The 46842-nt window shown below is 61.3% G+C and carries 38 protein-coding genes (1 of these 38 running past the window's edge); 21 read left to right on the forward strand and 17 right to left on the reverse strand.

The window, feature by feature from the left end; genetic code table 11:
• Both EKH80_RS15250 and EKH80_RS15255 read right to left on the reverse strand, forming a co-directional pair.
• Positions 1-246, reverse strand: partial view of a tautomerase family protein gene (locus EKH80_RS15250; protein WP_126685632.1) — the 5' portion only. It extends 135 nt beyond the left edge of the window; 246 of the gene's 381 nt are visible here — the first part of the coding sequence; the start codon lies at positions 244-246; the stop codon falls past the left edge of the window.
• Positions 247-256: 10 nt separating this feature from the next.
• A complete protein-coding gene (locus EKH80_RS15255; protein WP_126685633.1) occupies positions 257-808 on the reverse strand; it encodes a DUF4865 family protein in 552 nt (183 codons plus the stop codon).
• A 109-nt stretch (positions 809-917) separates the two neighbouring features.
• Between EKH80_RS15255 and EKH80_RS15260 the strand changes: the two genes are divergently transcribed.
• A complete protein-coding gene (locus EKH80_RS15260; RefSeq protein WP_126685634.1) occupies positions 918-1784 on the forward strand; it encodes a LysR substrate-binding domain-containing protein in 867 nt (288 codons plus the stop codon).
• A gap of 26 nt (positions 1785-1810) precedes the next feature.
• Here the strand turns inward: EKH80_RS15260 and EKH80_RS15265 are convergent, their stop codons facing one another.
• Positions 1811-2596 (reverse strand): glutaminyl-peptide cyclotransferase, encoded by a 786-nt coding sequence (locus EKH80_RS15265; RefSeq protein ID WP_126685635.1) that lies wholly within the window; start codon positions 2594-2596, stop codon positions 1811-1813.
• A gap of 99 nt (positions 2597-2695) precedes the next feature.
• Here EKH80_RS15265 and EKH80_RS15270 point away from each other — a divergent pair, with 99 nt between their 5' ends.
• Both EKH80_RS15270 and EKH80_RS15275 read left to right on the forward strand, forming a co-directional pair.
• Positions 2696-4558 carry a monovalent cation:proton antiporter-2 (CPA2) family protein gene (locus EKH80_RS15270; protein WP_126685636.1) on the forward strand — a complete coding sequence of 621 codons (1863 nt, stop codon included), beginning with the start codon at positions 2696-2698 and terminating at the stop codon, positions 4556-4558.
• Between the two features lie 112 nt (positions 4559-4670).
• Positions 4671-5768 carry a glycosyltransferase family 9 protein gene (locus EKH80_RS15275; protein WP_126685637.1) on the forward strand — a complete coding sequence of 366 codons (1098 nt, stop codon included), beginning with the start codon at positions 4671-4673 and terminating at the stop codon, positions 5766-5768.
• A 493-nt stretch (positions 5769-6261) separates the two neighbouring features.
• Here EKH80_RS15275 and EKH80_RS15280 read toward each other — a convergent pair whose 3' ends face one another.
• On the reverse strand, positions 6262-6669 hold the full coding sequence (locus EKH80_RS15280; protein WP_126685638.1) for a hypothetical protein: 408 nt from the start codon (positions 6667-6669) through the stop codon (positions 6262-6264).
• A gap of 507 nt (positions 6670-7176) precedes the next feature.
• Here EKH80_RS15280 and EKH80_RS15285 point away from each other — a divergent pair.
• On the forward strand, positions 7177-7419 hold the full coding sequence (locus EKH80_RS15285; RefSeq protein ID WP_126685639.1) for an antitoxin: 243 nt from the start codon (positions 7177-7179) through the stop codon (positions 7417-7419).
• Between the two features lie 8 nt (positions 7420-7427).
• Positions 7428-7829 (forward strand): type II toxin-antitoxin system VapC family toxin, encoded by a 402-nt coding sequence (locus tag EKH80_RS15290; RefSeq protein ID WP_126685640.1) that lies wholly within the window; start codon positions 7428-7430, stop codon positions 7827-7829.
• Positions 7830-7917: 88 nt separating this feature from the next.
• On the opposite strand, the gene EKH80_RS15295 is transcribed toward EKH80_RS15290, so the two are convergent.
• On the reverse strand, positions 7918-11358 hold the full coding sequence (locus EKH80_RS15295) for an ankyrin repeat domain-containing protein (RefSeq protein ID WP_126685641.1): 3441 nt from the start codon (positions 11356-11358) through the stop codon (positions 7918-7920).
• Between the two features lie 69 nt (positions 11359-11427).
• Positions 11428-11721 (reverse strand): YcgL domain-containing protein, encoded by a 294-nt coding sequence (locus EKH80_RS15300; protein WP_126685642.1) that lies wholly within the window; start codon positions 11719-11721, stop codon positions 11428-11430.
• A gap of 386 nt (positions 11722-12107) precedes the next feature.
• On the opposite strand from EKH80_RS15300, the gene EKH80_RS15305 reads away from it, so the two are divergent.
• On the forward strand, positions 12108-13523 hold the full coding sequence (locus EKH80_RS15305; protein WP_126685643.1) for an OmpP1/FadL family transporter: 1416 nt from the start codon (positions 12108-12110) through the stop codon (positions 13521-13523).
• 139 nt (positions 13524-13662) lie between these two features.
• On the opposite strand, the gene EKH80_RS15310 is transcribed toward EKH80_RS15305, so the two are convergent.
• From EKH80_RS15310 to EKH80_RS15335, 6 genes are all read right to left on the reverse strand, one after another.
• The gene (locus EKH80_RS15310) at positions 13663-14787 is read right to left on the reverse strand and encodes a hypothetical protein (protein WP_126685644.1); all 1125 of its coding nucleotides are present in this window, start codon (positions 14785-14787) and stop codon (positions 13663-13665) included.
• Positions 14788-14882: 95 nt separating this feature from the next.
• Complete coding sequence (locus EKH80_RS15315) at positions 14883-16298, reverse strand: coniferyl aldehyde dehydrogenase (protein WP_126685645.1); 1416 nt, start codon at positions 16296-16298, stop codon at positions 14883-14885.
• Positions 16298-18757, reverse strand: a complete 2460-nt coding sequence (locus EKH80_RS15320) for a TonB-dependent receptor (protein WP_126685646.1) — start codon at positions 18755-18757, stop codon at positions 16298-16300. Before EKH80_RS15320 ends, EKH80_RS15315 begins: the two co-directional genes overlap by 1 nt.
• Positions 18758-18811: 54 nt before the next feature.
• The gene (locus EKH80_RS15325; RefSeq protein WP_230473725.1) at positions 18812-19975 is read right to left on the reverse strand and encodes an SO2930 family diheme c-type cytochrome; all 1164 of its coding nucleotides are present in this window, start codon (positions 19973-19975) and stop codon (positions 18812-18814) included.
• 12 nt (positions 19976-19987) lie between these two features.
• Positions 19988-21223 carry a parallel beta-helix domain-containing protein gene (locus EKH80_RS15330; protein WP_126685647.1) on the reverse strand — a complete coding sequence of 412 codons (1236 nt, stop codon included), beginning with the start codon at positions 21221-21223 and terminating at the stop codon, positions 19988-19990.
• Positions 21224-21888: 665 nt separating this feature from the next.
• Entirely contained in the window at positions 21889-22635 is a 747-nt protein-coding gene (locus EKH80_RS15335) for a glucose 1-dehydrogenase (RefSeq protein ID WP_126685648.1), read from the reverse strand.
• A gap of 99 nt (positions 22636-22734) precedes the next feature.
• Between EKH80_RS15335 and EKH80_RS15340 the strand changes: the two genes are divergently transcribed.
• Positions 22735-23112 (forward strand): ArsR/SmtB family transcription factor, encoded by a 378-nt coding sequence (locus EKH80_RS15340; protein ID WP_126685649.1) that lies wholly within the window; start codon positions 22735-22737, stop codon positions 23110-23112.
• A gap of 71 nt (positions 23113-23183) precedes the next feature.
• Here the strand turns inward: EKH80_RS15340 and EKH80_RS15345 are convergent, their stop codons facing one another.
• The 4 genes from EKH80_RS15345 to EKH80_RS15360 form a co-directional block, all read right to left on the reverse strand.
• Positions 23184-24263 (reverse strand): AraC family transcriptional regulator, encoded by a 1080-nt coding sequence (locus EKH80_RS15345; protein WP_126685650.1) that lies wholly within the window; start codon positions 24261-24263, stop codon positions 23184-23186.
• 110 nt (positions 24264-24373) lie between these two features.
• Complete coding sequence (locus EKH80_RS15350; protein WP_126685651.1) at positions 24374-25132, reverse strand: TlpA family protein disulfide reductase; 759 nt, start codon at positions 25130-25132, stop codon at positions 24374-24376.
• Between the two features lie 99 nt (positions 25133-25231).
• On the reverse strand, positions 25232-28387 hold the full coding sequence (gene putA / locus EKH80_RS15355) for a bifunctional proline dehydrogenase/L-glutamate gamma-semialdehyde dehydrogenase PutA (RefSeq protein WP_126685652.1): 3156 nt from the start codon (positions 28385-28387) through the stop codon (positions 25232-25234).
• Between the two features lie 519 nt (positions 28388-28906).
• A complete protein-coding gene (locus EKH80_RS15360) occupies positions 28907-29773 on the reverse strand; it encodes an AraC family transcriptional regulator (RefSeq protein WP_230473727.1) in 867 nt (288 codons plus the stop codon).
• A gap of 288 nt (positions 29774-30061) precedes the next feature.
• Between EKH80_RS15360 and EKH80_RS15365 the strand changes: the two genes are divergently transcribed.
• The 5 genes from EKH80_RS15365 (at position 30062) to EKH80_RS15385 (ending at position 34327) form a co-directional block, all read left to right on the forward strand.
• Positions 30062-30541, forward strand: coding sequence for a DUF2244 domain-containing protein (locus EKH80_RS15365; RefSeq protein WP_196240398.1), 480 nt, complete (start codon positions 30062-30064; stop codon positions 30539-30541).
• Between the two features lie 19 nt (positions 30542-30560).
• Positions 30561-31517, forward strand: a complete 957-nt coding sequence (gene coxB, locus EKH80_RS15370) for a cytochrome c oxidase subunit II (protein ID WP_126685653.1) — start codon at positions 30561-30563, stop codon at positions 31515-31517.
• A gap of 61 nt (positions 31518-31578) precedes the next feature.
• Positions 31579-33195: a cytochrome c oxidase subunit I gene (gene ctaD, locus EKH80_RS15375; RefSeq protein ID WP_126685654.1), complete on the forward strand. Its 1617-nt coding sequence runs from the start codon at positions 31579-31581 to the stop codon at positions 33193-33195.
• A gap of 4 nt (positions 33196-33199) precedes the next feature.
• Entirely contained in the window at positions 33200-33385 is a 186-nt protein-coding gene (locus tag EKH80_RS15380) for a hypothetical protein (protein WP_126685655.1), read from the forward strand.
• A 54-nt stretch (positions 33386-33439) separates the two neighbouring features.
• Positions 33440-34327 (forward strand): cytochrome c oxidase subunit 3, encoded by an 888-nt coding sequence (locus tag EKH80_RS15385; RefSeq protein ID WP_126685656.1) that lies wholly within the window; start codon positions 33440-33442, stop codon positions 34325-34327.
• A 162-nt stretch (positions 34328-34489) separates the two neighbouring features.
• On the opposite strand, the gene EKH80_RS15390 is transcribed toward EKH80_RS15385, so the two are convergent.
• Positions 34490-34705 carry a twin transmembrane helix small protein gene (locus tag EKH80_RS15390; protein ID WP_126685657.1) on the reverse strand — a complete coding sequence of 72 codons (216 nt, stop codon included), beginning with the start codon at positions 34703-34705 and terminating at the stop codon, positions 34490-34492.
• Between the two features lie 59 nt (positions 34706-34764).
• Between EKH80_RS15390 and EKH80_RS15395 the strand changes: the two genes are divergently transcribed.
• The 9 genes from EKH80_RS15395 to EKH80_RS15435 all read left to right on the forward strand — a co-directional run.
• Positions 34765-35490, forward strand: coding sequence for an SURF1 family protein (locus EKH80_RS15395; protein ID WP_126685658.1), 726 nt, complete (start codon positions 34765-34767; stop codon positions 35488-35490).
• Between the two features lie 113 nt (positions 35491-35603).
• Positions 35604-36173: a hypothetical protein gene (locus EKH80_RS15400; RefSeq protein ID WP_126685659.1), complete on the forward strand. Its 570-nt coding sequence runs from the start codon at positions 35604-35606 to the stop codon at positions 36171-36173.
• A complete protein-coding gene (locus EKH80_RS15405) occupies positions 36173-37330 on the forward strand; it encodes a COX15/CtaA family protein (protein ID WP_126685660.1) in 1158 nt (385 codons plus the stop codon). Before EKH80_RS15400 ends, EKH80_RS15405 begins: the two co-directional genes overlap by 1 nt.
• Positions 37327-38202 (forward strand): heme o synthase, encoded by an 876-nt coding sequence (cyoE, locus tag EKH80_RS15410; RefSeq protein ID WP_126685661.1) that lies wholly within the window; start codon positions 37327-37329, stop codon positions 38200-38202. The genes EKH80_RS15405 and cyoE overlap by 4 nt, the downstream gene beginning before the upstream one ends.
• Before the next feature lie 227 nt (positions 38203-38429).
• Entirely contained in the window at positions 38430-40577 is a 2148-nt protein-coding gene (locus EKH80_RS15415) for a type I secretion system permease/ATPase (protein WP_126685662.1), read from the forward strand.
• A complete protein-coding gene (locus tag EKH80_RS15420) occupies positions 40574-42010 on the forward strand; it encodes an HlyD family type I secretion periplasmic adaptor subunit (protein WP_126685663.1) in 1437 nt (478 codons plus the stop codon). Before EKH80_RS15415 ends, EKH80_RS15420 begins: the two co-directional genes overlap by 4 nt.
• A complete protein-coding gene (locus EKH80_RS15425) occupies positions 42000-42722 on the forward strand; it encodes a hypothetical protein (RefSeq protein ID WP_126685664.1) in 723 nt (240 codons plus the stop codon). The genes EKH80_RS15420 and EKH80_RS15425 overlap by 11 nt, the downstream gene beginning before the upstream one ends.
• A gap of 140 nt (positions 42723-42862) precedes the next feature.
• On the forward strand, positions 42863-43519 hold the full coding sequence (locus EKH80_RS15430; protein ID WP_126685665.1) for a hypothetical protein: 657 nt from the start codon (positions 42863-42865) through the stop codon (positions 43517-43519).
• The coding region (locus tag EKH80_RS15435; RefSeq protein ID WP_148110426.1) for a beta strand repeat-containing protein at positions 43516-46842 on the forward strand (3327 nt) is incomplete at its 3' end. The genes EKH80_RS15430 and EKH80_RS15435, both read left to right, overlap by 4 nt.

Below are 46842 nucleotides of genomic sequence, written 5' to 3' on the forward strand. Positions count from 1 at the left end.
CTTCTGCTGGACCGTGCGCGTGTTGTTGCAGGCAATCTGCACGATCACCAGGTCATCGCTGCGTGCGATACCCAGGTAGTTCGGATCGTAGTCGAACTCCTCGGCGTCATGCTGGCTGACCAGGATGAAGCGATCGTTTTCCGGCACGTTGAAGCTTTCACGCATCGCGGCGTAAATGCTGTTGCGCAAGGCTGCGATATAAGCCGGGGGTTTGCCGCGGCGTAAAGCGATCCGGACGAGTGGCATGACGGGCTCCTCAGGGTTGGCGGGCAGGTTGCGAGATATGGCCGATCTCGTAGACATCGGTGTCGTCGGCACCGGCCCGGGCGATCGCGTCGGGCCAAAGGCGAAAGCGCAGCAGCGTCCAGTGCGTTGGGTCGAAAGCACTGATGGCTGCCAGTGCGCCGCGCTCCAGGTCGGACTGTAGCTTGTTGCTTTCCTCGCTGCGCAAGGCTTCCAGTCCGGCGTGAGCGGCCATCGGTATGATCGCGCGGGTTGCTTGGCGAGCCGGCGAAAGATCGGCGGCCGTATCGGCACGCCAGACTGACCAGGTGCGCACCATCGGCCGCCCGAACGAGGCCACCACGCCGGCAAAGCCTCCGCCGCCGAGGAAGGCGTTCATGCCTTTGCTGTCGTGCCACAGGTAAAACGGCGCATAGAGGTTCTCGCGGCCTGCCGCATAGAGGTAGGCCTTGAAGGCGAGCCCGGGAAAATCGTCCGTCAGATGCCCGCGATCCGCGATGCGGCGACGAATGATGTCCATGTCGTAATCGGCGGGCAGGCCGATGCGGTACTGCATGGTGATCATGGCAAATGCTCCTGCACGGGCGGCTTGACGGGAGCAGCCTAACGATTCAGCATTATTCTGAAAATCAGGAAATTGTGCACGAACAATTCCAAAAAACAGGACGATTATCATGCGGCGGGTTCATTTCGATCTGGATGTGCTGCGCAGCTTCGCCACTGGCGTGGAGCTTGGCAGCTTCGCCAAGGCCGCCGACCGTCTGGGCCGGTCCACCTCGGCGGTGAGCGCGCAGCTGAAAAAGCTGGAGGATCAGGCCGGTACGGCACTGCTGCGCAAATCCGGGCGCGGCATGGCGCTGACCGAGGCGGGCGAGGTCATGCTTGCCTATGCGCGGCGCCTGCTGGAACTCAATGACGAGGCGGTGAGCGCGGTGCGCGGCGTCCAGCTGGAGGGACGCGTACGGCTCGGCTTGCAGGAGGATTTCGGCGAAAGCGTGCTGCCCGAAGTGCTGGGACGCTTCAAGCGTGCTCATCCCCGGCTGCGGGTGGAAGTCCACATCGCGCGCAATGCGGCCCTGATGCAATCGCTACATGCCGGTCGACTCGATCTGGCGCTGGCGTGGGAAACCGAATGGCACACGCAGCCCATGCAGCACATCCGGAGCATGCCGATGCGCTGGATCGGCTCCGACTCCGGCCTGCTGCCGTTCGAAACCGGCGAGCCTCTCCCGTTGGTGGTGCTGGAAGCACCCTGCCTGATGCGTACCGCCGCCATCGATGCCCTGGACCGCGCCGGCCTGGCCTGGCGCATCGCCTTCACCAGCGCAAGCCTGGCGGGTACCTGGGCGGCGGTGAAGGCTGGGCTGGGCATCAGCGTACGCACGCCGTTCGGCTTGCCAGCCGACTTGCATGCACTGGACTCGGCGATCTTGCCGACGTTGCCGAAGCTGGGTCTTGCGCTGTACCGCAGTGAAGCGGAGCCGGCGCCCGCCGTCGCGCGCCTGGCGGAACTGATCTTGCAACAGTTGGAAGCGGAGTAGGTTGGGGTTTGCACCCCGGCCTACCTTCACTGACTGGACTTCGGCGGCACCAGCTTGATCTCGTAAATCTTTGGCCAACGCTTGCCGGTGACGAACAGGCGGTCCCTTTTTGCGTCGTAAGCGATGCCATTGAGCACGTCATTCTCCGGATCGCTCATTTCGCCCGGACCGGGACCGAGCCCGGTGAGATTGATGACACCCACCACCTTGCCGTTGGCCGGATCGATCTCAACGATATTGTGGGTGAGCCAGACATTGGCGTAGAGCTTGTCCTTCACCCATTCCAGTTCGTTGAGATTGACCAGCGGCCGCCCTTCGAAGGTCACATCGATCCTACCCACTTGCTTGAGCGTTTCCGGATCGAGCACACGGATGGTTGGCGTGCCATCGCTCATGTAGATGTGCGTGCTGTCGCGGGTGAGCGCCCAACCTTCTCCCGGATAGCTGAACTGGCCGATCCGCTTGAAGCTCTTCAGGTCGTAGACATAGCCGTGCTGCGATTGCCAGGTGAGCTGAATCAGTCGGTTCTTCCACGTCACGATGCCTTCGCCGTAGTCGGGCGGCGGCAGTTCGACTTGCTGCAACACCTTGCCGGTATCGAGGTCCAGCTTGTGGATGAAGGATGCGCCTTCCGTGCCGGTGCTCTCATAGAGATAGCCGTCGAGGAAAAACAAGCCTTCCGTATACGCCTTGGTGTCGTGCGGATACGTATGCACCACTTCGTAGCCGTAGATCGGTATGCCGGACTGTGCACAGGCGGACGATGCCAGCAGCAGCGCGAAAACGGCGAGCAGACGAGTGATCGGTTTCATGGGGCCGAATGATCGCATGCTCGATGCGAGGCCGTCAGCCGCTCTTGGGAGCCTCTGCGTGAAATAATCGCTCGTAAGGAATGGGCAGGCGGAAAGGTCGTGGGCAGCTATCGTCTTTTGGAAACGGCAGTCATTTTCTTGCTGGCCACGGTCATTGCCGTGCCCATTGCCAAGCGCTTCCGTCTTGGCGCCGTGCTGGGCTATTTGCTGGCGGGAGTGGTGATCGGCCCGGCCGAGCTGCACCTGATCGCCGATCCCAGCCGCGCCAGTGACATTTCCGAGTTCGGCGTGGTGCTGATGCTGTTCGTGATCGGCCTGGAGCTTTCGCCAAAACGCCTATGGGTGATGCGTCACGCCGTTTTCGGCACCGGACTGCTGCAGGTACTGGTCAGCGGTCTCGTGCTGGGCACCATCGCCCACCTGGGATTTGGCCTTGCCCCGAATGCAGCGGCGATCGTCGGCGGCAGCCTGGCGCTGTCTTCCACCGCGTTCGGCCTGCAGATTCTTGGCGAGCGCAAGGAAGCGTCGTCGGCCTATGGCCGGCAATCCTTCGCCATCCTGCTGTTTCAGGACCTGGCGGCGATTCCGTTGATCGCGGCGGTGCCGTTGCTGGCCTCGACCTCATCCCGGCATGGCGTCGACCCGATGGCCGTGGCCCGCACCGTGGCGGTGATCGTGGCGGTAGTGATCGGTGGCCGTTACCTGCTGCGCCCGGTATTCCGTTTCGTGGCGCGCGCCAATTCGGCGGAGGTTTCCACCGCGACCGCCTTGCTGGTGGTGATGGGCACGGCCTTGTTGATGGAGAAATTCCACATCTCGGTGACGCTGGGGGCGTTCCTGGCCGGCGTGCTGCTGGCCGATTCGGAATACCGGCACGAACTGGAATCCAACCTGGAGCCGTTCAAGGGCCTGCTGCTGGGCCTGTTCTTCATCAGCGTAGGCATGTCGATACGGATCGACCTGCTGCTGCAGGCGCCGCTGCTGGTGCTGGGATTCACCTTCGGCCTGCTGCTGGTGAAGGGCCTGCTGCTGTGGCCGCTCGGACTCAAGCCCGGCGGGCTGCATCGCAGCGATGCCTTGCGTCTTGCCGTGTTGCTGGCCTGCGGGGGCGAATTCGCCTTCGTGCTGCTACGCCAGGCGATGGAGCAAGGCCTGATCGCCGAGCAGGAAGGCGCCATGCTGGTCCTTGCAATCACCTTGTCGATGGCTTTGACGCCAGTGCTGGTGGCCGTCACCGCCAAGCTGATCGGCGCCAAGAAAAAGCAGGCGCCGCAGCGGCCCTTCGACACCATCACGGTGGATCATCCGCGTGTGATCATCGCTGGCTACGGGCGCATGGGCCAGATCGTCGCGCGCATCCTGCGCTCGCGGAAAATCCCCTTCGTCGCGCTGGACCATTCCGTGGAGCAGTTGGACCTGGTGCATCGTTTCAGCAACGACAACGACATCTTCTATGGCGATCCGGCCCGTCCGGAGCTGCTGCGCGCGGCACAGGCGGACAAGGCCGAAGTTTTCGTGCTGGCCACGGACGATGCCGAATCCAGCTTGCGAGTGGCGCGGGTGGTGCATCGCCAATACCCCCATCTGAAAATCATCGCGCGCGCGCGCAATCGCCAGCACGTGTGGCGATTGATGGATCTGGGGGTCGAGGAGCCAGTGCGCGAGACGCTGTTCTCCAGCCTCAAGATGAGCCGCAAGGCGCTGGAAGCACTGGGCCTGAGCGCAGAGGAGGCCACGGCGGAAGTGGAACGTTTCCGCCGCAAGGATGCCGAGCTGCTCAAGCTGCAATACCTGGTTTACGACGACGAAGCCAAGCTCGTGCAGACCACGCGCGAGGCGTTGGCAGACCTCAATCAGCTGTTCGAAGCCGACGCTGAGATAGAGGCGCCGCCAACGAAAGGGCCGGACGCCGATACGCCTTTGGTGGCGAGCAACGAGGAGCCGGGCACGGGCAAAGCGTGAGCCGTGCGCATGCCACCGTTTCGCGGCAAGAAAATGCGGTAAGTTTCCCGAAAGCGACCGGCAAGCATGCTTGTCGATCGTGCAACCATGACGAGCACTGTTGCCACTTCGCATGCCGATACCTTCCTCTCCGCTCGTCATCCGCTTTGGCCGGCTCGGCGATACCTTGCTGCTGCAGCCGCTGTTGCGTCGCCTGCACGCCCGCTATGGTCAGCCGTGCATCCTGTTTGCGGCAGGCAGCTATGCGATCGATCTGTATCATGGGCAGCCCGACGTGGCGGAAGTGATCGCGCTGCGCTCCTATCATCGGCCGCTGCCGCTGAGTCCAGAGCAATGGCGCGCGATCACTGCCTTGCGACGCCTGCGGCACGTTCCCGTTTACGTATGCGAGCCCCAGCAGCGCTCGCTGGAACGAATTCGGCTGCTGCTGAAGCTGGCCGGTATTCCCGAACGCCATTGCGTGTTTCTGAATGACATTCCGCTGGCGCCCGAAGGGCATTGGATCGAACACCTGCTCGATCTGGCCGACGCTACGCCAGCTGATTTCGTCGAGCGTTTCGCCAATGTAGCTGCTGCCACAGGCGCTGCGCCTGAATTCGTGGTGAGCGCGAACGAACGGGCGGAATGCGACCAATGGCTGGCCGAGCGGGGTCTTGCAGGACATCCGCTGGTGCTGCTGCAGCCCGTCAACAAACGCACGCTGCGTTGGAGTGGCGTGCGTAAGGCCAGCGACGATGACAAGTCATGGCCGATCGAACACTGGGTAAGCGTCGTTGCCGCCATTCGTGCCCACTTGCCACGGGCACGCATGCTGCTGTGTGGATCACCGGCGGAGCACGATTATCTGCAAAGCATTCGCACGGCGATGGCGCAACCTGGCGTGGAAGTCGTCGCCAGGGAATTGCCGCTGCCACGCATGAGAGCCTTGCTCGCGATTGCACACAGCATGATTTCCGTGGACACGGGGCCGGCGCATCTTGCCGCGGCCATGGGCTGTCCGCTGGTGGTGATGTTCGGTTCGGTACCCACCAGTCATTGGCGGCCGCGCAGCCTTGTACCGGAAGCGGTGCAGGTACTAGGCGGCCCCCCGACAAGCACGCGTGTCGATGCGATTGCACCGGAGCAGGTCATCGCTGCGTGGCGGGCGTTGCCTTGGCGCCAGAAGACGTCAAACGCGATGGCGATGTCGGAATCGACTTCCTTGCGATGAGTGGTGGGGATTGGGACGTAACCGTTGAGATATTCCCACGTTTTTTATCGCAGTAGGCGTAGGAGCCGCGACTCGCGAAAGCAGATCCAGTTGCCCTGCGGTGGCCTGCTCGAAAGCTTGCAACCGTCGAGCAGGAAAGCGCCCTACAACAGTCCTTAGCTCGTCAGCTGCTGGGCCATGCGAATCAACGGGCAACCACGCACCGTTGGGTAATCGGTCTTGGCCCGTCTAACGCTTCATCCCCTAGGGATGGTCTGAAAAAGTACGTCACGAACTTTTTCAGACGCACTTAAGTCCGGTACACGCCCGGACTTAAGCTACGCCAGATCAGGCACTTGTGTGCGTGATCTGCGGTGGGCCATCCCTGGCCCGCGGAAACACTGAACTTATTCAGAGTTTCCCTAGCTCGACGCTCCAGCCCAGCCTCGCCCCAGCATCCGTTTCTTCCACACGGAAGGCCTTGAGGCGCGCTGGAAAGCTAATCATGTCAGGCTCATTTTTCTTGCTTAGCTTTGACTCGGATCAGGCTTTCGGATGAGAAAAGATCTACAAGACAAAACTTAAGCACTTGCATGGAATAATGGAATGGATCACTTGAATGATACTCTAGCGAAAGTCCCAATTTTCCGCCCACTTTCTCACATGTCGTTCTATCTTTTGGCGATAAGGTAACCGTTGTTGTCCCCACTGCGGCATCATGAGGAAAAACAGTTACTTCCAAATTCAAATCAGATCCGAAATCAGGCGCAGATCCGCCTTTCATGGAGATATTACAAACATTGCCCGGACGGCAATCACTCGAATACAAAAGGGACTGATTACCATACTGATCTTGGAATTCAATGTTTTTTGGCGTATCAGGGGCCTTGCAAAAAGTTGAAAGGAAAGGTGTGGCCGGCATATGCGCTGGCGCATAAAGCAGGAACGGGTGTAAATCTCAATAGCAATAATACAAAAAGCTTCCTTTTTAGCGCTTGATAAATAGTCGACATATTTTCCTGCTGCTTTGACATGGGGTTATTGGTATTCATGGGCAATCACTGTGCTATTAAAACGGCTGTATTATGGAAATGCCTGGTTACTGAGCTATTTCGCCTTCGCAGTAAATTGTTTCGGTGTATTTGGCAGACCGTGTGAACTTCGCCGCAGCTCCTGCACACCGTAGCGCTGCTGACGGACTTGACCGCACGGCTGATCGCGCTCCGGGGTACAGCCAGTCGGTCGTTGTACCTTCGGCCACGAACTGCCGCTGGTCAGCCATCGGCTGATGGCCGCGTAGTGCGTCCGATCAACCAGACGTCCTAAGGAGATACCTCAATTGGCCCCGTCGCCCTGCACGGTAGGTATTCTTGATATGTACCTTGATTGGATATATATTCCTGATAGGTACCAAGAGGGGTTTCTAGCCATGTCTGCTACCGCTAAGTTGTTCACCACCGGGCGAAGCCAGGCCGTCCGGCTGCCGAGGGAGTTTCGCTTCCAGGGATCGGAAGTATTCATTCGCCGCGATCCCCAGACCGGTGACGTCGTGCTATCGCCTAAGCCTGCTTCCTGGCAAGAATTTTTTGACCTTGCCAACCGCGCCAAAATCCCAGCGGATTTCATGGTGGATCGTGAAGACCTGCCCGCCGAGGAAAGGAGCTTGTTTTGAGTCGCTGCATGCTCGATACGAACATGGCGAGCTACGTCATCAAGGGGCATCCACCCAAGGTTCGCGAACGACTCGCCGCGTTACCCATGGACAGCATCGTCATTTCCGTCATCACCCAGGCCGAACTGCTTTACGGGCTGGCCCGTAAAGGCCATCCCGCTGCTCTGGCCAATGTCATTCGTGAGTTTTTGCTGCGCGTCGAGGTATTGCCGTGGGATGAACGCGCCGCCACCGTCTACGGTGATTTGCGAGCCTCCTGCGTGTCGGCGGGTGTCACCTTGGGAGCACTCGACATGATGATTGCCGCTCATACCGTTGCCGCAAACGCAACGCTTATTACTCACGACAAAGCATTCACACTCGTTCCGGATGGCGCACTCGCCGTCGATGACTGGACCCAAAGCACGTGAAAGGCGAGTTCTGTAGGCTGGGATGACAATCCCAGCATTGCCATGCCCGCAGCCAAAGCGAAGCTGGGATTGCTATCCCAGCCTGAGTTCAATCCGGCTGCGCTGGCTGCCGCAAGGTTTGCCGCACGCTTGGAATCACGCTGTGGCGGGCAGCCAGCTCATGTGCGATATCGATCAAGCCCAGGTGCCGTGCTACATCCGCTGCCGTGCGGCCGAAGGCATCCGCGGCATTGCGGTCTGCGCCGCGGGCGAGTAGCAAGCGAGCCGGTGGCAACAGGGCGTGCATCGCGCAGGCGTGCAGGGCGGTAACGCCACGCTGGTCAGCGTGTTCGAATTGCGCGCCGGCATCCAGCAGTACGGGAAGCAGCGCACCGATGTGGGTTGCATCGCATTGGCTGCCTGGACGCATATGCGCGCCGAGCAACAGCAGCAGGGCCGTCTTGCCTTCGCTGTCGGCAAGGTTCGGATCGGCCTTGCGCTTCAACAGCACGTCGAAAAGGCGGCGTGCGCGCAGACTGTCGTTCTGCTCAAAGCCGAACTGCGAAGCAGCATGCAGCGGGCTGTGCCCGCGCGCGTCGACTGCATTGGGGTCGGCGCCGGCATCCAGCAGTTGTTCGGCTATGTCGGGGTAGCCCTGCACAGCTGCGATCATCAGCGCCGTGGCTTCGTTCGGAAGGCGCTGATCTACTGCAGCGCCACGCTCAAGCAGCAGCGCCACCAGCGCTTCGCGCCGCGCTGCGACCGCCGCAGCGAGCGGTGTCATGCCATTGGTCGCACTAGCGGCGATGTCCGCGCCGGCGCCGATCAGGGTGGCAGCGACATCACGATGGCCTGCTCCGCATGCGTGCAGCAGTGGGGTAGCGCCTTGCGCATCACGCGTATCGACCGCAAAGCCCAATTCCAGCAGTCGGCATACCGCCGTGTCGGCACCTTGCCTGGCGGCATGGATCAAATCATCGGCGCGCAACGTCCGGCGTGGGCGCTGCCAGCCATTCCAGTCGAGCCAGCGTTGCAGTTTCGGCTGTTCCAGCGCAAGACCGAGTGGCGTTTCACCACTTGCATCCATCGCCTCGGCATCGGCGCCGTGGGCGACCAGTGCACGAACAAGCGGCAACGCCCCCGCGCCTTGCTCCAGTGCCGCGAACAGCGGCGTGCGTCCGTTCACATCACGGGTGTTCGGATCGGAGCCGCGTGCCAGCAGTGCTTCCAGCACGCCGAGCTGGCCGTTGGCGACAGCCAGGTGTAGTGGCGTGCGCTCGCGTTCGTCGGTGCCAAACGGATCTGCGCCGCGTTCGAGCAGTACGAGCGGCAGCGTGGAAGAAGTTTGTTGCAGGCGGCCCAGCACATGCGCAAGCAGTCTGGCTCCGGCCGGACTGCCGCCGGCATCGAGCAGGTCTTCGATCGCTTCGGCACTTTCCGGCAGTCGCGGCAATAAAGCATCGAACAGGCGGCGGCCTAGCGGCGGCAGGGGAGGATGTTCGCTGTCGATTTCGTCGATCAGCTGCGGCGGTAGGCGGGCTTCGGCCTCAAGGCCGTGATCGAACAGCCAGCGCCGGGCAGCACGTAAGCCAGGCTCGGTCAGCTCCAGATAAAGCGGAGCGAGCTGCTCCTGCGACCAGTCGCGCACGCGGGGGGCGAAGCTGGACACGATCGCCCAATGGCCGAAACGCAGCGCGTCGAGCAGATGGGCCGGCGTGTCCGCGCCTTCGGAAATCGCAGCCAGATCGAGGCTGGCAGGCAAGGGTGTGGCCGGATCGAGCAGCGCGACCAGATCCCAGCGCCCGCTGGCGGCGGCATGATCGAGCGCGCTGCGGCCATCGCTGCCAGGCGCCTTGGGATCCGCGCCGAGGGCGAGCAGCGCCCGCACGGTTTCGACTTGGGCGTGCGGGGACTGGCAGGCAAGCGTGAGCGCGTCACGGCCGTGCTGGTCGCGAGCGTGTGCATCGGCCTGCGCATCCGCAAGCAGTTCGATGATGCCAACAGCGCCGCAACGCGCGGCTTCCATCAAGGCGGTGCCGCCCTGGTGGTCGGCTAGGTTCACGTCCGCGCCTGCGCCGCACAATGTGCGGGCAATCTGGGTGTGTCCTTCGGCGGCGGCGACCATCAGCGCGCTGCGTTGGCGCACGTCGACCGCATTCACCGCGGCGCGGTGCTTCAGCAGTATCTTCACGCCGGCTACGTCGTCATCGGCAATGCCGGCAGCGGCGACCAGCGCCGGCTCGGCGTTGGCCAGCGTGGTTTTGGCGCCGCGTTCGAGCAGAAAGCGCAGCAGCGTCCAGTTGGCTGCACGGCAGGCGATCGAGAGCGGACTTTCGCCATTCTTGTTGAGCGCGTCGACCGGTGCGCCGGCATCAAGCAGCATGGCCGCGACGGTGGGCTCGCCACTGAGCACGGCACCGTGCAAGGGTGTGTTGCCGTCGGCATCCGTGGCCAGCGGATTGGCGCCGTTGGTCAACAGCGTCATGACCGCGTCAGCTCGGCCATGCCAGCTGTCACGCGTCGCAGCGAGCAGGGGCGTAATACCGCCGCTGGCGCGATTCAAGTCGGCGCCTTTGGCGATCAGCGCGCGCAGCAAACGCGTGTCCGGCAGCAGTGCGGCCAGCATCAGCACCGGGCGCTGGTCTCGATCGCTGGTGGCTGGCGCGGTGTTCGGATCAGCACCGGCTTCCGTCAACGCCAGCGCGCGCGCTACGTCGCCGCTGCGCGCTGCGGCGAGCAAGGCTTGCGCCTGTTCAGGCGTACCGGCGGTGCGTTCCTGTTCGCTGAGCGGTCGTGCAGCGGTCACGATCGGCTGCGCCTTTTCGCTTGCCGGTTCCTGCCGGCGCGGGCGACGACTTTCGCACAGCATCACGCGCAAGGTACGGTTGGCGATGATCAGGCAGCCCAGTGGCATCAGCAGTACCGCATAAAGCACCAGCGCCGCAGTGCGCATTTCCGACGGCAGCACGCCATACAGACCGCTCAACGCGATCGCGGCGAAAGCCAGGATCAACAGCGCCAGCGCGCTGGGCAGGAAATGACTGAAGAAGTGTTCCTCGCGGGAGAGGTGCCGGCCGAAAGCCACGCTGCGCGCCGTGGCAGTGAACAGCCAGGAGACTTCGCCCTGGCCGTGCGCGGGGTAGGCGTCATCCCAGACATAGGCCAGCGCGAACGCCGGCCACAGGCGCCAAAGCGTTACCAGCGCCACCACCAGGGCGGCGGCGAGCATCAGGCTGCCGCCCAGGGTGGGCTGTTGCGTGAGCCGTAGCATCGGCCAGGCCACCAACAGGAACACCAGCGCGACATAGCAGGTGAACATCGCCAGGTGCGCCGCGCCGCGGCGGATCACCGTGCGCAGGAAATCCGGCTCCGGATCGAAGCCGATCGCATGGCACACCGCGGCCATGGTCAGCGTATTGGCCAGCAGCAGCGGAATCAGCGCAATCGGATGCGCACCCAACGCGGCGATGCCGGCGCATAGCCACCCCGGCGCAAACCAGACGAGCGAGATGAGCGAGGAGGAAGGGTGGCTCGATTTGATAGGTGGCATGCGGGGCAGTATAGGAATCAGCAATGCGTCAGACGGTAATCCTTTGTTAACAACCAACCGATGGCGTGCTCATTCATCCTTACGTCCGGATTCCGAAGCAGGCACTTGCGTACCGCCGGCAATCGCCAGCGTTTCCTGCGGCGGCAACTGCAAGTGCCAGCCCTGCGTGCGCAAATGCTGCAGCACCACCTCCACGTTCTCATGCGGCAGGCGGCGTTCCGGGTGCAGTTCCACTTCGAGTACGAAGCGCACATCTCCCAACAGCAGCGCCAACGACGCGGGCAGCACGTCAAATTGATCCTTGCGGTCCAGCCATAAATACGTATCGGCCTTGCGCTGGCTGGCGTAGACGAAGCAATGCATGGCTGGGCCCGCAAAAATCGTAGGGGGTCCGAAGGTTAGCAGCACTGGCTATAAAGAGCGCGGGGACCTGGCGCCAAGCAAGGGGGAGCGTACAGATAACGTCAGGGAAAGGAGGGGGCGTTTTGTAAGATCCCATCGCAGCACAAACCTGCCGCCTGCCGGCGCGCCCGCAGGGCCAGCCCCGTCCCCGTTCAGCATGCTGCGGCCGCACTTGCGCAGCTCGGCCTGACTCGGCAGAGTGCCCGCTTGGGGTATCAAACACATGTATGAAATCTTGTTCGTTTGGGCCCCGCTATGACCCCGAGCCGGGGAGGTGTGCAGCGCCTTCCGGCAAGACCCGGCCTCCACGGCTGGACTAGTCACCAAAAGAAAAGCAGGAGCATGCAATGCACACGTTCTTCCGTAACAACGTCCATGGTGGCCGCCCGTACGCCTTGGCCGCGCTGGGCCTGGCCATTGCCGGCGCTCTGGCCGTGCCGCAGCAGGCTCACGCGAGCTCGTTCCAGCTGAAGGAAGATACCGCGCAGGCCATGGGGCGTGCCTACGCCGGTTCCGCGACCGCCGGTGGCGACGTTTCCGTGGTGGCCAACGCTCCGGCGGCGATGAGCGACCTGAAGGGCACCTATTTCGAAGCCGACGTCACCGCCATCAACTTCAGCGCCCAATATTCCGGCAGCGCGCACGATGCGCTGGGCAACCCGATCAGCGGCGGCAACGGCGGCGATGCCGGCACTACCATGCCGCTGCCTTCGTTCTTCTTCGCCACCCAGCTCACCGACCGTCTGCATGTCGGCGCTTCCGTCACGGTGCCGTTCGGCTTCAAGACCACCTACGACAACAACTGGGTAGGCCGCTACAACTCGATCTACTCCAAGTTCGAATCGCTGGACGGCACCATGTCCGCCTCGTTCGACGTCACCGACAACTTCAGCATCGGCGGCAGCGCCATCGCACAGCGCACCAGCGCCACGCTGACCAATGCGATCAACTTCTCCAGCGTGGCGCTGGGCCTGGCCGGCCCGGGCACTGCGCTGAACCTGCCGGTGAACCAGGTCTATGGCCTGGTGCCGCCCGGCTCCGACGGTCTGGCCCGGATCAGCGGCAGCAGCTGGGCATGGGGCTGGCAGGCTGGCGCCTACTGGAAGGTCACCGCGCAGGACCGGTTGTCGTTCAATTACCGCTCCAAGATCAGTCATCGCCTGCAAGGCACCGCCAATTTCAATGTGCCGGACAACGTATCCGCCCTGGTTGGCCAGCTTGCACCAGCGTTGGGGCTGACCCCCGCTACGCTGCCGTTCCAGCATACGACTGGCACGGCGCTGTTCACTACGCCCTCTACTGCCACGGTCAGCTACTGGCACCAGGAGCAGCAGTTCGGTTTCGGTGCGGACGTGGCCTGGACCGGTTGGGACGTCTTCAAGAACCTGACTCTGAAGTATGGGAACCCGACGCAGCCGACCACCACTCAGCTGTTCAACTGGCATAACTCCTGGTACTTCTCGGTCGGCGGCGATTACTACCTCACCGACAAGCTGACCCTGCGCGGCGGCTTTGGCTACGACACCACGCCGACCACAGCCGCCTATCGCGAACCGCGCGTGCCGGACGAAACCCGCAAGCTGGTGTCGGCGGGCATTGGCTACAAGGCCACCGATCACCTCTCGGTCAACGCCTCTTACGCGCACATCTTCGTGAACCGTGCGGCGATCAATGGTGCGGTGAGCCCTACCAATGACGTGCTTACCGGTTCGTTCGACGATGCCGGCAACCTGTTTGCGCTGTCGGCGGTCTACAAGTTCTAAGCAGGCGGGTTCTAAGCAGGCGGGACGGCAATCCCGGCATCGGGATGCCGCGGGGAAGCCGGGGTTCTCATCCCAGCCTACTCGCTACCTCGTGCAGGCCCCGGAGGCATTCCGCTTCCGGGGCTTTTTGTTTGGCGGCTCATGCATGGCGGATGATCGCAATCACGATTTCCACCACGATCAGCGCAATGATCGCCAGCTCCAGCAATTCCGCGCGTTTGCCGGAAGCTTCCTCGTAGAGCGCCGCATACGTATCGCGAATGATCGCCAGCTTGCGGTCCACCGCATCGCTCACGTGGCGTACCCGGAACAGATCCAGCGCTGCGGCGTAGACCCGAGCCAGATAGACATCCTCGGTGACCTGCAGGGCGTTATCTACCTTTTCGGTAATCTCGGTGACTTCCGCCACCAGCGTGTACAGCTTGCGCGCCAGATCGGCAAAGTGACGCGCTCCCAGCGGATTGCCGGCATGGTAGGCGGCCTCGACCATGTCGTACATGCGCGGCAGTTCGGCGTCCAGCAGCTCATCGTAGAAGCGCATTTCCAGCAGCTGCGCGTTGGCGACCTCCAGAATGTCGATCACATCCGAATCGCCGCGCGGTTCGTAGATGAAGGCGCGATCCCAGGTCAGTACCACCAGGTCGTCGGCGTAATAGGAGAACCGCTGTTGCAGCAGGTCCCTGCGCGCCTGCTCCGACAAGGGCCGTCGTTCGCCGGAGAGCAGCGGCACCAGGTCGATGCGTTCGTGCATCGTGCTGACCGATATGGCTTCGTCGAAGGCGTGCACGATGCCCAGCAGGTAATCCTCGTGCAAGGAGGCGGGACTGGGTCTGGTCAAAGCAGGTAGCAGCGCCGAGCGGACTTGATCCTGCAGCTGCGTCCAGATCGGGCTGTCGGCGCCCGGACCCAAGAGCCCATCCACTGCGTTCACCAGCTGCGAAAACGAGGCCCAGCTGCAGGACGTGACCGGGATCTGCACCGAGAAGGCCACTGCGCCGAAGTCGTAAAGCCTTACCGTGGCATCGGCGCGGAAGTCGCCGTCAAGCAGCGACAGCTCCAGCGAGTCGAGCCTCAGCACAACCGGGGGAACGCCGAACGCCATCGCTTTGGGAGGCGTGCTGGCAAGCTTGCTGCGCATGCTGGCGGGGCGCTGTTGCTGAGCCCACAGCGCCTCCGCGTTGGACAGATCGATCGCATCGGCGATATCGACCAGATGCATGGCGATCACAACGGCCGATTGAACGTTGGGTTGCTCGTACGGCATGACAGACACCCAGGAACGCATCAATGCGTGCCGATACCCTATCCGAGCCGTGTGGCACCGTCGAGGCAGGCGGCGTGGCGCCCGGGATTTTTTATTCAACCGTTACGCAGCAATATCTCCAACAGTTGCCTGAAGCGCTTGCCGTAGGGTGGATTGAACAGGCTCACCCCGTTCAGGCGTGCTTGCCGGAATACGGGTTTCATATGCGAGAAAGTACGGAAGCCTGCCTCGCCGTGATAGCCGCCCATGCCGGAAGGTCCCACGCCGCCAAACGGCAGCTGATGCTGGGCGATGTGATAAATCGTATCGTTGAGCGTGACGCCGCCGGCATGCGTGCGGGCCAGCACCTGGTCGATGCGTTCCTGATTCTGCTCGAACAGATACAGTGCCAATGGGCGTGGATGACTGGCCACGTACTCGATGGCCTCGTCCATCGTGTCGTAGGGCACGAGCGGCAACAAGGGGCCGAAAATTTCTTCCCGCATCACCGGCATGTCGTCGTTCACGCCGATCAACAATGTCGGCGTCAGCACACGCTGCTCCGGGCGATCGGCCACCTCACTCAACTTTTCGCCGCGCGCACCGGCACTCACCGCGCCATCGCGTAAATCGACCAGGCGATGATAGTGGCGATCGGTGGCGATGCTGGCGTATTGCCGATTGTTGGCGAGGTCCGGATAAAGGCGCGCCGCAACTTCGCGTGCCGCCGACGTAAAGCGGGCAAGCTCTGCGCGCGGAAGCAGCACGTAGTCGGGGGCGATGCAGGTTTGTCCGGCGTTGATCAGCTTGCCCAGCAGGATGCGTTCCACCGCATGCTCGAAGCGCGCCCCCGGGCCGATGATGGCCGGCGATTTACCGCCCAGCTCAAGGGTGACCGGGGTGAGATGGGCCGAGGCGGAGCGCATCACGTGATGGCCAACGGCGGTAGAGCCGGTAAACAGCAGATGATTGAACGGCAGCGCAGCGAACGCTTGCGCCACTGTCGCATCGCCGTTGACCACGATCACCTCGTCAGGCTGGAAGTGCCGCGCGATCAGCTCGGCGAACAGCTGCGAAAAGCGCGGCGTATATTCGCTCATCTTCACCATCACCCGATTGCCGGCGGCCAGTGCGTCGACCAGCGGCCCCACGGCGAGGAACAGCGGATAGTTCCAGGGCACGATGATGCCGACCACGCCCAGTGGTTGCGGACGCAGTTCGGTGCGGGCCGGCAGAAAAGCCAGGCTCGCCATGCCGCGCTTGGGTTTCATCCAGCGCCGCCCGTGGCGCAGGGCGTGGCGGATCGCCGACAAGCTGGGAAACACCTCCAGCAACTCGGTTTCCTCGCGTGGACGGCAGCCGAAATCAGCGTCGATCGCCGCGGCGATCTGCTCGCGATGCTGGCTTACCGCCGCTTCCAGGGCGCGCAGGCGACGCGCGCGGGTGGGCCAATCCGGCAACGGCTCGCGTGCCTGCACGATGCGCAAGCGCTGCAGTTCATTGGCGGGGTCGAGTCGGTCCGGCAGGTTCATCAGAATTTCGCTCGCAATTCCACGCCGTAGGTACGCGGCGGCGTAATGGTGGCATACGGCGTCCCGAAATCATTGGTGCTGTCGTTGCCGATGCCGAGCACGTAGCGCTTGTTGAACATGTTGTTGACGAACAGGCCTGCACCCCAGCGTTGGTCCGGCGTGTGCCAATCCAACCGGGCATCAGTGCGCTGTTGGGAGGCTCCAAGCTTGAACGCGGTAGTGGCGAAGCAGCTGCCCTGGAACTCCGAATCGGCATTGCAGCGGCTGTGGCCACGATAGGCGTATTGCAGGTTGAGTTCCAGGTCGCCGTGATAGACGCCGTGCCAGGTGTAATCGAGGCCGGCCGTGGCTGAGAGCAGGGGTTCGCCAGTGGGTTGCCCGTCGAGCACGACGCCCGAGGTGGATGTGCCGTGAATATAGCTGCTGTCGATATACGCGACGGTAAAATTCAGCCGCAGCGCATCCGTGGGTTGCCATTGCGCTTCCAGGTCCACGCCGTGTGCATGCTGGTCGGACGTCTCCACGGTATAGAACGGTACTCCCGAGCCCGTCGAATTGGGGTTGAGCACCGAGGACTGCAGGTTCGAATAGCGGTAGTAGTACACCGAGGCGTTGACCAGCAGGTTGTACTGCGGCACCACGGCTTTGATGCCGCCTTCGTAGTTCCATACCTTTTCCGGCGCATACAGCGAGCCGACCTGCAGGCTGTTGTAGCCGCCGGCCTTGTAGCCCTTGGTTGCCGATAGATAGGTCATGAGATCCGGAGTGACCTTGTAGCTCAGCACCGCGCGTGGACTGAAGTCATGCCAGGAGTGGTGCACCGGCACCCATTGTCCCACCGCATTGGGAAAAACAATGTTGCCGCCGAATGCCGCCAGTGCCTGCTGCGCCTGCGGTGGCAGGAACGCATAGATGCCGGTGGAAACGAGTTGGGCCACGGTCTGGTCGAAGGCATTGGCCTGGCGCAGCGGCGTGTACCAGGTGAAGTCCTTCTTGTCCTCGGTGTAGCGCAGGCCGGTGGTGAGGTCCAGCTTGTCGTTCAAGTGCCAGATCACGTCGCCGAAAGCCGCATAGGCGCGGAACTTGCCGACGTTGTCGATTTGCTCGTTCCACGGATCTCCCAGCAGGCTGTAGGGAAAGCCGAAAGCCTGCAGGCCCTGGGTGATCCCGGTCAGCGGCAGTCCCACCCCGTTCACGTTCTGCGCCAGGGTATCCAGGCTGCTGGTATTGGTGTTCACCTGGCTGGTCTGGCGTGCCTGCTCGGAGTAGAAACTCACCCCGGACACCCAGTCCATCAAATCGTTTTCGCCGGACAGCTTCAATTCCTGGTAATAGCTGTTGTTGTGCTCGATGTTGGCCGTATCCAGATAGCTGACTACATGGTTGGTACCGTCGTTGTCTTCGTCATTGAAGGTGTTGAAGTGGCGCCAAGCCGTGATGGAGGTAAGGCTGCCCCAGGAGAAAGAGTGATCGACGATCAAGGTGGAGCCGTCGAAATGCCGCCATTCGCGCGCGTGGATCGCATCGTTGAAGAGCGGTGCGCTGAGCGGATTCAAATAAGTGGCGGGGTTGGGCGGAAACGGCGGTCGCTGGTTGGGGTCGCTGGACAGCGGCACCAGGCCGACCGCCGGACGCGGCGGTTGATCCAGCCGTTCGTGGTCCCACGACCACAGCAGGCGCGTATTCGGTGTGATGTTCCAGCGATAGACGACACGGGTGCCCCAGTCGTCGTTCTTGCCGTAATGCTGGCCGTTGGCCTGGTCGCGGATCCAGCCATCGCTCTGGTTGTCGAGGACGCTGACGCGCAGCGCCATGTCGTGATTGAGCGGAATGTTGACCAGTGCGCTCTCGTATCGCAGGCCATCGTTGCCGAAACGCAGCACGGCCTTGCCCTCGAACTTGTCAGTGGGCTCGTTGGTGACGATGGAGATGGCGCCGCCGGCCGCATTGCGGCCGAACAGCGTGCCTTGCGGGCCTTTCAGCACTTCGATGCGATCGATGTCGTTGAACGCCAGCAGGGCGCCGCCGGAACGAGCAGCGTAAACACCATCGATATACACGCCTACCGCCGATTCGGTACCGATGCCGAAGTCGCTGGTGCTGATGCCGCGCAGCGAGTAATTGGGCTGCGTGGGCTGGCTGCCATCCACCACCAGGCCGGGCACGAACAGGGAGATCTTGCTCAGGTCCGTGGCGGCCTGCGTGTCGATCTGTTTCGCGGTGAGGATCTGCAGCGCTATCGGCACCTGCTCCATTTGTTGTGTACGGCTCTGTGCCGTTACCGTCACATTGCCCAGTTGCTTGGCCTTGTCGGCATCCGGCTGGCTTTGCGTACCCGTACTGCCGTTCTGCGCGGCGGCTTCACCCAAAGCGGAAAGCGGTACGCACATCAGCAGGGCGGCCCCGCCGAACAGCAGGTGGCGCACGCAAGCGGACAGTGCTCGTTGGCGAAACATCATGTTGTTTTCCCCTCCCCTCAAGAACCAAGGCCTTCCGGCCGCTGCATGAAGTTGTTAGTGCAAGATCAGGCATTCCCCGGATTGCGCCGCAATCCACGCCCTGATCAGCGCAAGTCCTTCCTTGTGCACGGTGCTGCGCCCGATCTCCGGCATCATCGTGCCCGGTTCGGCCGAACCGAGCCGGTAAGGCAGGATCGAGTCGTCGGGACGACCGGGCATGATGTCGAACAAGTGATCGCCCGTGCCTTGTCCTGCCGCTGTCGGTGGCTTGCACAGGCCGATGTGGCGGTCTTCTGGCGTTGCGATATCCAGCGTCAGGCCGGTGGTGTTGGCCGCGCCCTTCGGGTTGTGGCAATGGCCGCAATTGATATCGAGATAAGCCCGCGCGCGTGCATCGAGCGAAGCATGCGCGTCCATCCAGTTGGCGTTGCGGGGTGCATCGGCCGGTAGCGGCGCACCGGTGAGATAGCCTACACGCATCAAGTGCGCAAGCTGATTTTCGTCGCCATCGGCATAGCGATAGTCGCGATTGAGGTGGCGCGCCTTCGGTCCGATCGGTTGCAGCGCGCGCGTGGTCCAGTCACGCGCATGGCAGCTAGCGCACTGGCTCTGGTCCGGTACCACGTAGTTGAAGTTCTCGCGTTCGCCGTTGTCGTTCACCAAGGTAAGCGCCTGCACGTCACCGGTGCGGGCGAGCAGGGCCTCGGTCTGCTCGGCGTTCCAGACATAAGGCATGGCTATCCAGCCGTCCTTGCGCCGTACCAACAGACGCGTCTCGACCAGATGCACGTCGGCGAGCTTTAGCCCCTGCCCCGGACCCGCGAAATCGCGGCTGGTGTCGTAAGTACGCGCGACATCCGCGGTGTTGCGCGCTTCGCCTTTGGGTAGCGGGTAGAAAAAGGTCTTGCTGATGATGGTCCCCACCGGAAAATCGAAGGTATCGGTGGGGCTGTATCGCGCCGATACACCCTTGGGCATCCAGATCGTGCGCAGCTTGTGCGCGTAATCAGTGAACAGCGGCGTGTTGAGTTCGTACGGCACCACGCCCTCGTTCAACTGCAATAGCCCATCGCGGGCTTCCACCACGTGCCAGTCGCTGAGTTTTTGCGGGTAACCCTGGGTCTGGAAGGCAACCGGCTGCATGCCGTGGTGGCAGGCAGCAAGGGAAAGCAGCGCGAACCACAACAGCAGTCCGCGCATCCACATCTTCATTGGCATCGGCAAGGCTCTTTAGACTTTCGGTGCCGGGTTCAGCGCCACCGGCGGCAGGCTGGGCAAGCTGCACTGGAAGGGTTTGGCATCGGTGTTCGGGTTCTTGTAACCATGCGGGCCGTCGGCATTGAGCACGCCGTTGGCATCCTGGATGCAAATGCGATCGTCCGCTGGCGGCAGCCCGTCCGCCGCGGTCTTCGGATCGGCATAGCCGTCCCACAGCACGTCTGGGAAATTGCCGGTGAGGCCGTAGACCGCGGCCTTCAAGGTCTTCAGCTTCAGGCCGTCCGGTGAGTCGCCGCCACCCTTGAAGCGGTTGCCATGCACATAGATGCCTTTCGGGTAAGGGTTGTAGTCGGCTGCGACGCCGCGCGTGTTGTAGTAGTTGGTGGAAAAGTAGCTGGAGATGATCACGTTGGCCGTCTGACTGTCGGCAATGTCATTGTCGAAGATCTCCACCTTGTCGTTGGAATTCACCACCACGCCGGAGCCTGCCGGCACGCTGGCCACCGCGGCCCCCTTCCTGGCGAAGTTGCCGGTGTTGTTGGCGAACACCTTGTTGTGGAACACCCGCGTGGCATGACCGGCCTGCGACAGGTTCGGCATGTTGAACACCAGGATGCCGCCGGTGTTCCTGGTCGCTGTGTTGTCGTACACGTCGGCATTGACCGAGTTCTCGATCTCGATGCCGGCCACGTTCTGCTCGGCGCGATTGCGCCGCACGACGATGTTGTTCGACTGGCCCACGTAGATCCCGGCGTCCGAGGCGCCGATCACCACCGAATCTTCCACCAGCACGTTCTGCGTCTTCACCGGATACAGGCCGTAGGCGCCGTTCGTGCTCTTGGGTCCGCCGGTCCATTCGATGCGCACGGCGTGGATGGTGATGTTCTTGCCCTGGTTGATCTTCAGCGCATCGCCCATCGTGTCCTCGATGGCGAGGTTCTCGATGGTGAAATCATCGGCATTCACCAGCAATCCCTCGGGGCCGACGATCTGTCCCTTGAACGACAACACGGTCTTGTCCATGCCCGCGCCACGGATGGTTACGCCATTGGTGCGCAGGCTCAAGCCCCGTTTGAGCGCGTAGTGTCCGGCCGGGATATCGATCACACTGCCGGGCTTGGCATCGAGCAGCTGCTGCTCCAGCTTGCTTTGGAACGAAGCGTCGCCCTGGCTCTGCGCGGCGTTCTCCTGATGGCCGCAGGCGGTCAGCAGCAATGAAAGGGCGATCAGGCAACCGGTCTTGCGCATGTGAACGTTTCTCCCTCGCGCCATACCAGCGCGTACCTTCGCACTGTCCCCCAAGCCATGTGGGCAGGGGGAGGGCGAAAGGGACGGCTAGGGGGGGCAATCAGGCCAGCGTGCGGGGGAATGCCGGCTCCCATCTTGGCGGCACCCGGATTGGGGCGATCGATCTGTTTACATGGGTTGAAATAATTTCAAATCTGGCTTGTGAAGATATCGCTTTTAAGCCAGATGGCCAGGCATTAACTTGATGTCAGATCAACATCAAGGGAGACCGTCATGCGTTCCGCCTGGTTGGATCAGCTGTTGGGCAATCGCCGCACCGGCGGCCATGGAACGGCCCGGACCATGGTTCTTGCGTCGAAGGGACGGCGTCGGGGAGCAAAAGACCGGGCCGTTCGCGCCGCCGTTGCCATCCCCTCCGCATCATCGGCTCCGCCCAGGAAGGCGCGTCTATGCCTTGGCATTGGCGACGGCACCCTGCGCACTCAGTGAAAATACGCCGCGCATCGAGCGGTTGCGGTCACTATCGAGATTTCTGGATTGACGATTTCTATGTCTGGCTGCAGGCGCAGGGCTTGCCAGGCGTCCAGTGAGTCACGCTTCGTCGTATCACTTGCGCGCCCCGGGCATTGCCGGGACGCGATCATGGAGTTCGATCGTCAAGCCGATCAGCGTGCGCCGCCGCCGGCGTACAAACGTTCGCCGGTCAGCCAATAGGAATCGTCGGAAGCCAGGAAGACGGCGATCGAGGCGATGTCGTTCGGCTGGCCGATGCGGCCCAGCGGGGTGGTCGACAAGGCGTATTGCTCGAAGTCGCCGCCGATGGCGCCGACGGCGTGCGTACCCTCAGTCTCCACCATGCCGGGATTGAGTGCATTCACGCGGATCTTGCGCGGGCCCAGCTCCTTCGAGAGCACGCCGGTGATCGCGTCCACCGCACCCTTGGTGGCGGTGTACACGGCGGTATGCGCGGGCACGATGCGCGAAACCAGCGAACCGATATTGATGATGCTGGCGCCTTCGCCCAAATGCTTCACGGCTGCCTGGGTGGTGAGCAGCAGGCCGCGCACGTTCACGTTGAATTGCCGATCGTAGTGTTCTTCGGTGATGTCCTCGATCGGGGCGAACTCGTAGACGCCCGAGTTGTTCACGAGGATGTCCAGACGCCCGTAGTGCTTGATGGCGGCCTCGACAATGGCTTGTGCGTCAGCGGCTTTGGAAACATCGCCTTGCACGGTCACGGCCTTGCCGCCGGCGTTCACGATCTCGTTGACCACCGTGTCGGCGCCGGCCTTGCTGGAGGCGTAATTGACGACGACCGACGCGCCTTCCGCGCCCAGCGCCTTGGCGATGCCTGCGCCGATACCTTTGGATGCGCCGGTGACGATGGCGACTTTGCCTTTGAGCTTGCTCATGGTCATGTCCTGGTAGATGGAAATCGCGGTTCTGAAATCCTGTAGTTCGTAACTTATGAACTATAGAACTAGAAATCAAGTGCCTATAAAATACCCGTCATGCGGCCGCTGGTTCATCCATCCATCGAAGACATTACCGTCGAGGGCATCCTGCACGCCCTGTCCGACCCCGTACGTGCCGCCATCTACGCAGAACTGGCCGTATCCAGCGGTGCCACGTGCTCCAACTTCCTGAAGATCAGCGATCGCGACATTCCCAAGTCCACCCTTTCGCAACATTTCCGGGCGCTGCGCGAAGCAGGCCTGATCCGCAGCGAGCGGTATGGCGTGGAGATGCGCAACAGCACGCGTTGCGAAGAGATCAACCGGCGATTTCCAGGACTGGTGATGGCGATCATGCAGGCGCATCAAGTACAGGCTGCTGAGCGCCTGCAAGCAACGAAGCGCAAACCAGCCACCAGAAAGAAAGCCGGTTGAGCGTAGGCTGGGATGGTAATCCCAGCAATAGTGTGTGGCATGAATGGCGAGGCTGGGTTTGACAACCCAGCCTACGGCAGGCTTCGCCGCGCCAGCTGCGGCGGCATGCCGGTCCAGCGCTTGAACGCCCGCCGAAACTCGCGCGGGTCGCTGAAGCCCAGCTCGATGCCGATTTCCGCCACGCTCAACTGACCGGCGTGCAGCAATTCCAGGGCGCGCTCGGCGCGCACCCGATCATGGATTTCGCGAAAGATCCGCCCGCTCTCGGCGAGCCTGCGGCGCAGCGAGCGTTCGCTAAGGTGCAGGCTGCGGGCCACCTCGATCAGCCGCGGATGTTCGCGCAGGCGACTGCGCAACAGGCGTTCGACCGAAACCACGATTTCGTCGGAAGGACTGCTGCCGCGTAGCTGCTGGTGGCATAGCGCCAGGGCTTGTCGCGATGTAAGCGGGTTGTAGCCGGGCAACGGATGGGCAAGCCAGCCGACGTCCACCACGATGCGGTTGTATTGCGCGCCGAAACGTATATCGCATTGAAACGTTGCCACGTACTCGGCGGCGTGAGCGGGCGGCGGATAGGTGAGCTCCAGGCGCACCGGCATCATCCTGGAGCCGATCAGCTCGCGTGCGATCGCTAGGCAGCTGGAGAACAGTTCCTCGCACAGAAACGGCAGCAACTCGATTTCGCCGAAGCGAGGCCATGCCTGGACGCCCACCGTGTGGTTGTCCACGGCGGCGAAATCCACATCGAGCAGGCTGCCGCAGATCCGATGGTTTTCGATGCCTACGCCCATGGCTTCGCCGAAATTGCGCGAGGTCATCATGGCCAGGCCCAGCAGGCCGAAACTGCCGATGGTTGCATTGCGCCCGATCAGCAGGCCCAGTGCCGGCAGGTGCAGGCTGCGCAAGGCACGGGTGATCAGCGTGCGGGCCTGCCGGTAGGAGACGCGCGAACTGGGGTCGTTCATCTGCTGCCGGCTGAGTCCCAGGCCGCCGAACCAGGGCTCGCTGGGAATGCCGTGCTGGCTGGCGAATTCGGTGAGATGCACCAGTATGTTGGGTGGGATGTCGGCAGCTTGCGCGCGCGGGTCGGGCTCGATCGCCGCCGATGGCACGCGCCGAGTTTCGCGTAATTCGAATGCCGCCTGTGACATGCCGGACCTTCCCCCGTGCCAATCCCGATGGCGCAGAGGTGTGTTCTAGCACGGGTGGCGGCGGGGTGGTTGGCGCGGCGCACAAGTGCGGCGCCAAGGGCGTCGCGGCGTTACCGCTGCGCGGGCTTTCCATCCGGCGGCGGTGCCATGGCCGCGCGTTTCCATTGCTCGATCCAGCCGGCGAGATCGGCCAGGCGCTTGGCGGGTTCGTCCTGCATCGACGTGCCGACGGCGGAACCGGCTACTTGCCCGTCAGGGGTGAGCAGCATCAGGGTGGGGTAAGTACCGACGCCCAATGTGTCAGTCAGCGCCTGGCCGTGATACAGCACGTTCCAGCCCAGGCCGCGCTGACTCACGAATTGGCGTGCGTTATCGGCGTTTTCGAATGTGATGGCGATGAAATTCATATCGCCGTGCTCGCGTGCGTAAGCATTAAGCGTAGGTACTTCGGCGATGCAGGGGGCGCATTCGGCGAAAAAGAAGCTGACCAGGGTGTAGCGACCGTGGAAATCACTCAGCCGTTGGGTGGCGCCACGCAGGGATGGCAGTTCAAAAGGAGGAAAAGTGTCACCGCGGCCGAACGCGAAGCGGCCGGGTTCACCCGCGCGAGCGCCGGCCGGGCGCAGGCGCAACACCGCCATGCCAGCCTGGGTGTCGCGTGTCACGCTGTAGTGGCGACGCCCATCGTGCATCTGCAGCGCAAAGGCAGCGTAGTCGAGTGGCTTGCCATTGGCGTCTAGGTACTGAACCCGAGGCGTGGCACCCAACTGCAGGGAGGCGAGGAAGGGTTGTTCGTCTTGACCGACGTTTGCCGCGTGCGTGATAGCCGTGAGGCATGCAAGTGACAACAGAAACGTTAAGCGTCGCATAAGTGTTTCAGGCGTTGATCACGGCCGGGACAAGCGGGCTTCACCCCACCCCCTCCCCTACTACACGTAGGGGAGGGGGTGGATGATGGCGAGAGTGAATTACTCGCCAATGGTCAGCAGCGAAGCGTTGCCGCCGGCTGCTGTGGTGTTGATGGTGAGCGTGCGTTCGGTGGCGAACTTCACCAGATAGTGCGGGCCGCCCGCCTTGGGGCCGGTGCCCGAAAGCGACTCGCCGCCGAACGGCTGCACGCCCACCACGGCGCCGATCTGGTTGCGGTTGACGTAGCAGTTGCCGACACGCGCGTGGCTACGGATGTATTCCACGGTGTCGTCGATGCGGCTGTGCACGCCGAGCGTGAGCCCGTAACCGCTGCGGTTGATCTGCTCGACCACTTGCGCCAGTTCGCTGCCTTTCCAACGGATCACGTGCAGCACGGGGCCGAAGATTTCGCGCTTGAGCACGTCCAGCGAGGCAATCTCGTAGGCGCGTGGCGCAAAGAACGTGCCGTGCGAGGTGTTGGACGGGTCGAGCTTGGCCTCGGCGATCTTCTTCGCTTCCTGGTCCATGCGCGCGGCATGGTCGAGCAGGATCTTCAAGGCGTCGTCGTCGATCACCGGGCCCACGTCGGTGGACAACTGGCCGGGATCGCCGACTTTCAGCTCGGCCATCGCACCGGAGAGCATGCTGATGACTTTGTCCGCGATGTCTTCTTGCACGAACAGTACGCGTGCCGCCGAGCAGCGCTGGCCGGCCGACTGGAAGGCGGAGGCGATCACGTCCTTCACCACCTGCTCGGGCAGGGATGAGGAATCGGCAATCATCGCGTTCTGGCCGCCCGTTTCCGCGACTAGTGCGGCGATTGGAGCATTGCGCGCGGCAAGCGCGCGGTTGATCGCCCAGGCGGTTTCGGTAGAGCCGGTGAAGGCCACGCCGGCTACGCGCGGATCCTTGGTGAGCGCGGCGCCCACCACGGCGCCGTCGCCCGGCAGATACTGCAGCACTTCGGCCGGTACGCCAGCTTCATGCAGCAGCTTCACTGCGGCATGGCCGATCAGCGTCGTCTGTTCAGCCGGCTTGGCGATCACGCTGTTGCCGGCGGCCAGCGCAGCGGACACCTGGCCGAGGAAGATCGCCAGCGGGAAATTCCACGGGCTGATACAGACGAACACGCCGCGCCCGTTGAGGAACAACTGATTGTTTTCGCCGGTGGGTCCGGGCAGTTGTTCCGGATGGCCGAACAGGCGGCGCGCCATCGCGGCGTAGTAGCGCAGGAAGTCCGCGGCCTCGCGAATTTCGGCGATCGAATCAGGCAGGCTCTTGCCGGCTTCGCGTACGCACAGGGCGATGAATTCGCTACGACGCGCTTCGAGCTGCTCGGCGGCATGTTCCAGGATCGCGGCACGGCTGGCCGCGGGCAGGCGATCCCAAGCAGGCTGCGCGGCGACGGCATTGGCCAAAGCCTTGTCGACCAACGGTGCGTCGGCGCTCACGTAGCTGCCCACCGCCTGGCGGCGATCGACCGGGTTGGTCACCTGCACGGTGGGGCCCTTGCCTTCGCCGCCCGGTACCAGCGGACCGGCGGTCCAGGTACCGGACTTCGCGTTGACCGCCTCGGCGAGAGCCTTCAGTTCGTTGTCGTTGGAGAAATTGACGCCCATGGAATTCTTCCGAAGTTCACCGAAGAGATTGACCGGCACAGGAATGCGCGGATGCGGAATGGAGGCGAAGCGGCGCACCGTTTCGCACGGGTCGGCGACGAGGTCGCGCACCGGCAAGGTTTCGTCCACCACGCGGTTGACGAAGCTGGTGTTGGCGCCGTTCTCAAGCAGGCGGCGCACCAGGTATGGCAGCAGGTCCTCGTGCGTGCCCACCGGCGCGTACACGCGGCAGGGCACGTTGAGGTTCTGCTTGCCGATCACTTCGGCGTACAGGTCCGTACCCATGCCGTGCAGGCGCTGGAATTCGAACGGTCGTCCCCGCGAGATGTGATGCACGGCGGCAATGCTGTGCGCGTTATGCGTGGCGAACTGCGGATAGATCAGTTCGGAACCCGCGTCGAACAGCTTGTGCGCGCAGGCAAGGTATGACACGTCGGTATTGGGCTTGCGCGTGTACAGCGGATAGCCGGACAGGCCCAGTTCCTGCGCGCGCTTGATCTCCGCGTCCCAGTACGCGCCCTTGACCAGGCGCACGTACCAGCGGCGGCCGGAGGCGCGCGCGGTTTCGATCAGCCAGTCGATCACGAACGGCGTGCGCTTGGAATACGCCTGCACCACGATCCCCAGGCCGTTCCAGCCTTGTAGCGACGGATGCGCGAAAACATCGCCGATGATGTCCAGCGACAGCTCCAGGCGATCGGCTTCTTCAGCGTCCACGGACAGCGCGATGCCTTGCTTCATCGCCAGCTGCGACAGTTCCAGCAGCTTGGCGGTGAGATCGCGACGGGCACGCTCGCGATTGGCCACTTCATAACGCGGGTGCAGCGCGGACAGCTTCACCGAAATCGACGGCGCGTCCGTGTGGTTGGCGAACGGGCCGCGCGCGCCGATGCGTGCGATGGCGTTGCGGTAGTCCTGTTGGTAGCGCTCGGCCGTTTCCGCTGTGAGCGCGGATTCGCCCAACATGTCGTAGGAGTAACGATAGGCGGCGTATTCGCCCTTGCTGCAGCGGTCCAGCGCTTCGTCGATGGTGCGGCCCATCACGAACTGGTGACCCATGATGCGCATCGCCTGGCGCACGGCAAGGCGGATGGCCGGCTCACCCGCACGCCCGACCAGGCGGCGCAGGGCGCCGGTGAAGTCGTGGCGGGTTTCCTCGGCCAGGTTCACCAGCTTGCCGGTAAGCATCAGGCCCCAGGTGGAGGCGTTGACGAACAGCGACTCGCTCTGGCCCAGGTGCTTCTTCCAGTTCGCGTCGCCGAGCTTGTCGCGGATCAGCTTGTCGGCGGTGGCCTTGTCAGGAATGCGCAGCAGGGCTTCGGCCACGCACATCAGCAGCACGCCTTCCTCGCTGGAAAGGTCGTACTGGCGCATGAAGGATTCCACCGCGCTCTGGTCCTTGGCGCGCAGGCGCACGCGGCTGACCAGGTCGGCCGCGAGGTCGATCACTTTTTCGCGCTCGGTCGGGGGCAGCGTGGCCTGGGCGAGCAGGTCGTTCACAGCTTCCGTTTCATCGCGCAGCCAGGCGGCGGTGATGCGCGCGCGGGCCGGCTCGACGCTGGTCGGCAATTCGGGAGTAAGAATGGATTGGGTCACGATGGCGTGGCTTCGAAAAGAAACGAAAGCTTAGGGTGAGCCCGCGATTGTAGGCGGGGCGGAGCGCAAACGCATCCGTATCGAAGGGGAGAGCCGGGCGGATTGAGGTTTTGACCGATTCAAGGCGCTGCGTTTGGCACATCCACTTCAAGCGGATGCTCCATACCAAGGGGCCTGATGAAGAAGGTAGCGACCTGTTGCACGGCTTGCGCATGAATCCTCGCGCGGTCGGCGCCGGGCGAGTCACGGCGCCCCTTCATGCACCTGATTAGCGCTATGTCGCAGCTGGCGTGTATCTGCTCCCTCCCCTACGTTTAGTAGGGGAGGGTTGGGGTGGGGTGAAGCAACCTCGCGGTGAGTTCAAGCACTGCAGCAAGCTCGTGCAACCCCACCCCAACCCTCCCCTGCTGCCGAGCAGGGGAGGGGACCGCCTATCGTGCAGCTGAGACTCGACGCTAATCAGGTGCTTGCAGGGGAGAGAGCAGATACCCGCCAGCTGCGACATAGCGCTAATCAAGTTCATGCAGGGTCCCCGCGGATCGGTATGAGCAAATCCGTCACGCTGTTGCTTTGCGATTCGGAAGTGTCAGGTGCGACGTAGAGTTCCAGCACCGGGCGATGGTCGGGCTCGTAGCCGCTTTGCGGCAGCCACTGGCCAAATAGGGTCTGGAAAGTGGGAGCGATCAAAGCGTAGGGGCCTATCAGTCGATACGCCGCATACAAGCCGCCCTCGACCCGGACGGCCTCCAGCGGCATTGGTGCCGGCACCGATTCGGGCGGGAGCAGGCCAGCAAAATAAGTGAAGCCGTCCTTGTCTTCAGGATCACCGTAAGCGATGCCTACACATTGGCTGCGTGGAAACCATGGATGGCCGCCAAGCAGGCGCAGCAAGGTCTGGTAGCTATGCGGAATGCCGGCGACGGGGCCGGCATGGCGCAGGCACAGCACTTCCATTGGCGGCATCTCGCGTAGCGTCAACGCGCGTAGCGCCCTTTCCTGGCAGTTGCCTGGCGGGCTGCCCAAGTCCCGTTGCCGCTGAGAGAACACACTGGGTGTCAAGCCGGTGAAGTCACGAAACGCGCGTGCAAAGGTCTGCGCACTGTCATAGCCCACGCTGAGCGCGATCGAAGTGACGGATTCCTTTGCATCGGCCAGCCGTTGCGCAGCGCGCGCGAGCCGCACGCGTTTGACGGTCACGGCGACGCTTTCGCCGGTGATGGCGCGATAGATGCGATGAAAGTGGAAGCTGGACAGGTGGGCGAACGCCGCCAGGCTGTCCACGGTATGCGGCGCCGCCGGATCGATGAGGATGGCCTCGACCACCTGGGCGATGCGGCGGCGATAATCCTGTTCGGTGTGGGCTTTCATGCTGGCGAGAATAGTCACTCCCTGCACCCTGCGCGTTGCATGGATTGCTGAATTTGCCGTTCTGCCGGGCGCAGGGCTTCGCAGCACGGCGTACGGCCCGTGGACGGACCGGAGCGACGACGCTGCGCGATCCGTGCCGCGTTTTTCTGCCGAGACAAATTGTCGCGGCCCGCCGTCGCTGGCGACATAGCAGCGCAAATCACACATGCGCAAAGAAAATTGCCGCTTGCACTGCGCTGCGCCTGTCCTTGCCCGACTTCACGACGCGGCCTATGATCGGACACGTTCCAGGCACGCTGGACTTCCATGATCGTGCTTCGACCAGCCCTCGGCGGCCTGCCGTGCGTGGTGTGGCTTCGGCCCAATCGCGTACTCAGCCGGCGTGGCCTGCGTCGCCTGATCCTGGTGCTGGCTGCACTGGCGTTGATAACGGCAGGTCTGGGAGCGTGGCAGGGCGACGTCTTCGCCCCACTGTTCGCCCTGATCGAGGCTTCCGCCGTGGCCATCGCCTTGAGCGTGGCATGGCGGGCCGGCGACCGCAGCGAACGCATCACCCTCGACGCGGCGTCGGTGGAGGTGCAAACCCTGCCGGGGCGCCGCTGCACGCGTTTCCAGCCCTACTGGGTGCGCGTGCTGCTGGAATCAGGGGAGGGGCGTTACCGATTGTTGTTGTCGTCGCACGGACGCAAGCTGGAGGTCGGGGCTTTCCTCACCGACGAGGAACGCACCGAGCTGTTCCGGAAACTCAGGGCGCTGCTGGCCGATCTGAAGGCTCAGCGCAGGTAGGTTCAACAAAGGTGCAAACATGACAGCTGGCGGTATCGGGAAGCATGGCATCAGGGTTGGGAAGCACTTCAAGCATGCAATCGGGGCGCTAATCGCAGCCTCAGGTCTGTTCGGCGGCGCCGTCCTGGCCAATCCGCAGCCCGGCCAGATGAACCTCACGCCCGGCGTGACGACGTATTCGGAAATTCCCTACGCACTAAGCAACGATGGAGCGATCGTGTGCGTAGCGATCGGCATCCTGGTGTTCGGCGCGATGTTCATCGCCATGTACCGCTTCCGCAAATCACGCGGCGCGGTGCCGGAGAAGTGGTCGCACAACACCAAGCTCGAAATCGTGTGGACGACGATTCCCGTGATCATCCTTGTTTGCCTTGCCTGGCTGGCGACCGACGGCTTGCGCAAATTCTCCGACACCACCGGTTCGCAAATGACGGTGAAAGTCACCGGCTACCAGTGGAAGTGGCGCTACGACTACGTCGATTACCTCGGCAAGCCGCTCAGCCACGTCGGCTTCATGTCCAAGCTGGACGATCGCAGCAACGCCACCCGCCAGCTCGATTCCGGGCTCGATCCGTATGCCGTGAAAGTGGGCGACGAGAACACCTATCTGCTGGACGTCGATCATCCGCTGGTGGTCCCGGTCAACACCAAGATCCGTTTCGTGATCACCGCCGACGACGTGATCCATTCCTGGTTCGTGCCTGCGCTGGGTTGGAAGATGGACGCGATACCGGGCGTGGTGAATGCGGCGTGGACCAACATCACGGTTCCTGGCGTGTACCGCGGCCAGTGCGCCGAGCTGTGCGGCCAGGACCATGGCTTCATGCCGATCGTGGTGAAGGCCGTATCGAAGGAAGACTTCGACAAGTGGCTGGCCGATCAGCAGAAACCGGCCGCGCCCGCACCGGCAGCCACGGCGGCAGCCCCCGCCCAGGCAACGGCGCAGCTTGCACCGAAGCAGACTTCCCAGGGTTGATTTCTCGGCTGCCCAAAGCAGTTCACGACCGAAGCACTCATTGAGGTAGAGGTTCCAGGCCATGGCCCACGCAGCCACCCACGATGAACACCACGACGAGCATCACGAGCATCTGAATTTCTTTCAGCGCTGGGTGATGTCCACCAACCACAAGGACATCGGCACGCTGTACCTGGTCTTTTCGCTGCTGATGTTCTTCATCGGCGGCAGCTTCGCGATGGTGATCCGCGCCGAGCTGTTCAAGCCGGGCCTGCAGCTGGTGCAGCCGTACTTCTTCAACGAAATGACCACCATGCATGCGCTGGTGATGATCTTCGGCGCGGTGATGCCGGCCTTCGTGGGTCTGGGCAACTGGATGATCCCGCTGATGGTCGGCGCGCCGGACATGGCGCTGCCGCGCATGAACAATCTTTCGTTCTGGATCCTGCCGTTCGCTTTCGCACTGCTGCTTTCGACGCTGTTCCTGCCGGGTGGCGGCCCCGCTGGCGGCTGGACGATGTATCCGCCGCTGTCGCTGCAGAGCGCCTCGACCGCCTACGTGGTCTTCGCGGTGCACCTGATGGGTATCAGCTCGATCATGGGCGCGATCAACATCATCGCCACCATTCTCAATATGCGTGCGCCGGGCATGGACCTGTTGAAGATGCCGGTGTTCGTGTGGAGCTGGCTGATCACCGCCTTCCTGCTGATCGCGGTGATGCCGGTGCTGGCCGGCGCGGTGACCATGCTGCTCACCGACAAATACTTCAATACGCACTTCTTCGATGCCGCCGGCGGCGGTGACCCGGTGCTGTTCCAGCACGTGTTCTGGTTCTTCGGTCACCCCGAGGTGTACATCATGATCCTGCCGGCGTTCGGGATCATCTCGGAGATCATCCCCACTTTCGCCCGCAAGCCGATCTTCGGCTACAAGGCGATGGTGTTCGCGATCGCCTCGATCGCGTTCCTGTCGTTCATCGTGTGGGCGCACCATATGTTTGCGGTAGGCCTGCCGCTGGGTGCGGAAATCTTCTTCATGTACGCCACCATGCTGATCGCGGTGCCGACCGGCGTGAAGGTGTTCAACTGGGTCGCGACCATGTGGGGCGGCTCGATGACCTTCGAGACGCCGATGCTGTTCGCGGTGGCGTTCGTGATCCTGTTCACCATCGGCGGCTTTTCCGGCCTGATGCTGGCGCTGGTGCCGGCGGACTTCCAGTATCACGACACCTACTTCGTGGTGGCCCACTTCCACTACGTGCTGGTGACGGGCGCGATCTTCGCCATCATCGCGGCCACGTATTACTGGATCCCGAAGTGGACCGGTCACATGTACAGCGAGTTCTGGGGCAAGATGCACTTCTGGAACTCGGTGGTGTGGGTGAACGTGTTGTTCTTCCCGCAGCACTTCCTTGGCCTTGCCGGCATGCCGCGCCGCATTCCCGATTACAACGTGGCCTTCGCCAACTTCAACATGATCAGCTCCATCGGCGGCTTCCTGTTCGGCGCCTCGCAGCTGATCTTCGTCGGCGTGCTCATCCATTGCGTGTGGTTCTCCAAGAAGAAGGCCACCGATCGCGTATGGGAAGGCGCCAAGGGCCTGGAATGGACGGTGCCGTCGCCGGCGCCGCACCACACCTTTTCCATCGCGCCGGTGGTTCATGACGAGGAACTGGCGCACGGACACGTCGAGGACTGATCGCATGCAGCTGGATCATCAGACGCTCGAATCGGAACAGGCACAGCGAGTGCGCCGTGCGCGGCGCACTGCGGCGGCGGTCGGCATCGTCGCCCTGGTGGTGTTCGTGGTCTCGATCGTGCAGATGTTCTGGCTACAGCATCATCCGCAGGCACATGCGCAGGCAGTCAAGGAAGCGCTCATGCAGTAACCGCCGTGGCGGCGGGGCACGTAGGTCACCAGGAACATCTACGGGATACACACCATGGGTCAGCAGCACGACATCTACTACGTACCGAGCAAGAGCCAATGGCCGATCGTGGCCGCGGTGGTCATGTTCCTCACCGTGTTCGGTGCGGCGCACTGGCTCGATGCCGAACCGGGCGAAAGCGGCTTCGGCAAGACACTGCTACTGGTCGGCTTCGTCGGCATCCTCGGCATGTTCTTCGGCTGGTTCCGCTCGGTGATCCGCGAATCGATGCGCGGTTACTACAACAGCCAGGTGGACCGCTCGTTCCGCATGGGCATGATGTGGTTCATCTTCTCCGAGGTGATGTTCTTCGGCGCCTTCTTCGGTGCGCTGTTCTACGTGCGCATGTTCTCGGTGCCGTGGCTGGGAGGGGAAGGGCACGGCGTGCTGACCCATCAGTATCTGTGGAGCGAATACGCGGCATCGTGGGGCGCGGGCGGTGGCAATGGTCCTGCCCATGTTGGCGGTGCTTTCCAGACCGTTGCCCCGTGGGGCCTGCCGCTGCTCAATACGCTGATCCTGCTCAGCTCAAGTGTCACGGTGACCATCGCGCACCACGCGTTGCAGGCCGGCCATCGCGGCAAGGTGCTGGCCTTCCTGGGGTTTACCGTACTGCTGGGCGCCGGTTTCCTGTTCTGCCAGGCCCACGAATACGCCGAGGCCTACAAGGAACTCAACCTCACGCTCGGTAGCGGCGTGTACGGTTGCACCTTCTTCATGCTGACCGGCTTCCACGGCATGCACGTGACGCTGGGCACCATCATGCTGGCCATCATCTGGCTGCGTGTGCTGGCCGGCCACTTCAGCAAGGAGCATCACTTCGGCTTCGAGGCGGTGGCCTGGTACTGGCACTTCGTGGACGTGGTGTGGCTGGGCCTGTTCATGTTCGTCTACATCCTGTAGCGAACCATTGCGTAGGCTGGGATGCCAATCCCAGCTTCCGGCAGGTTGCGTGCATGGCAATGCTGGGTTTGACAACCCAGCCTACGAAAAGCCCGCCGTGAGGCGGGCTTTTGGTGCCGGAACGTCGCAGTGCGGAGCGCTGGTGGGGCCGGGCAGCTACAATTACTGGCCCACGCCGTGCGGGTGGATCCAGCCCATCCGGATGCCGACGATGACCATCGCAATCAGCAGCAGGGAAAAACTGATGCGGCGGGTAAGCGCCCAAACGGTCCGTTTGCCGCCGTCCTTGTCGGTCATCATGAAATACAGCGCCTGGCCAAGGTTGAAGATCACCACCAGGAACATGATCACCAGCGCTACTTTGTAGATGGTTTCCACGTGAGAATCCCAAGCAGGCTCGACACCGCCAGTATAGCCACGCAGCATGAGGTTGCCGCGTGAGCGTGATGCGCCGCCCGGCCTGGTGGTCGCTGTTGCTGACGCTGGCCGGAGTGCTTGTTTTCGTGCGTCTTGGCGTGTGGCAGCTGCACCGCGCGGACGCCAAGGATAAGCTTCTGCGACGGTATGCCGCGGCGGCGGGCGCGCCGGTCGAGGCGTTCGATGCGGTGGCCGATCAGCCCCCCTTGGATGCGTATCCGCGTGTGCGCGTGCAGGGGCGCTACCTGGCTGGTCGCCTGTATCTGCTCGACAATCCCAAGCACGACAGCATGGGCGGCGTGGAGGTGTACGCACCGTTCCAACCGGTCGGCCAAGGCAAGAGCTTGCTGGTGGACCTGGGCTTTTTACCGGGCAACGGCACCGACAAGGCGCCTGAGTTGCCGCCGTTGTCCAACGAGCTGCAAACCTTGCAAGGCGTCTATCAGCCATCGCCCGGTAAGGGGCTGGAATTGGGCGGCAATGCGCTCGCGCAGCAGAAGCAGTGGCCGAAAACCTCGGTGTACCTGGATCTCGATCAGGTCGCGGCCGATTTGCAGGCGAAGCTTTATCCGCACGTATTAGTGCTGGATGCCGACCCTTCGGCGATCTACGTGCGAGTGCATACGCTTGATCTTTCCTCGATGCCGCCCGCGCGGCATCGTGCGTATGCGTTTCAGTGGTTCACGTTTGCGCTGGCTGCGGTGGTGATTTTTCTATGGCTGCACCGCAAGCACAGGGTTGGTTGAGCGAATGCTAGCCATGCCTTTATGCCTGCACTCTCCTCTCAGCCGTCATTCCCGCGAAAGCGCCTCCGCTTTCGCGGGAATGACGGCTGGACAAATTGAGGCCTTCCGGGAACATGATTACCCCAACTTCCCCCAGCAAGCGCACCAGCCGCTTGAAATTCCTGCTGGTCATCCTGGTGTTCGCTGCGCCGTTCGTCGCAGCCGCCTTGCTCAATCTCAGTGGCTGGCAGCCAAGCGGCAAAGCCTATGGTGAGCCCATTGTCCCGCAGCGCAATTTCGAGCAGGAACACGTGCAGTTGCGCCTGGTGGACGGGAAAACCTGGGCGTGGCGCGACGCCGAGCCGCACATGACGCTGATCGCGATGGCGGGTCCAAATTGCGCCGCTCGCTGCATCGATACGCTCACCAAGATGGCTGCCGCGCGGATCACGCTCAACAACAACATGGCGCGCCTGCGTCTGTTGTACGTAGGGCAGCCGCCGGCAGATGCCGCCGCCAACGGCATGCGCAATTACTGGGCCATGGCTTCGGATGTGGCCGACAGTCTCGCCGCGTACCGCCCGAACACCCCGGACAGCGTGAGCGCCTTGCTGGTGGAGTCCGACGGCACGGCCCTGGCGCGGTATCCTGTCGGTTTCGATCCGAGCGGCCTGCGCAAGGATCTGCAGAAGGTAATTCGTTGATGGCGCTGCGCACCCGCAAAATCATCCCGTATCTCGCCGTGCTTGCGGCGGTATTCGCTTTCGGCCTGGTGATGTTCGGCGCTTTCGTCCGGCTCTCCAACGCGGGCTTGTCCTGCCCGGATTGGCCCACCTGCTACGGCAAGGCCTCATGGCCGCACCACGAGCAGGCCGTCGCCGCGGCCAATCTGGCGTTTCCCGATCGCCCGTATGAAGCGACCAAGGCCTGGCGTGAACAAGTGCATCGCATGCTGGCCGGCACCCTGGGCGTATTGGTGATGTTGCTTGCACTGCTGGCGGCGCGGCGCGATCGACTGGTGATGCTCGCCATTGTTCTGAGCGCCGTATTCGCGGCCGTGGGTGTCACCTTGTACTTGCATGGCGAGCGCACGTGGTCGTCGGGCCTGGCGTCGTTGGCGATCTTGCTGCCGACTGCGGGCGCGTTCTGGCTGAGTGAACGTGACTCATCGAAAATGAGCGTGCTGGCGCTGGGCGTGATCATCTTCCAGGCCATGCTCGGCATGTGGACGGTGACCCTTCTGCTCAAGCCGATCGTGGTGATGGGGCACCTGCTCGGCGGCATGACCACGTTCGGCTTGCTGGCCTATGCGGCTTTGCGCTGCAACGGATTCGGTTCGCCAGACAATCGCCATGCGTCACTGCGCACCGCAGTGACGTTTGGCATCGTGTTGCTCGCCTGCCAGATCGCACTGGGCGGCTGGACCTCGGCCAACTATGCGGCGCTGGCTTGCGGGACGGATTTTCCGACCTGCCTGGGACAGTGGGCCCCCCCGACCGATTTTCACCAAGGCTTTGTGCTGTCGCGCGAGATCGGTGTGAATTACGAAGGCGGCGTGCTCGACATGGCGGCGCGCAGCGCGATCCAGATTGCGCACCGGATTGGCGCGCTGGTGGTGTTCGGCTATCTGACGTGGCTTGCGTATCGTCTGCTGCGCGGCGGGTTCCGCTTCGGTGGCTTGGCGGTCGCAGTAGTGCTGGTCGTGCAGGTATTGCTGGGTATCAGCAACGTGCAATTCGGTTTGCCGCTGCCGGTCGCCACTTTGCATAACGGTGGTGCTGCCTTGTTGCTGTTCACGCTGCTGGCGAATTACACGCGTTTGCGGTCCTGGCATGCGGATGAAGCGGGGTCGTTGGCATGATGCTGGTGCGCGAATATCTGCAGCTCACCAAGCCGCGCGTCGTTGCGCTGCTGGTGTTCTGCGCGGTCATCGGCATGTTCCTCGCCGTGCCCGGCATTCCGCCTTGGCGCGCACTGGTGCTCGGCACGCTCGGTATCTGGTTGGCTTCGGGTTCCGCCGCCGCGTTCAATCACCTGATCGACGAACGCATCGACAAGCTGATGGCGCGCACCGCCCGTCGTCCTCTCGCCACCGGCAAGCTCAACGCACGGCAGGTGTTAGTGTTCGCCACCGTACTCGGCGTGGTGTCGATGGTGGTGCTGGCAGCGTGGGTGAACGTGCTTACCGCCTTGCTGACCTTCGCCGGCCTGATCGGCTACGCGCTGGTGTACACCGCCTATCTCAAGCGCGCCACGCCGCAGAACATTGTGATCGGCGGCCTGGCCGGCGCCATTCCACCGGTGTTGGGTTGGACGGCCGTCACCGGCCAGTTGCATCCCTTTCCGTTGCAGTTGTGCCTGATCATTTTTGTCTGGACACCGCCGCACTTCTGGGCGCTGGCGATCTTCCGCCGCGAAGACTATGCCCGCGCGCAGATTCCCATGCTGCCTGTCACCCACGGAGTGCGTTACACGCGCTGGCAGATCCTGCTCTACACCATTCTGCTGGCGCTGGTGAGCCTGCTGCCTTCGATCACCGGCCACAGCGGCCTGATCTATTTCGGCGGCGCGCTGGTGCTGGGTGCCGGGTTTCTCTATTACGCGATCCGCCTGATGAACCCGCCGGACGAATACTTTGCGATGCGGGTGTTCAAGTATTCCGTCATCTATTTGATGGCTCTTTTTGCCTTTTTGCTGGCCGATCATTGGCTGCTCCCCTTTCGCCCGTGGTGAGCCATTCCAGTTTGCAGCGGATCTGGCTTTGTTCCCTTCCTGGGACGATTTTTGACAGCTTCGCGACGGTTTATCGAAAGTTCTTGCTGAATAGATAGGGCCATTGACGACAAACTGTGATCTGTTCGAGCATTTAGCGACAGGGAGCGCATTGCACGCCTTTGCCAATCGCTAGGGATAGCGTCGTGCCTCTTGGACAACTTAGGCACGTCAATTAGGAATGCAGCATGACGGTGGGGGATGCGTGCGTTGATGCACAAGCGGCCGATGGCGCGGATACCGGTCTGGAATGCCTGGTCATCATCGCCCGCTTGCACGGCATTGCGGTCGACCCGGCGCAGATAAGGCACGAATTTGCCGAGCCGGGGCGGCCTTTCGACGCCGGAATGATTCGCTTCGCCGCGAATAAGCTTGGGCTGAAAGCCAGACTGGTTGGCGCCGAATTCTCGCGCATCAGCCATCTGGCCTTGCCTGCCTTGGCCGTGGGTACTGACGGTGCGATGTATGTCATTGCCCGTGTCAACGATAAAAAAGTCCTGATCCAGGACCCTAGCCATGGCACGCCGCAGCTGCTGTCGCACGAAGAAGCGGCAGCAAGATGGTCAGGCAACGTCATGCTGTTCACCTCGCGTGCGTCGATCGCCGGCGAGCTGGCCAAGTTCGATTTCAGCTGGTTCATTCCCGCCGTCGTCAAATACCGCAAGTTGCTGGGTGAAATTCTTGTCGTATCGCTCTTCCTGCAGCTGATCGGCCTGGCGACGCCGCTGTTCTTCCAGGTGGTGATGGACAAGGTATTGGTTCATCACGGCCTGACCACCCTGGACGTGATTGCGATAGGCTTGCTGTTTTGCACGATCTTCGAATCCTTGCTCAGCGGTTTGCGCACGTACGTATTTGCACATACGACGAGTCGCATCGACGTCGAGCCGGGCGCACGGCTGTTTCGCCATCTTCTCTCGTTGCCGTTAGCTTACTTCCGCTCCCGCCGAGTCGGTGATTCGGTGGCGCGCGTGCGCGAACTGGAGAACATTCGCAGCTTCCTGACCGGCAATGCCATCACCCTGGTGATGGACGTGCTGTTTTCATTCGTCTTCATAGGCGTAATGCTGTTCTACAGTGGCTGGCTGACACTGGTGGTCGTCGCCTCGCTACCCGTTTATGCGTTGCTCTCAGTCTCCTTGACGCCGGCTCTGCGGGCGCGCTTGCGGGAAAAATTCAATCGCGGTGCGGACAACCAATCCTTCCTGGTCGAAACGCTCAGCGGCATCGACACGGTCAAGGCAATGGCCGTTGAACCGCAGATCATGCGGCGCTGGGACAACCAGCTGGCAGGTTACGTGGAAGCCGGCTTTCGGACTGTCGCCTTGGGCACGCTCGCAAGAGAAGGCGTCAATTTCGTCGGCAAACTGATCACCGTGGCGACTATCTGGATCGGTGCGCGTCTGGTCATTGGAGGCGACCTGACAGTCGGCCAGCTCATCGCCTTCAATATGCTGGCCGGCCGGGTCGGGCAGCCGATCATGCGCATTGCCCAGCTGTGGACGGATTTCCAGCAGACCGGCATCTCGATGCAGCGACTGGGCGACATCCTCAATGCGCCCAGCGAAGTACACAGCGGCAGCCGCAGCGCCATGCCGCGATTGAATGGGAGGATCGAGCTGGACACGGTCAGCTTCCGCTACCGGCCGGATGCACCCGAAGTACTGCAAGGCGTGAACCTGAAGATCGAGCCGGGCGAAGTCATCGGCATCGTGGGGCGTTCCGGCTCAGGCAAGAGCACACTGACCAAGCTGATCCAGCGCTTGTACGTGCCCGAACGAGGCCGTGTGCTGGTCGATGGCATGGATCTGGCCATGGTCGATGTCTCCTCGCTGCGTCGCCAGATCGGCGTGGTGCTGCAGGAAAACATCCTGTTCAACCGCAGCATTCGCGAGAATATCGCCTTGACCGACCCCGGAGCACCGCTGGAGGCGGTGATAAGGGCGGCCACCTTGGCGGGCGCACACGACTTCATCCTCGAACTGCCCGAGGGCTACGACACCCTGGTAGGCGAACACGGCTCCACCCTCTCAGGCGGACAGCGCCAGCGCATTGCCATCGCCCGCGCCCTGATGAATAACCCGCGCATCCTAATCTTCGATGAAGCCACAAGTGCCCTCGATTACGAATCGGAGCGCATCATTCAGACCAACATGCGGGCCATATGCCAGGGGCGGACCGTGATCATCATCGCGCATCGCTTGTCGGCCGTACGGGATGCAAATCGCATCATCGTGATGGAGCGCGGCGGCATCGTGGAAGAAGGTAGCCACGCCGAACTGCTGCAAAAGCAGGCTGGTCACTATGCGCGCTTGCACCGGTTGCAGCAGACATGAGCACGCTACCTATGCGATGGCGCGCCACGCGCGATTTGATTAGCCGCTACGCAAGGGTGTTCCAGGTTGCCTGGGGCATGCGTGCCGCGCTCGATCCACCGATGCGCTTGCGTCACGAGAACGAATTCCAGCCGGCCGCCTTAGCGCTGCGCGATACGCCCATTCACCCGGCGCCCCGTTGGGGCATGGGGTTGATCGTGGGATTGCTGACCCTGGCCGTGGCCTGGGCAAGTTTGGGCAAGGTGGATGTGGTGGTCAGCGCAGAAGGAAAGATTGCTCCGCACGGGGACGTGAAAACCATTCAGCCGGAAAGCACCGCGGTCGTGACCGCAATTCACGTCGCTGATGGCCAAAACGTCAAAAGGGGCGAGGTGCTGATCGACCTGGATGCGACCGACGCCACCAGCAACGCCAGCCAGGCCGAATCCCAATTGACTGCGGCAAGCAACGAGGCGGCACGCGGCCGCGCGTTGCTTGAGGCCATTGATAAGAGCCAGGCGCCTACGCTGACGGCATCATCGATTCCTGCCGCGTCCGATCTCGTCACGCAGCGGCAGGTATTGGCCGGCGAGTACGCCGACTATCTCGGCACCATCCACGAAATGGATGCGGACATCGCTCAAGCCACCGCCATGCTGAAAGAAATCGCGGCAGAAATCGCCAAGCTGCAAGGCACCTTGCCGATCGAAGAAACCAAGGAGCGCGACTACGCCAAGCTCGTGGTGCCGGGTTATGTGGGGCGCCACGATTACTACAACGAACAGCAGGCGGTGATCCAGCAGAAGCAGGATTTGGCTGCACAAAAGGCCAAGCTCATCGAAACCCAGGCCACGCTCGACGCAGCAAGACGCAAACGCGATGCTTACATCGCACAAACCCGCCGCACCTGGCTGGAGAAGATCCAGGATGACGAAACCAAGGCTGCAACGGCTGCCAGCGATTTTGCCAAAGCGCGCAATCACACGCGCCTAATGCATTTGGTGGCGCCGGTGGACGGCACAGTGCAGCAGCTAGCCGTGCACACCATTGGTGGTGTGGTTAGTCCCGCGCAAACGCTAATGACCGTGGTGCCGGTCGAGCGCCAGCTATTGGTCGAAGCCACTATCGACAATCAAGATATCGGATTTATCAGGGCCGGGCAGCCGGCCGAAGTGAAAGTCGAAGCCTTTCCCTATACGCGCTACGGCGTCCTGCACGGCACGGTGGTGCAGGTGTCCAATGATGCCAGGCAGGATGAAGCGGACGGGAAGAAATGGGTCTTTACGGCTCAGGTCGAGTTGCCCCCGGACGGCATGGTGATTGAGAGGAAGCAGGTGCATCTGACGCCGGGGATGGAGGTGACAGCGGGGATCAAGACGGGGAGACGGCGGATCGCCAGCTACCTTCTCAGTCCACTGATCCAGCACATAAACGAAAGTTTGCATGAACGTTAACGCACATAACGATAGCCACAGCGCGCGTTTTAATCAGGAAAAAGGATTAGGCGAAATGAATGTGGCGAATATATTCAAGAACACGATGATCGTTACGTTCTTAGCGGTATCTGGGTGGCAGTCAAAAATTCAAGCGCAAGGTACCCCTCCCGTTGCGCCTGCGTCAGCAAGCAGCGCTCTTTCCGCCTCCACCGGGACTAAGGCGTGGAGTGGCCAAAGCCTCTGGCAAGGCTTTCTAGAGCTTGCAGCCAAGCCTAACGCTAACATTACTTTAGGCGATCTTAAGAAGGCGTTCCCAAAGGAGAAGATTTCGCAGACTCTGCCAGGTACCTACAAAATATCAGATGTGTTGAGTTATAGCGTCTCGGTACCGCCGAGGTTGCACCAGCTATATCCTGGAAGAAAGATGATATATATCGCGATTTATTTTAAAGAAGCCGATTCGGCAACCTGTCCGGATAAAGAAAAACTGGTTGACGATCTGGAAAAGGTGGGTTGGCATTTATATAGCGACTTGCCAGCAAGGATTGAAGGAGGTGTTGATGGCATTCAACTCCACCTTCCTTCAGAAGCCAATTTTAACAAAGGGGGTCAGGGACTATTGGACCTTACCTACATCAATGGCTGTCCAAGCCAGATTTTTCTACAAGCCGATAAAGTTAGGTTCGAACAAATACCCGCCGTGCGCACTGCAAAGGAGAATGCTCAATGACAAATCCAACCCTTAATCAAGCCATAGTGCAAAATTTGGCTCCGTTAAATAAGGGGCTGAGCCTGGCTCCGCTTTAAATATGTAATGTATATGACGACAACCACGAGATTCGATTTGATCGGCGAAATGGGGATAATTAAATGAAAGCGATAATTAGGTGCAGGAATTCAATAATCGCCGCACTTGCAGTTGCAGTCGTAGGGCAGTCGATCGTTCAAGCACAAAGTGCTTCTCCCGACACGCTGATATCGGCAAACGCAGCTACTGATGTTTCGAGAGACTCCTCGGCTCTTGCCGACAAGCGGAGTTGGCAAAGCTTTCTAAAGCTTGCAGGCCAACCGAATGCCGTGGTGACTCTTGAAGACATCAAACGGTCGTTCCATGGGAGGATCGTTCCAACAACTATGACAGGGCGTTATGAGATACCAGGTGTCTTGTTGTACTTCGTATACGTCCCGGAACGATTGCACGAGTTATTTCCCGATCGAAAGCAAATGCACGTTGAGGTTCATTTTCACGATAAAGATTCGCACACTTGCCTAACCAAAGAGGAAATGTTGGGAGATTTAAACAAGGCGCAGTGGAAATTATTCACCAGTATTCCTGCATCTGTTCAGCCAGGCCTTGATGGTGGTCCATTAGTCCACTATCCCCCTCAAACTATTTTCTTAAAGGGGGATCAAGGGGTGCTTTCGATTGCTTACGTAGACGGCTGTCCGGAAAATGCTTCGATGGAGGCAAACAAAATTTACTTTGACATGCTTACCAACAAAAAGACATCGGAGATTGGTCGATGACAAATTCTAGCCTTAATCAAAGTGTGCTTCAGATAATTCAGCAAGGCCTCGATATTTCGGGAAATAGTCAGGCTAATCAGGCATATAACGACCTGATATCTTACATTGATAATGATCCAGCGCTCATTGCACAGCTAAATAATGATGTGGGGGCGAATCTCGTAAAGTCCTTCGCATGGAGTTCACAGGCGGGATCGGGTGCCTATTTTGATTCGAGCAACGGTTCGCTTAATATTAACATCAACCAGCTCTTGCAGCAGGCTGCTTACGCGGTTGGGTCTTACAATGAAGCTTTTGTGGTTGCGCATGAACTCGGTCATTCGGAATTTCAAGTATCAAATCCGACCGGGATTACTCCAGGGCAAGCAAATAACAGTTTTTGGAGTAGCGTCAATCAGACTATAAATTCGGGGGCTCAAGATTTTACTTCTGCTATCCAGGCAATACAGGCTAATAGCAATTACAATGAATCATACGCGCAAATCCAGGGGTTTAATGCTGAGCTCAGTGAGTATTATGCTGCCCACAGCATTGTCAATCCGACGGCCTCAGATGCTTCAAATGCTTACAAGGCGCTCGCAGGTATGTCTGGCTATTCAAGCTACTTTCTGCAGAGCGATGGAACTCTTCGATCGGGGTTGACGTCGAATAATGACGGGAGTCTAGCAGAGACACTGTCAAACATGGGGTCGGAGGGCGACTATTACTATCTCAAGCCAAGTAACCTCGGCATATTTGAGGATAAGGATTACACAAATTATTATGGGACTGGTGAGCTTGGAGCTATTATTGATGGCTATTTGGGTAATTCAAGCTCTTATAAAGTAAGCGGTTCGCAAATTACAGTTACGCCGACAGCGCAAATCAATTTTGGCGATGCTTCATTGTCCAATTCAGGAACGGGGTCATTTAATAGAGGTTTTGATCCTAACCAATTGGCGCAAGATTTGGGATCTTCGCTGATCCCATTGCCCAATGGCGCGACGTCAGTTTCTTTTACAGTGAAGGACACATCTACAGGCACCAGCTATGTTTATACGTGGAATAATGGAGTGTCGTCCGTGGCCACGACTGTGTCGGGATCGACCCCGCTTGTATTCATTGGCCAAACAGGCAAAGACCCAAATTTAGATTTGCAGACGACTACCTCCAATTCGGTCGTTACCATTGCAGCAGGCTATGGTGGCGAGGTTGATGGCAGCAATAACACCGACATTCTTGGCAATGGCTCTTCGCTCGTTACATCATCGGGTAGCACCAATAACACCGTGACCTGTGGTAGCAGCATTGCCACCATCAATGGAGCAAGCGCCGAAAAGTGCTTGATCCCCCAGACTGGCAGCCCTCAGTTGACTGTGGATGGCTCAGGCCTTACCGGCAACCTCCAGGGCAATGTGGTGCTTACGGAGTCTGGAGATACTTTCAGCGCGGGGTCGAATGCCAATATCAATATGGCCTCGGGCGATGTTATCAATGTAGGAACTGGTACATCAGGTGTACAACTGACATGCGGCAACGCAACGGAAACCGTCGGTGGTGGTGCAACTGGAGCCGGCTCGGTTCAATGCACCATTACCAATGGGTCCGGGGCCTTTAGCTATAGCGGCAGCGCTCTCAGCATAACCCCAACGGGCTCGGGTCAGTCGATAAGTCTGTCGGGAACGGGCTACGACGTCACCTCTACAGGTAACAACGTTAGTCTGTTGGGAGCCGGCAGTAGCGCCACGGTAAATGGTGTTAATGCTATCGCCATGCAAGGCCCGAATCAGTCCCTGAACTTGGGCACAAGCGGCAGCACTGTCAACACCAACACGGGCGACACCGGCGAAGCACTCAGCGGCTCCGGTTTTACCTTAAACGGCACGGCAGGCCAGTTCACCGGCACAGCGATGGGCTCCAATGACATTTTCAATCTGTCTGCCAACAGCAATTCCAGCCTCACCTGCAGCGGCACCAGCAATTCGATTTTTTCGGCAGGGAATAACCTGAGTCTGCTTGGTGCAAATAGCAGCGCCGCGGTGACAGGTGTCAATACCGTGAATATGTCCGGCACTAATCAGTCGCTGACCTTGGATACGAATGGCGGCACGGTCGACACGAGTGCAGGCGATACAGGCGAGACACTCAATGGCTCCGGCTTCACCTTGAATGCGACGGGCCTGTTCTCGGGCAGCACCAGCGGTACGGGTGACACATTCAACCTGGCGACGAATAGCGGCTCGACACTGAGCATAGCTGGTACGAGCGATGTCGCCAATTCAATAGGCAACACGATCCAATTGAACGGGGCTAGCAGCGCTGCCACCGTAGCCGGCGCTGACACAGTAGACCTGGAAGCTAACGGCCAAACGCTGACATTGAGTTCCAGCGGCGACACGGTCAATGCACTGAGCGGCGATACCTATGAAGTCGTTGATGGTTCCGGCGCACAAGTCAATGCCGGCACAGGTGTCTTCACGTTCAATGGAAACAACGACACGATTTCAGACACCGGCGCGAACAGCACGATGAATGTGACCGGCACGGGGGACACCTTCGGCATGTCGTCCGGGACGATCTATGGCTCGAACAACGACTTGTTCACGGTGAATGGTTCGGGCAACACGATCGAGAACGGCACGGCCAGCGTCACGAACGTCACCGGAAGCAACAACACGGTTTCGTACGATGGTGCGAACAGTACGGTGAACGTGATCGGCACGGGGGATACCCTCGACATGTCGTCCGAAACGGTCTATGGCTCGAACAACGACCTGTTCACGGTGAATGGTTCGGGCAACACGATCGAGAACGGCACGGCGAGCGTCACGAACGTCACCGGAAGCAACAACACGGTTTCGTACGATGGTGCGAACAGCACGGTGAACGTGATCGGCACGGGAGATGCCCTCGACATGTCCTCCGGAACGGTCTATGGCTCGAACAACGACCTGTTCACGGTGAATGGTTCGGGCAACACGATCGAGAACGGCACGGCGAGCGTCACGAACGTCACCGGAAGCAACAACACGGTTTCGTACGATGGTGCGAACAGCACGGTGAACGTGATCGGCACGGGGGATACCCTCGACATGTCGTCCGAAACGGTCTATGGCTCGAACAACGACCTGTTCACGGTGAATGGTTCGGGCAACACGATCGAGAACGGCACGGCGAGCGTCACGAACGTCACCGGAAGCAACAACACGGTTTCGTACGATGGTGCGAACAGCACGGTGAACGTGATTGGCACGGGGGATACCCTCGACATGTCGTCCGAAACGGTCTATGGCTCGAACAACGACCTGTTCACGGTGAATGGTTCGGGCAACACGATCGAGAAC

Origin of the sequence: Dyella choica, from assembly GCF_003977665.1 — a bacterium.
In the GTDB taxonomy this organism is placed as follows: Bacteria; Pseudomonadota; Gammaproteobacteria; order Xanthomonadales; family Rhodanobacteraceae; genus Dyella_B; species Dyella_B choica.

Excerpts from the sequence above, each read along its gene's own strand:
- EKH80_RS15255 (WP_126685633.1), bottom strand. The coding sequence starts at position 808 with ATGATCACCATGCAGTACCGCATCGGCCTGCCCGCCGATTACGACATG.
- EKH80_RS15260 (WP_126685634.1), top strand. The coding sequence starts at position 918 with ATGCGGCGGGTTCATTTCGATCTGGATGTGCTGCGCAGCTTCGCCACT.
- EKH80_RS15265 (WP_126685635.1), bottom strand. The coding sequence starts at position 2,596 with ATGAAACCGATCACTCGTCTGCTCGCCGTTTTCGCGCTGCTGCTGGCA.
- EKH80_RS15275 (WP_126685637.1), top strand. The coding sequence starts at position 4,671 with ATGCCGATACCTTCCTCTCCGCTCGTCATCCGCTTTGGCCGGCTCGGC.
- EKH80_RS15280 (WP_126685638.1), bottom strand. The coding sequence starts at position 6,669 with ATGCCGGCCACACCTTTCCTTTCAACTTTTTGCAAGGCCCCTGATACG.
- EKH80_RS15285 (WP_126685639.1), top strand. The coding sequence starts at position 7,177 with ATGTCTGCTACCGCTAAGTTGTTCACCACCGGGCGAAGCCAGGCCGTC.
- EKH80_RS15290 (WP_126685640.1), top strand. The coding sequence starts at position 7,428 with ATGCTCGATACGAACATGGCGAGCTACGTCATCAAGGGGCATCCACCC.
- EKH80_RS15295 (WP_126685641.1), bottom strand. The coding sequence starts at position 11,358 with ATGCCACCTATCAAATCGAGCCACCCTTCCTCCTCGCTCATCTCGCTC.
- EKH80_RS15300 (WP_126685642.1), bottom strand. The coding sequence starts at position 11,721 with ATGCATTGCTTCGTCTACGCCAGCCAGCGCAAGGCCGATACGTATTTA.
- EKH80_RS15305 (WP_126685643.1), top strand. The coding sequence starts at position 12,108 with ATGCACACGTTCTTCCGTAACAACGTCCATGGTGGCCGCCCGTACGCC.
- EKH80_RS15310 (WP_126685644.1), bottom strand. The coding sequence starts at position 14,787 with ATGCCGTACGAGCAACCCAACGTTCAATCGGCCGTTGTGATCGCCATG.
- EKH80_RS15315 (WP_126685645.1), bottom strand. The coding sequence starts at position 16,298 with ATGAACCTGCCGGACCGACTCGACCCCGCCAATGAACTGCAGCGCTTG.
- EKH80_RS15320 (WP_126685646.1), bottom strand. The coding sequence starts at position 18,757 with ATGATGTTTCGCCAACGAGCACTGTCCGCTTGCGTGCGCCACCTGCTG.
- EKH80_RS15325 (WP_230473725.1), bottom strand. The coding sequence starts at position 19,975 with ATGCCAATGAAGATGTGGATGCGCGGACTGCTGTTGTGGTTCGCGCTG.
- EKH80_RS15330 (WP_126685647.1), bottom strand. The coding sequence starts at position 21,223 with ATGCGCAAGACCGGTTGCCTGATCGCCCTTTCATTGCTGCTGACCGCC.
- EKH80_RS15335 (WP_126685648.1), bottom strand. The coding sequence starts at position 22,635 with ATGAGCAAGCTCAAAGGCAAAGTCGCCATCGTCACCGGCGCATCCAAA.
- EKH80_RS15340 (WP_126685649.1), top strand. The coding sequence starts at position 22,735 with ATGCGGCCGCTGGTTCATCCATCCATCGAAGACATTACCGTCGAGGGC.
- EKH80_RS15345 (WP_126685650.1), bottom strand. The coding sequence starts at position 24,263 with ATGTCACAGGCGGCATTCGAATTACGCGAAACTCGGCGCGTGCCATCG.
- EKH80_RS15350 (WP_126685651.1), bottom strand. The coding sequence starts at position 25,132 with ATGCGACGCTTAACGTTTCTGTTGTCACTTGCATGCCTCACGGCTATC.
- EKH80_RS15365 (WP_196240398.1), top strand. The coding sequence starts at position 30,062 with ATGATCGTGCTTCGACCAGCCCTCGGCGGCCTGCCGTGCGTGGTGTGG.
- coxB (WP_126685653.1), top strand. The coding sequence starts at position 30,561 with ATGACAGCTGGCGGTATCGGGAAGCATGGCATCAGGGTTGGGAAGCAC.
- ctaD (WP_126685654.1), top strand. The coding sequence starts at position 31,579 with ATGGCCCACGCAGCCACCCACGATGAACACCACGACGAGCATCACGAG.
- EKH80_RS15380 (WP_126685655.1), top strand. The coding sequence starts at position 33,200 with ATGCAGCTGGATCATCAGACGCTCGAATCGGAACAGGCACAGCGAGTG.
- EKH80_RS15385 (WP_126685656.1), top strand. The coding sequence starts at position 33,440 with ATGGGTCAGCAGCACGACATCTACTACGTACCGAGCAAGAGCCAATGG.
- EKH80_RS15400 (WP_126685659.1), top strand. The coding sequence starts at position 35,604 with ATGATTACCCCAACTTCCCCCAGCAAGCGCACCAGCCGCTTGAAATTC.
- EKH80_RS15405 (WP_126685660.1), top strand. The coding sequence starts at position 36,173 with ATGGCGCTGCGCACCCGCAAAATCATCCCGTATCTCGCCGTGCTTGCG.
- cyoE (WP_126685661.1), top strand. The coding sequence starts at position 37,327 with ATGATGCTGGTGCGCGAATATCTGCAGCTCACCAAGCCGCGCGTCGTT.
- EKH80_RS15415 (WP_126685662.1), top strand. The coding sequence starts at position 38,430 with ATGACGGTGGGGGATGCGTGCGTTGATGCACAAGCGGCCGATGGCGCG.
- EKH80_RS15420 (WP_126685663.1), top strand. The coding sequence starts at position 40,574 with ATGAGCACGCTACCTATGCGATGGCGCGCCACGCGCGATTTGATTAGC.
- EKH80_RS15425 (WP_126685664.1), top strand. The coding sequence starts at position 42,000 with ATGAACGTTAACGCACATAACGATAGCCACAGCGCGCGTTTTAATCAG.
- EKH80_RS15430 (WP_126685665.1), top strand. The coding sequence starts at position 42,863 with ATGAAAGCGATAATTAGGTGCAGGAATTCAATAATCGCCGCACTTGCA.